52 protein-coding genes (2 of these 52 only partly in view) are annotated in these 57,023 nt (G+C 60.5%); 22 read left to right on the forward strand and 30 right to left on the reverse strand.

Going from position 1 to position 57,023, the window contains the following annotated elements; all coding sequences use genetic code 11:
- From ribBA to ACM6JM_RS26110, 9 genes are all read left to right on the forward strand, one after another.
- On the forward strand, positions 1-966 hold the 3' portion of the coding sequence (gene ribBA / locus ACM6JM_RS26070) for a bifunctional 3,4-dihydroxy-2-butanone-4-phosphate synthase/GTP cyclohydrolase II (RefSeq protein ID WP_039771922.1). It extends 126 nt beyond the left edge of the window; only the last 966 of its 1,092 coding nucleotides appear in the window; the start codon falls outside the window, past its left edge; its stop codon occupies positions 964-966.
- A gap of 91 nt (positions 967-1,057) precedes the next feature.
- Positions 1,058-1,534 (forward strand): 6,7-dimethyl-8-ribityllumazine synthase, encoded by a 477-nt coding sequence (ribE, locus tag ACM6JM_RS26075; RefSeq protein ID WP_003228649.1) that lies wholly within the window; start codon positions 1,058-1,060, stop codon positions 1,532-1,534.
- Entirely contained in the window at positions 1,531-2,031 is a 501-nt protein-coding gene (nusB, locus tag ACM6JM_RS26080; protein ID WP_024014489.1) for a transcription antitermination factor NusB, read from the forward strand. Before ribE ends, nusB begins: the two co-directional genes overlap by 4 nt.
- A gap of 27 nt (positions 2,032-2,058) precedes the next feature.
- A complete protein-coding gene (gene thiL / locus ACM6JM_RS26085; RefSeq protein ID WP_414882747.1) occupies positions 2,059-3,024 on the forward strand; it encodes a thiamine-phosphate kinase in 966 nt (321 codons plus the stop codon).
- A complete protein-coding gene (locus tag ACM6JM_RS26090) occupies positions 3,021-3,524 on the forward strand; it encodes a phosphatidylglycerophosphatase A (protein WP_007910933.1) in 504 nt (167 codons plus the stop codon). The genes thiL and ACM6JM_RS26090 overlap by 4 nt, the downstream gene beginning before the upstream one ends.
- A gap of 28 nt (positions 3,525-3,552) precedes the next feature.
- Complete coding sequence (locus tag ACM6JM_RS26095) at positions 3,553-4,278, forward strand: substrate-binding periplasmic protein (RefSeq protein ID WP_414882748.1); 726 nt, start codon at positions 3,553-3,555, stop codon at positions 4,276-4,278.
- Positions 4,279-4,410: 132 nt separating this feature from the next.
- Entirely contained in the window at positions 4,411-5,028 is a 618-nt protein-coding gene (ribA, locus tag ACM6JM_RS26100; RefSeq protein WP_007955551.1) for a GTP cyclohydrolase II, read from the forward strand.
- Entirely contained in the window at positions 5,025-5,444 is a 420-nt protein-coding gene (locus ACM6JM_RS26105) for a hypothetical protein (RefSeq protein ID WP_011336131.1), read from the forward strand. The genes ribA and ACM6JM_RS26105 overlap by 4 nt, the downstream gene beginning before the upstream one ends.
- A complete protein-coding gene (locus tag ACM6JM_RS26110; RefSeq protein ID WP_074691627.1) occupies positions 5,444-6,244 on the forward strand; it encodes a cobalamin-binding protein in 801 nt (266 codons plus the stop codon). Before ACM6JM_RS26105 ends, ACM6JM_RS26110 begins: the two co-directional genes overlap by 1 nt.
- Here the strand turns inward: ACM6JM_RS26110 and ACM6JM_RS26115 are convergent.
- The 7 genes from ACM6JM_RS26115 to ACM6JM_RS26145 form a co-directional block, all read right to left on the reverse strand.
- Positions 6,241-8,124: a TonB-dependent receptor domain-containing protein gene (locus tag ACM6JM_RS26115; RefSeq protein ID WP_414882749.1), complete on the reverse strand. Its 1,884-nt coding sequence runs from the start codon at positions 8,122-8,124 to the stop codon at positions 6,241-6,243. The two genes, ACM6JM_RS26110 and ACM6JM_RS26115, sit on opposite strands and share 4 nt — an antisense overlap.
- A gap of 139 nt (positions 8,125-8,263) precedes the next feature.
- Complete coding sequence (gene dxs, locus ACM6JM_RS26120; RefSeq protein WP_085668093.1) at positions 8,264-10,162, reverse strand: 1-deoxy-D-xylulose-5-phosphate synthase; 1,899 nt, start codon at positions 10,160-10,162, stop codon at positions 8,264-8,266.
- A gap of 91 nt (positions 10,163-10,253) precedes the next feature.
- The gene (ispA, locus tag ACM6JM_RS26125; RefSeq protein WP_064599720.1) at positions 10,254-11,141 is read right to left on the reverse strand and encodes a (2E,6E)-farnesyl diphosphate synthase; all 888 of its coding nucleotides are present in this window, start codon (positions 11,139-11,141) and stop codon (positions 10,254-10,256) included.
- A complete protein-coding gene (locus ACM6JM_RS26130) occupies positions 11,138-11,380 on the reverse strand; it encodes an exodeoxyribonuclease VII small subunit (protein ID WP_007894317.1) in 243 nt (80 codons plus the stop codon). The genes ispA and ACM6JM_RS26130 overlap by 4 nt, the downstream gene beginning before the upstream one ends.
- A gap of 102 nt (positions 11,381-11,482) precedes the next feature.
- Complete coding sequence (locus ACM6JM_RS26135; protein WP_084777013.1) at positions 11,483-12,073, reverse strand: retron system putative HNH endonuclease; 591 nt, start codon at positions 12,071-12,073, stop codon at positions 11,483-11,485.
- The gene (locus ACM6JM_RS26140) at positions 12,066-13,373 is read right to left on the reverse strand and encodes an AAA family ATPase (RefSeq protein ID WP_064382206.1); all 1,308 of its coding nucleotides are present in this window, start codon (positions 13,371-13,373) and stop codon (positions 12,066-12,068) included. The genes ACM6JM_RS26135 and ACM6JM_RS26140 overlap by 8 nt, the downstream gene beginning before the upstream one ends.
- 120 nt (positions 13,374-13,493) lie before the next feature.
- Positions 13,494-14,627 carry a Fic family protein gene (locus ACM6JM_RS26145; protein WP_414882750.1) on the reverse strand — a complete coding sequence of 378 codons (1,134 nt, stop codon included), beginning with the start codon at positions 14,625-14,627 and terminating at the stop codon, positions 13,494-13,496.
- A gap of 276 nt (positions 14,628-14,903) precedes the next feature.
- Between ACM6JM_RS26145 and ACM6JM_RS26150 the strand changes: the two genes are divergently transcribed.
- Genes ACM6JM_RS26150 through ACM6JM_RS26175 form a run of 6 tightly spaced genes read left to right on the forward strand, consistent with a single transcriptional unit; the run spans position 14,904 to position 25,077 of the window.
- The gene (locus ACM6JM_RS26150) at positions 14,904-15,695 is read left to right on the forward strand and encodes a YfaP family protein (RefSeq protein ID WP_085648667.1); all 792 of its coding nucleotides are present in this window, start codon (positions 14,904-14,906) and stop codon (positions 15,693-15,695) included.
- A gap of 35 nt (positions 15,696-15,730) precedes the next feature.
- Positions 15,731-17,443, forward strand: coding sequence for a DUF2138 domain-containing protein (locus tag ACM6JM_RS26155; RefSeq protein WP_414882751.1), 1,713 nt, complete (start codon positions 15,731-15,733; stop codon positions 17,441-17,443).
- Positions 17,413-18,078, forward strand: coding sequence for a DUF1175 domain-containing protein (locus ACM6JM_RS26160; RefSeq protein WP_039771902.1), 666 nt, complete (start codon positions 17,413-17,415; stop codon positions 18,076-18,078). The genes ACM6JM_RS26155 and ACM6JM_RS26160 overlap by 31 nt, the downstream gene beginning before the upstream one ends.
- A complete protein-coding gene (locus ACM6JM_RS26165) occupies positions 18,075-22,640 on the forward strand; it encodes an alpha-2-macroglobulin family protein (protein WP_414882752.1) in 4,566 nt (1,521 codons plus the stop codon). The genes ACM6JM_RS26160 and ACM6JM_RS26165 overlap by 4 nt, the downstream gene beginning before the upstream one ends.
- 1 nt (position 22,641) lies before the next feature.
- Positions 22,642-24,261: a DUF2300 domain-containing protein gene (locus tag ACM6JM_RS26170; protein WP_414882753.1), complete on the forward strand. Its 1,620-nt coding sequence runs from the start codon at positions 22,642-22,644 to the stop codon at positions 24,259-24,261.
- A 3-nt stretch (positions 24,262-24,264) separates the two neighbouring features.
- Positions 24,265-25,077: a YfaP family protein gene (locus ACM6JM_RS26175; RefSeq protein ID WP_039771899.1), complete on the forward strand. Its 813-nt coding sequence runs from the start codon at positions 24,265-24,267 to the stop codon at positions 25,075-25,077.
- Positions 25,078-25,100: 23 nt separating this feature from the next.
- On the opposite strand, the gene ACM6JM_RS26180 is transcribed toward ACM6JM_RS26175, so the two are convergent.
- The 16 genes from ACM6JM_RS26180 to ACM6JM_RS26255 form a co-directional block, all read right to left on the reverse strand.
- Complete coding sequence (locus tag ACM6JM_RS26180) at positions 25,101-25,535, reverse strand: hypothetical protein (protein ID WP_039772002.1); 435 nt, start codon at positions 25,533-25,535, stop codon at positions 25,101-25,103.
- 15 nt (positions 25,536-25,550) lie between these two features.
- On the reverse strand, positions 25,551-26,108 hold the full coding sequence (locus tag ACM6JM_RS26185; protein ID WP_039771897.1) for a hypothetical protein: 558 nt from the start codon (positions 26,106-26,108) through the stop codon (positions 25,551-25,553).
- A gap of 187 nt (positions 26,109-26,295) precedes the next feature.
- Positions 26,296-27,381, reverse strand: coding sequence for a macro domain-containing protein (locus ACM6JM_RS26190; RefSeq protein WP_039771896.1), 1,086 nt, complete (start codon positions 27,379-27,381; stop codon positions 26,296-26,298).
- A complete protein-coding gene (locus tag ACM6JM_RS26195; protein ID WP_074691609.1) occupies positions 27,378-28,022 on the reverse strand; it encodes a DUF4433 domain-containing protein in 645 nt (214 codons plus the stop codon). Before ACM6JM_RS26195 ends, ACM6JM_RS26190 begins: the two co-directional genes overlap by 4 nt.
- On the reverse strand, positions 28,019-28,600 hold the full coding sequence (locus tag ACM6JM_RS26200; protein ID WP_103385497.1) for a DarT ssDNA thymidine ADP-ribosyltransferase family protein: 582 nt from the start codon (positions 28,598-28,600) through the stop codon (positions 28,019-28,021). The genes ACM6JM_RS26195 and ACM6JM_RS26200 overlap by 4 nt, the downstream gene beginning before the upstream one ends.
- 185 nt (positions 28,601-28,785) lie before the next feature.
- Positions 28,786-29,706, reverse strand: coding sequence for a restriction endonuclease (locus ACM6JM_RS26205; RefSeq protein ID WP_414882754.1), 921 nt, complete (start codon positions 29,704-29,706; stop codon positions 28,786-28,788).
- A gap of 130 nt (positions 29,707-29,836) precedes the next feature.
- A complete protein-coding gene (locus tag ACM6JM_RS26210; RefSeq protein WP_080770657.1) occupies positions 29,837-30,268 on the reverse strand; it encodes a hypothetical protein in 432 nt (143 codons plus the stop codon).
- A 486-nt stretch (positions 30,269-30,754) separates the two neighbouring features.
- Positions 30,755-31,495, reverse strand: a complete 741-nt coding sequence (locus ACM6JM_RS26215; RefSeq protein WP_039771890.1) for a helix-turn-helix transcriptional regulator — start codon at positions 31,493-31,495, stop codon at positions 30,755-30,757.
- 221 nt (positions 31,496-31,716) lie between these two features.
- Entirely contained in the window at positions 31,717-32,244 is a 528-nt protein-coding gene (gene ppa / locus ACM6JM_RS26220) for an inorganic diphosphatase (RefSeq protein ID WP_007990564.1), read from the reverse strand.
- Positions 32,245-32,358: 114 nt separating this feature from the next.
- Positions 32,359-33,171 (reverse strand): zinc-dependent peptidase, encoded by an 813-nt coding sequence (locus tag ACM6JM_RS26225; RefSeq protein WP_414882755.1) that lies wholly within the window; start codon positions 33,169-33,171, stop codon positions 32,359-32,361.
- Positions 33,172-33,175: 4 nt separating this feature from the next.
- On the reverse strand, positions 33,176-33,826 hold the full coding sequence (locus ACM6JM_RS26230) for a DedA family protein (protein ID WP_039771888.1): 651 nt from the start codon (positions 33,824-33,826) through the stop codon (positions 33,176-33,178).
- A gap of 227 nt (positions 33,827-34,053) precedes the next feature.
- Positions 34,054-34,515, reverse strand: a complete 462-nt coding sequence (locus ACM6JM_RS26235; protein WP_039771887.1) for a GNAT family N-acetyltransferase — start codon at positions 34,513-34,515, stop codon at positions 34,054-34,056.
- A 116-nt stretch (positions 34,516-34,631) separates the two neighbouring features.
- Positions 34,632-35,465: an ethanolamine ammonia-lyase subunit EutC gene (eutC, locus tag ACM6JM_RS26240; RefSeq protein WP_414882756.1), complete on the reverse strand. Its 834-nt coding sequence runs from the start codon at positions 35,463-35,465 to the stop codon at positions 34,632-34,634.
- The gene (locus tag ACM6JM_RS26245) at positions 35,462-36,856 is read right to left on the reverse strand and encodes an ethanolamine ammonia-lyase subunit EutB (protein WP_039771886.1); all 1,395 of its coding nucleotides are present in this window, start codon (positions 36,854-36,856) and stop codon (positions 35,462-35,464) included. Before ACM6JM_RS26245 ends, eutC begins: the two co-directional genes overlap by 4 nt.
- Before the next feature lie 81 nt (positions 36,857-36,937).
- Positions 36,938-38,308: an ethanolamine permease gene (gene eat / locus ACM6JM_RS26250; RefSeq protein WP_039771884.1), complete on the reverse strand. Its 1,371-nt coding sequence runs from the start codon at positions 38,306-38,308 to the stop codon at positions 36,938-36,940.
- 234 nt (positions 38,309-38,542) lie between these two features.
- Complete coding sequence (locus ACM6JM_RS26255) at positions 38,543-40,063, reverse strand: aldehyde dehydrogenase family protein (RefSeq protein WP_039771883.1); 1,521 nt, start codon at positions 40,061-40,063, stop codon at positions 38,543-38,545.
- A 301-nt stretch (positions 40,064-40,364) separates the two neighbouring features.
- On the opposite strand from ACM6JM_RS26255, the gene ACM6JM_RS26260 reads away from it, so the two are divergent.
- The 4 genes from ACM6JM_RS26260 to ACM6JM_RS26275 all read left to right on the forward strand — a co-directional run bounded on the left by ACM6JM_RS26260 (position 40,365) and on the right by ACM6JM_RS26275 (position 44,746).
- The gene (locus ACM6JM_RS26260) at positions 40,365-42,281 is read left to right on the forward strand and encodes a sigma-54-dependent Fis family transcriptional regulator (protein WP_414882757.1); all 1,917 of its coding nucleotides are present in this window, start codon (positions 40,365-40,367) and stop codon (positions 42,279-42,281) included.
- Positions 42,282-42,475: 194 nt separating this feature from the next.
- Complete coding sequence (gene mpl / locus ACM6JM_RS26265; RefSeq protein WP_007958628.1) at positions 42,476-43,825, forward strand: UDP-N-acetylmuramate:L-alanyl-gamma-D-glutamyl-meso-diaminopimelate ligase; 1,350 nt, start codon at positions 42,476-42,478, stop codon at positions 43,823-43,825.
- A complete protein-coding gene (gene ubiX / locus ACM6JM_RS26270; protein ID WP_236190113.1) occupies positions 43,822-44,469 on the forward strand; it encodes a flavin prenyltransferase UbiX in 648 nt (215 codons plus the stop codon). The genes mpl and ubiX overlap by 4 nt, the downstream gene beginning before the upstream one ends.
- On the forward strand, positions 44,462-44,746 hold the full coding sequence (locus ACM6JM_RS26275) for a YceK/YidQ family lipoprotein (RefSeq protein ID WP_074691595.1): 285 nt from the start codon (positions 44,462-44,464) through the stop codon (positions 44,744-44,746). Before ubiX ends, ACM6JM_RS26275 begins: the two co-directional genes overlap by 8 nt.
- A 34-nt stretch (positions 44,747-44,780) precedes the next feature.
- Here the strand turns inward: ACM6JM_RS26275 and ACM6JM_RS26280 are convergent, their stop codons facing one another.
- From ACM6JM_RS26280 to ACM6JM_RS26290, 3 genes are all read right to left on the reverse strand, one after another.
- Positions 44,781-45,422, reverse strand: a complete 642-nt coding sequence (locus ACM6JM_RS26280) for an oxidoreductase (RefSeq protein WP_007958634.1) — start codon at positions 45,420-45,422, stop codon at positions 44,781-44,783.
- A gap of 27 nt (positions 45,423-45,449) precedes the next feature.
- Positions 45,450-47,177, reverse strand: a complete 1,728-nt coding sequence (locus ACM6JM_RS26285) for a C13 family peptidase (protein WP_163976567.1) — start codon at positions 47,175-47,177, stop codon at positions 45,450-45,452.
- Positions 47,178-47,287: 110 nt separating this feature from the next.
- Entirely contained in the window at positions 47,288-47,743 is a 456-nt protein-coding gene (locus ACM6JM_RS26290; RefSeq protein ID WP_007909575.1) for a MaoC family dehydratase, read from the reverse strand.
- A 193-nt stretch (positions 47,744-47,936) separates the two neighbouring features.
- On the opposite strand from ACM6JM_RS26290, the gene ACM6JM_RS26295 reads away from it, so the two are divergent.
- Genes ACM6JM_RS26295 through ACM6JM_RS26305 form a run of 3 tightly spaced genes read left to right on the forward strand, consistent with a single transcriptional unit; the run spans position 47,937 to position 49,616 of the window.
- Entirely contained in the window at positions 47,937-48,299 is a 363-nt protein-coding gene (locus ACM6JM_RS26295) for a CidA/LrgA family protein (RefSeq protein WP_039771873.1), read from the forward strand.
- A complete protein-coding gene (locus ACM6JM_RS26300; RefSeq protein ID WP_007958637.1) occupies positions 48,299-49,015 on the forward strand; it encodes an LrgB family protein in 717 nt (238 codons plus the stop codon). Before ACM6JM_RS26295 ends, ACM6JM_RS26300 begins: the two co-directional genes overlap by 1 nt.
- A gap of 10 nt (positions 49,016-49,025) precedes the next feature.
- The gene (locus ACM6JM_RS26305; RefSeq protein ID WP_039771871.1) at positions 49,026-49,616 is read left to right on the forward strand and encodes an LON peptidase substrate-binding domain-containing protein; all 591 of its coding nucleotides are present in this window, start codon (positions 49,026-49,028) and stop codon (positions 49,614-49,616) included.
- A 19-nt stretch (positions 49,617-49,635) separates the two neighbouring features.
- Here ACM6JM_RS26305 and ACM6JM_RS26310 read toward each other — a convergent pair whose 3' ends face one another.
- The 4 genes from ACM6JM_RS26310 to ACM6JM_RS26325 all read right to left on the reverse strand — a co-directional run.
- The gene (locus tag ACM6JM_RS26310) at positions 49,636-51,648 is read right to left on the reverse strand and encodes a hypothetical protein (RefSeq protein WP_200889814.1); all 2,013 of its coding nucleotides are present in this window, start codon (positions 51,646-51,648) and stop codon (positions 49,636-49,638) included.
- Between the two features lie 42 nt (positions 51,649-51,690).
- Positions 51,691-55,164, reverse strand: coding sequence for a calcium-binding protein (locus ACM6JM_RS26315; protein WP_414882758.1), 3,474 nt, complete (start codon positions 55,162-55,164; stop codon positions 51,691-51,693).
- A gap of 249 nt (positions 55,165-55,413) precedes the next feature.
- Positions 55,414-56,730, reverse strand: coding sequence for a bifunctional DedA family/phosphatase PAP2 family protein (locus ACM6JM_RS26320; protein ID WP_074691589.1), 1,317 nt, complete (start codon positions 56,728-56,730; stop codon positions 55,414-55,416).
- Between the two features lie 54 nt (positions 56,731-56,784).
- Positions 56,785-57,023, reverse strand: the 3' portion of a protein-coding gene (locus ACM6JM_RS26325) for a DNA-3-methyladenine glycosylase (RefSeq protein ID WP_074691587.1). Its footprint extends 457 nt past the window's final position; the window shows 239 of its 696 coding nt (coding positions 458-696); its start codon lies beyond the right edge, outside the window; it ends in the stop codon at positions 56,785-56,787.

Below are 57,023 nucleotides of genomic sequence, written 5' to 3' on the forward strand. Positions count from 1 at the left end.
GAGCACATCAACTTCATGGCCAAATACGCCCGTGGCCTGATCTGCATGCCGATGAGCCGCGAGCGCTGCGAAACCCTGAAGCTGCCGCTGATGGCTCCGCGCAACGGTTCCGGTTTCGGCACCAAGTTCACCGTCTCGATCGAAGCGGCCGAAGGCGTGACCACCGGCATTTCCGCCGCTGACCGTGCGCGCACCGTGCAAGCGGCCGCCGCGAAAGACGCCAAGGCCGAAGACATCGTCAGCCCGGGCCACATTTTTCCGCTGATGGCCCAGGCCGGTGGCACCCTGGCGCGCGCCGGCCACACCGAAGCCGCCTGCGACCTGGCGCGCATGGCCGGTTTCGAGCCGAGCGGCGTGATCTGCGAAGTGATGAACGATGACGGCACCATGTCCCGTCGCGCCGAGCTGGAAGCCTTCGCCGCTGAACACAACATCAAGATCGGTACCATCGCCGACCTGATTCACTACCGGATGATCCACGAACGTACCGTTCAGCGGATTGCCGAGCAGCCGCTGGACAGCGAACTGGGCCAATTCAACCTGGTGACCTATCGTGACTCCGTGGAAGGCGACGTGCACATGGCACTCACCTTGGGCACCGTTTGCGCCGAAGAACCGACCCTGGTTCGCGTGCACAACATGGACCCGCTGCGCGACCTGCTGATGGTCAAGCAACCGGGCCGCTGGAGCCTGCGCGCCGCCATGGCTGCGGTTGCCGAGGCCGGCAGCGGTGTGGTGCTGTTGCTCGGTCATCCACTGGATGGCGACGTGTTGCTGGCGCACATCCGCGAAACCGGCGATCAGGCCGCACCGAAAAAACCGACCACCTACAGCATCGTCGGTGCCGGTTCGCAGATCCTGCGTGACCTCGGTGTGCGCAAAATGCGCTTGATGTCGGCACCGATGAAGTTCAATGCGATATCCGGTTTCGATCTGGAAGTTGTAGAATACGTGCCCTCCGAATAATGACCGGTTGTTTCCGGCCCTGTATTCGCGGCAAATAAATCACTGAGGGACGCGAAACAGACGCGTCCCGGCTCTTTAAGAGATCTGACGAATGACCCTGAAGACCATCGAAGGTACCTTCATCGCCCCTAAAGGCCGCTACGCTTTGGTAGTGGGCCGCTTCAACAGCTTCGTGGTTGAAAGCCTGGTCAGCGGTGCAGTTGATGCCCTGGTTCGCCACGGCGTGAGCGAAAGCGACATCACCATCATCCGCGCACCTGGCGCCTTCGAAATCCCGCTGGTTGCGCAGAAAGTCGCCCAGAAAGGCGAGTTCGCAGCAATCATCGCCCTGGGCGCGGTCATTCGTGGCGGTACTCCGCACTTCGAATACGTGGCTGGCGAGTGCACCAAGGGCCTGGCCCAGGTGTCCATGGAGTTTGGCGTACCGGTCGCTTTCGGCGTCCTGACCGTTGATTCCATCGAGCAAGCCATCGAACGTTCCGGCACCAAGGCCGGCAACAAAGGTGCTGAAGCTGCCCTGTCCGCTCTGGAAATGGTCAGCCTGCTGGCGCAGTTGGAGGCCAAGTGATTAGCGACGAAAGCGATCGTTTCAACCCGCGCGATCCGAAACCTGCGGATGCCGGCAAGCCATCGAAAAGCGCCAAGCGCCGCGAAGCCCGTCAGCTCGCGACCCAGGCCCTGTATCAGTGGCACATGGCTCGGCAGTCGTTGAACGAGATCGAAGCGCAGTTCCGGGTCGATAACGATTTCACCGATGTCGACGGGGCTTACTTCCGCGAAATCCTCCACGGGGTTCCGCAGTTCAAGACTGAAATCGACACCGCGCTCACGCCTTGCCTGGACCTGGCGATCGAAGAGCTGGACCCGGTTGAACTGGCAGTTCTGCGCCTGTCCACCTGGGAACTGCTCAAGCGCGTCGACGTGCCGTACCGCGTTGTGATCAACGAAGGTATCGAGCTGGCCAAGGTGTTCGGTTCGACCGACGGCCACAAGTTCGTCAACGGCGTGCTCGACAAGCTGGCTCCGCGCCTGCGTGAAGCTGAAGTGAAGGCGTTCAAGCGCTGATCGGCGCTTGAATACTTTTTCTCAGCCATGGGCGAGTTTGAGCTGATCCGCAATTTCTTCGCCGCCGCGCCTTGTGCGCAGGGCGGCGAAGGCGTTGCACTGGGGATCGGTGACGACTGCGCCTTGCTGGCGGTCCCTTCCGGGGAACAGCTGGCGGTTTCCACCGATACGCTGGTGGCCGGTGTGCATTTCGCCGACCCCTGCGATCCGTTTCTGCTCGGTCAGCGCTCGCTGGCCGTGGCGGTCAGCGACCTCGCTGCCATGGGCGCCACGCCCGTCGCCTTTACCCTTGCCCTGACTCTGCCGACGGTGACTGCCGATTGGCTGCAAGCCTATGCCCGCGGTTTGAACCGCATGGCGCAGGGCTGCGGCGTGGCACTGGTGGGCGGCGACACGACCCGCGGGCCGTTGAGCCTGACCGTCACCGTGTTCGGCCGCGTCCCGGCCGGCATAGCGTTGACCCGCAGCGGCGCGCAGCCGGGCGATCTGCTGTGTGTCGGCGGTGAGCTGGGCAATGCCGCCGGGGCCTTGCCGCTGGTGCTGGGTCAGCGTGACGCCGAGTCTCACATCGCCCAGCCGCTGCTTGATCATTACTGGTCGCCGCAACCGCAACTCGCTCTCGGTCAGGCCCTGCGTGGCAAGGCCACTTCGGCGCTGGACATCTCCGATGGGCTGCTCGCCGATTGCGGTCACATCGCATTGGCCTCGAAGGTCCGCCTCGAAGTCGAGCGCGAGCGCGTTCCGTTGTCGGAGGCGCTGGTGGCGTTTCTCGGTCAGCGCGGCGCCGAACGTGCGGCGTTGAGCGGTGGCGATGACTACGTGCTGGCCTTCACCCTGCCGGCCGTCGAGTTGCCGGCGCTGCTCGCCGATGGCTGGCCGATCCATGTGATCGGTCGTGTGACGCAGGGCCAGGGCGTGGTGCTGCTGGATCGCGACGGGCACGACATCACCCCGCAAATCCGGGGTTATCAACATTTTCAGGAGTCACCGTGACAGATCACCCGAAACAGGTTCCGGCCGAATTCGTTCCGCCGTCGGTCTGGCGCAATCCCTGGCATTTCCTCGCGTTCGGTTTCGGCTCGGGCACCTTGCCCAAGGCGCCGGGCACTTGGGGCTCGTTAGTTGCGCTACCCTTTATTCCGTTGTGGCAAATGCTGCCGGACTGGGGTTACTGGCTGATGCTCGGGATCACCATGCTGTTCGGCTTCTGGCTGTGCGGCAAAGTGGCGGACGATCTGCGGGTGCACGACCACGAAGGCATCGTCTGGGACGAAATGGTCGGGATGTGGATCACCCTGTGGCTGGTGCCGGAAGGCTGGTACTGGTTGCTGGCCGGGTTCCTGGTGTTCCGCTTCTTCGACATTCTCAAGCCGTGGCCGATCCGCTGGATCGACCGGCATGTTCACGGCGGCGTCGGCATCATGCTCGACGATGTGCTGGCCGGCGTGTTCGCCTGGTTGGCGATGCAGGGGCTGGTGTGGATTTTCGCCTGATTTCCAGGCGTGGATGAGGGGCACAGGGATGACTCGACGCTGGTTGGCGATAGTGGTTTTGACCTTGCTTGGCGCCGTGGCCCAGGCACAGGACGCACCGCCGTCGGTCATTCACCTGGCCAGTGAAGATTGGGAAGACTACACCGCCGCCGACGGCCATGGCCTGGCCTGGGATGTGTTGCGCAAAGTGTTCGAGCCGGCCGGCGTGACCCTGGATATTCGCTCCGTGCCCTACACTCGTTCGGTGGGGCTGGTACAACTGAAGGAAGTCGATGCACTGGTCGGTTCCTATCGCGGCGAAGCCGAGCAGGTGCTGTACCCGAAATGGAATTTCGATTCCGACCACATCTACGCGCTCGGCCTGGCCAGCAATCCGCCGCCAACCCAGGCAACGCTGGGCAAGTACCGACTGGCCTGGGTGCGCGGCTATCGCTACGAAACCTATCTGCCGAACGTCAAACGCTTCAACCAGATCGAGCGCCGCACCGGGATCCTGTCGATGCTCAAGCAGGGGCGGGCGGATTACTACATCGATGCGCTGACGGAAATCGAAGCGGTGCTGCGAAACGCCGCCGATCCTTCGCAGTACCGTTATTCGCATCTGGCGGAATTGCCGCTGTACCTCGGCTTCGCCGACACCCCGCAAGGCCGGGCGCTGATGTCGATCTACGACCAGCGCATGGAGCAACTGGTGAAAAGCGGCGAGTTGAAGCCGATCTTCGAGCGCTGGAAGCAGCCGTATCCGTTCGAGTAAAGGCGATAGCGACGAGCCTGTCATCAAACTTTTTGATAGTTATCCCCGATAATTCAGCCTAAGCGCCTCTGGGAACCTGCTGTTACAATGCCGCCCAGCGAATCTCGGACTTTTCAGATCAGGAGCACACCGGTGCCTGTCGTTTTTGTCGCCGCTTCCAAGCTGCCAACGCCTTTTGCGCAATTCACCATGCACGGTTTTCTCGACGAAGCCACCGGCCGCGAGCACGTCGTGCTGAGCCTGGGCGAGATTGCCGACGGTGCCCCGGTACTCGGCCGTCTGCACTCCGAATGCCTGACCGGCGATGCCTTGTTCAGCCAGCGTTGCGACTGCGGCTCGCAACTCGAAGGCGCCCTCAAAGCCATCGCTCGCGAAGGTCGTGGCGTGTTGCTGTATTTGCGTCAGGAAGGGCGCGGCATCGGTCTTTTGAACAAGATCCGTGCCTACGAATTGCAGGACGGCGGCGCCGACACCGTTGAAGCCAACGAGCGTCTGGGCTTTGCCGCCGACCAGCGTGACTACGCCATGTGCCTGCCGATGCTTGAGCATCTGGGCGTCAAATCCCTGCGCCTGATGACCAACAACCCGCGCAAGGTCAAAGCCTTGACCGACATGGGCATCGTCGTCGCCGAGCGCGTGCCGCTGCACACCGGCCACAACCCGCACAACAAACTCTATCTGGCGACCAAGGCCAGCAAGCTCGACCACATGATGGGCAACGAGCATCAGGGCGAGGTAGACCGGGCGTGACCCGCGGGCAAGTGCGGCGCCGTCTGTCGATCGCCTGGTGGAAATACCTGGCGCTGGCGCTGTTGCCGCTGTTCGTGATCAACGGAGTGTTCGGCCAGGGCGAGGCGATTCTGCCGGTCTTGGCGATGCCTTTGTTTATCGCTGGCGTGGCGTCGATGTTTGTCAGCCTGAAGTTTTTCGGGCGCTACAAACATGCGCTGATCGCCACGCAAAAAGCCCTCGATACCCCTGAAGAACCCGCTGCCTGGATCGCCCTGGCGGCCTGCCTTCGCAGCGCGTTCGTGGTCGCGGCGCTGCCGGCATGGATCGGCGCGCTGGCGGTGTTCGTCGGCCTTGAAGCGGTGCCGCTGATGTTGCTGGCGCTGTCCACGGCGGTGCTGTTCTACCTCTACCGTATCCCGCGTCAACTCGCTTGATGCGGCGTCTCTGGCTGGCGGTTCTGCTGTTGGCCGTCAGCGGTGAAACGCTGGCCGCCCTGCGGGTGGTCAGCCTCGCGCCATCCCTGTCTGAAATCGTGGTTGAACTGGATTCGGCCGATCTGCTGGTCGGCGTGCTGGATGCCGGTGAGCGTCCTTCCGCGATCAAGGACGTGCCTTCGGTGGGCCGTTACGGCCAGCTCGACATGGAACGGCTGCTCAGCCTCAAACCTGACTTGTTGCTGCTATGGCCCGGCAGTGTTGGCCCGGCCCAGCGCGATCAGCTCAAGCGTCTGAACATTCCGACGTTCGTTGCCGAGCCTCACAGTCTCGAACAGCTGACTGCGCAGATTGAGGGCATCGCGATACAGCTCGGTCGTCCTGAGCGTGGGATCGCGCGGGCCAGCGAGTTGCGGCAAAAACTCGATAAGCTGCGCCAGCGCTACCGCCGCGAAGTACCGCTGCGGGTGTTCTACCAGGTCTGGGACAAGCCGCTGTACACCGTCGGTGGCGGGCAGATCATCAGCGATGCGCTTGAAGTGTGTGGCGCACGCAATGTGTTCGCCGACCTGAGCCTGCCAGCGCCACAGGTGAGCATCGAAGCGGTTTTACAGCGTGATCCCGAAGTGATTCTGGCTGGCGATCAGCCGCAACTGGATGCGTGGAACGCCTGGCCACAGGTGACAGCGGTCAAGCACGGGCAGTTGCTGCTGGTCACCGACAAAGGCCTTGAGCGTCCGAGCGGGCAGATGATCGAGGCGACCGCCAAGCTCTGCCAGCTGATCGCGCCAGATCGTTAGAACTGCGGCGTCCAGGTCACGCCGAACATGAACGCCCGACCTTCCTCGCGATAGCCAAACTGACTGCCGTCATGGCTGTACAGCGCCCGGCTGTAACTCTTGTCCAGCAGGTTGTCGACCTTGAAATCCAGTTTGATCTCGCGGTTCAGCGCCCAGCTGCTGCGCAATCCGAGTAGTGCATAACCGCCCAATGGTTGCTGATTGTTCAGGTCGTCATAACTGCTACTAACGGCCTGCCAACTGGCGCCGAGGCCAAGGCGATCGAACTGTCGGTCCAGATCCCAGCTCAGGGTGCGACGGGCACGACGTGCCAGGGTGTGGCCGGTGTCGCGGTCGCGGGGATCGATGATCGCCACGCCGAGGTTGCTCTGCCAGCCGAACAGCTCCTGTTTCAGCGCTGCTTCGAAGCCGTTGATCCGCGCCGAGGCGACGTTTTCCGGGCGTGAGTTGCTGCCGAAGATGATCGCGTCTTCCAGATCGGTCCGATACAACGAGGCTTCGAGGCGAGTGCTGTCGCTCAACTGGCTGCGCCATTGCAGCTCGTAGCTTTTCGAGGTTTCCGGTTTCAGGTCGGGGTTGCTGAAGTCCGGGTAATACAGATCGTTGAAGGTCGGCGCGCGGAAGCCTTCGCTGTAGCTGAGCAGCAGATCGTTGTCCGGGTTGACCGGCAAGGTCAGCGTGCCGCTCCAGCTGTTCTGCCCACCGAATTGCTGGTTGTCGTCACGGCGCAGGCCCAGTTCGGTGGAGAAACTGTCGGCCTGGAAGCGATGCTGGATGAACGCGGCGCGGTTCCAGCGGCTGTCTTCGTCGAACGCGGTGCTGCTGTTGATGCGGTCTTCGTACCAGTCGCCGCCAAGGATCAGGCTGTTGCGCGCATCGAGGGTCAGATCGTTCTGCCAGGTCACCGAATCACGGTAGGTGTTGAACACAGAGCGTTCGTCGCTGAGCTTGTCGAAGGACTTCTCGCGGTTTTCGCTGTGGCCGAGTTCCAGGCGCGACTTCCAGCGCTCGTTGATCCGCGCGTCGATGTAGCTGCTGAAACTGCTGACGGTGAAATCGCTGTACGGTTGCTGCTGCACAGAGTCGAAGGTCACCGGGTCGAAGCGCCCGAACGGGTTGTCGAACTCGCTTTTGCCACGGTTATCCAGCAGGTTGGCGCCGACTTCGATGTCATCGGTCAGCGCATGGCTGAGGCTCAGGCTGATGGATTTGTTGCGGTAGGCGTCATGATCGCTGTCGCTGGGATACGACTCGTGGGTGCGGTCGAGGCCGGCGGTTTCATCGAGGCTGGCGCCGAGGTTGAAACGGGTTTTCTCGTCACCTCCGGAGAGGCCGGCACTGCGTTCCCAGGTCTGGTTGCTGCCGAATCCCACATGCATCCGGGGCTGCAAGCCTTGTTCGCCGCCGCGCCGGGTGAAGATCTGGATCACCCCGCCAATCGCATCGCTACCGTAAATCACCGAGCGCGAACCGCGCAGCACTTCCACGCGCTCGATCTGCTCGATGTTCAGGTGTTGCAGGTTGCTGTCACCGGAGGTGGAGTTGCCGATGCGCTGGCCGTCGACCAGCACCAGGCTCTGCGCCGATTGCGTGCCGCGAATGTAAATTCCCGGCAGGCTGCCGCGTCCGCCGGTTTGCGCCACTTGCACGCCCGGCACCCGCTGCAGCAGGTCGGTGACGCTACGAGGTTGCAGGCGTTCGATTTCTTCACGGGTGAACACGGTGTTGGCGGCGCTGCTGTCGTTGCGCGCTTCGACCTGGCGGTTGGCGCTGATCAGCACGTCCGGCAGCTTCAGGGCCTGATCGCGTTCGAAGGTGTCGGCGAGGGTGTTGGCGGATGGCAGCAGCAGGAGGGGCAGGGCGAGACGCGAGAGGTTCATCGGAGTCCGTTGGTACTTGAGGTGTTCACAAATCAAATGTGGGAGCGAGCCTGCTCGCGATTGCGGTGTGTCAATCGGCATTTAAGTGACTGACAGTGCGCTATCGCGAGCAGGCTCGCTCCCACATGGGCATTGCGTTTTACTTGTTAAGCAGTTCCAGGCGCTCACGCACCGCCGCTTCGATCCCGGCCTCATCCAGCCCGCACTCGGCCAGCATCTGCGCCGGCTTGGCGTGCTCGACGTAAACGTCCGGCAAGCCCAGGTGCAGCACCGACTTGAGGATGTTCTCGCGGGCGAGGAATTCGCTGACCGCGCCACCAGCGCCGCCCATGATCGCGTTTTCTTCGATGGTTACCAGCAGATCGTGGCTGTTGGCAATCTCGCGCACCAGCGCTTCGTCCATCGGCTTGACGAAACGCATGTCGACCACGGTCGCGTCCAGCGTCTCGGCGACTTTCAGGGCTTCGGCCATTTGCACGCCGAACACCAGCAGGGCGACCTTGCTGCCCTGACGACGCACCACACCCTTACCGATCTCGATCGGTTCGAGGTCTTTTTCGATGGTCGCGTTCGGGCCGTTGCCGCGTGGATAGCGCACCGCCGCCGGGCCGTTGTACAGGTGGCCGGTGGTGAGCATTTTGCGCAGTTCGTTTTCATCGCTCGGGGTCATGATGACCATGCCCGGGATGCAGCGCAGGAACGACAGGTCGAAGCTGCCGGCGTGGGTCGGGCCGTCTTCGCCCACCAGACCGGCGCGGTCGATGGCGAACAGCACGTCGAGGTTCTGCACCGCGACGTCATGCACCAACTGGTCGTAACCGCGTTGCAGGAACGTCGAGTAGATCGCCACCACCGGTTTCGCGCCTTCGCAGGCCATGCCGGCAGCGAGGGTCACGGCGTGTTGCTCGGCAATCGCCACGTCGAAGTAGCGCAGCGGGAAGCGTTCGCTGAACGCCACCAGATCCGAGCCTTCCTTCATCGCCGGGGTGATGCCCACCAGTCGCGGGTCGGCAGCGGCCATGTCGCACAGCCATTCACCGAACACGCCGGAATACTTCGGCCCGCCGGCCTTTTTCGGCGCAGCGGCCGGGGCGTCCAGCGGTTCGAGCTTGGTGATGGCGTGGTAACCGATCGGGTCGACTTCCGCCGGGGCGAAGCCTTTGCCCTTTTTGGTGACGATGTGCAGGAACTGCGGGCCTTTCAGATCGCGCATGTTGCGCAGGGTGGCGATCAGGGTCGGCAGGTCGTGGCCATCGATCGGGCCGATGTAGTTCCAGCCCAGTTCTTCGAACAGGGTGCCAGGGACCAGCATGCCCTTGGCATATTCTTCGGTACGACGGGCGATTTCCCAGGCGCCGGGCAGGCGCGACAGCACTTTCTTGCTGCCTTCACGCATGCTCGCGTAAGTGCGGCTGGAAAGGATCTTCGCCAGATAGTTCGACAGCCCGCCGACGTTGCGCGAGATCGACATGTCGTTGTCGTTGAGGATCACGAGCATGTTGGCGTCGACTTCCGGCGCATGGTTCAGCGCCTCGAACGCCATGCCGGCGGTCAGTGCACCGTCGCCGATCACCGCAATCGCCTTGCGATCACTGTTCTGCAGGCGGGCGGCGATGGCCATGCCCAGCGCTGCGCTGATCGAGGTGCTGGAGTGGCCGACGCCGAATGTGTCGTACTCGCTCTCGGAGCGGCGCGGGAAGGCGGCGATGCCGTCCTTCTGGCGCAAAGACTCCATGCGCTCGCGACGACCGGTGAGGATCTTGTGCGGATAAGCCTGATGACCGACGTCCCACACCAGCCGGTCGTCCGGGGTGTCGAAGACGTAATGCAACGCGATGGTCAGCTCGATGACGCCCAGGCCGGCACCGAAATGCCCACCGGTCTGGCCGACCGTGTAGAGCAATTCCAGGCGCAACTCATCAGCCAGGGTTTCCAGCTCGGCTTCGCCTAACCGGCGCAGGCCGTCCGGCGTGTTAGCGCGGTCGAGCAGGGGCGTGGTCGGGCGCTTGCGGGGAATCTCATGAAACGTCGTGGGCATCAGGCGAATCGTTATAGGTATAAAAGATGCGGCAGTTTACCTGATGCATCGCCCCCTGCCCACGCGTTGGTCTTTTTTGGCAGATAAGCCTTCAGTTACGCCGATCGACGATATACCGGGCCAGATCGCGCAACGGCTCGGCAGCCGCGTCAAACGGTCGCAGCGCGTGCAGGGCCTGATCGCGCAGTTCCAGTGCGTAAGCCTTGGCCGCGTCGAGGCCGAGCAGGGCCGGGTAAGTTGGCTTGTCGCGGGCGATGTCGGCACCCTGGCGCTTGCCGAGGGTTTCGGTATCGCTTTCGACGTCGAGGATGTCGTCCTGGACCTGGAATGCCAGACCGATGGCCTGTGCATAAGTCTGCAGGGACTTGAGTTCATCCTTCTCGGCACGGCCGCTGGCCAGGGCGCCGAGCTTGACGCTGACTTCGATCAGCGCGCCGGTCTTGTGCCGGTGCATCTGTTCCAGCGCTTTCTGGTCGAGCTTGAGGCCGACCGAACCGAGGTCGATGGCCTGACCGCCGACCATGCCGGCCGGGCCTGCCGCGTGCGCCAGCGCTGTGACCTGTTGCAGGCGGATGTCCGCGCTCAGGTCGCTCAGACGCGGGTCGAGCAGGGCGCTGAACGCCAGGCTCTGCAAGCCGTCGCCGGCCAGAATCGCGCAAGCTTCGTCGAATTTCTTGTGGGTGGTTGGCTGGCCGCGACGCAGATCGTCGTCGTCCATCGCTGGCAAATCGTCGTGTACCAGCGAATACGCGTGGATCAGCTCAACCGCACACGCCGCGCCGTTGGCCTGTTCAGCCTTGCCGCCAAGGGCTTCACACGCCGCGTAAGCCAGAAGCGGACGCACGCGTTTGCCACCGTTCATCACGCTGTAGCGCATGGCTTCATAGAGACGCGCCAGTTCTGGCAGCGGGGCGTTGAACAGGGTTTCCAGTGCCGCGTTGACCCGCGCCTGGCTGGTGGCCGAATACGCTGCAATCATTCTGGCTGATCCGCGTCGAAGGGTTCCTCGGCGAGTTCGCCATCGCGCTCCAGCAACACCTGGACCTTCTGCTCGGCCTGGGCCAGCGCCGCCTGGCAGTCACGGGTCAGGCCGATGCCCTGCTCAAAAGCGGTCAACGAGTCTTCCAGCGACAATTCACCGTTCTCCAGACGCTCCACCAGCGTTTGCAGGTCGGCGAGGGACTGTTCGAAATCCAGTGCAGCTTTTTTGCGGGCCATGGCGGCTAATTCCGGTTGACGTTAAACCGGCGCGACACTAGCAGATAGGGGGGGTATGGGCAAATGAGCGGGGCGGGTCAAAGCCTTGAAATGGCGAAGGCGCTAGCTGATTAACCTGAGCAAAATATGACGGAAAGGCGCTTGTTTCAGAAAGTCTCTCGCCAATTGCGGGTGTTCTTTGAGCAAGCTGACGAACGCTTTTATCCACTTTTCCCGTTCTCGAATGAGTGCTGCACTATGGAGCCCAAGCATATCTCGCGTTTGACGAACCAAATGCCTATTTCTCCTGTTGAGATCGGGCATGGGTTCCAGTGAACCATCTGACGATAAAGAGAACTGCTCATTGCAACCGGGAGCGGGCTCAATCGGGAGAAGCCGATCTCCTTTTCGCTGGCCACATCCGTCTGACCGGATACACCCGTGTGCATAGTTGGTGTAAGAGAAGGTCAAGTGAGGGTGGCCATCACTACCGCGCTTGGGCTTGATGTGGTCAATTTGACCTGTGTCGGGTTGCAGCGGCATTTCACAGTAAACGCAAAGTCCACCTTGATCATTATGGAGGCTCGCCTTCACGATTTTCTTCACCGGGCGGAAAGCCTCTCCATCAAAATCATCTGGTCCCGCGCCGGGATAAGTTTCGTTGAAATCCAGCAGTGCTTTTGGGGGAGCGGGGTTGTGAGTCAACTCAATCATTACGCGTCTTCCTGACCTGCGCCGCGAGGAACGTCCAGAGCGTCATGTCAGCCTCGGAGATTTCGTAACCAGCGTTATCCAGTTCCTGTTTCAACTGGGTAGCTTTTGGGCTGTTACCGGCACCATCCCGGAACAATTGTTCGTACGCGTGGGCAGTTTCAACGATCGCCATCGGAGGGCGGGTGTTGACATTCATGACGCCCGCCAACGCATCTCCGGATTCCTGTGCCAAGGGACTCATAGCCGGTTGTTCTGAAACCCAGCCTTGCTCGTCCTTGTGAATGACACGGATCTGCTCACGATTCGCCGTCGTCAAGACCTGAGGACTATGTGTGCTAACGATGAACTGAATTTTCGGGAACGCTTTGCGCAGTGCTGCCAGGACCTGTTGTTGCCAGGCAGGATGTAGATGCAAATCGACCTCGTCGATCAGAACAATACCTTCTGTGAGCAATGGGGCTTGATCCTCAAACTGACCATTCAGGCGCGCGCAGCGAAATGCCATGTCGGCAGTCAATGAAATCATCGCTCGAACGCCATCACTCAGCAGGCTGATTGGCAGAAGCCCATGATCAGGATGAGACATTGCGAGATCTTCATAGCCAAGGCTGTAGTGAAAGTTACTCCAGCCTTCATTCTCCAGAACCAGATTTACTGCATTTTGAATGCCGGTGATTCTTGGCTTCAGATCCGATTGCTCGTAACCCGGCAACTCTTGTTGTTGAAGCAAAGCCATTGTCGCCTTCCGCATCCATTGCTGCATTTGCACAAAATTTGATGCAGAAGACAGGCAGTCTTCATACCCCATGGTTCTGCTGGCACTAACCACCGCTTTTCGTGAGCTGTTGTTGTGTGTGATCCAAAGGCGTCCAGCTGGGTAATAGCTGATTAGCGGCAAAGCAGTTGCAGCCTTGGTTCGTGCTAACTCTTGAAGGTTTTTGCCCCAGTTGGCCAGTGAGGTGGCTTCTTTTGTAGTCGTACGGCTTTTGGGGCCATGCAGTGCTCGTTGCCATTGGATGGCGGGATCATCGAGGACAGCATCAATGATGACTGGAAATCTCTGTTCGTTTTCGAAGCTGTTGCCGAGACGAACGTAACGAGCATCGGTTCGCTCAATGTGCTTGGATTTGCCCATATCGAATGCGCCGACAAATGGCCCGAGCGCGGTGGCAATGGCTTCAAGTATTGTGGTTTTACCCTGCCCGTTACGTGCGGCAATGACCGTCAGCTCAGGATGGAAGTCGATTTCAATGTCTTCAAATCGACGGAAATCCTTTAGTTTCAGTTTGCGCAGCTTCACAGGAGTACCTCTATTTTTTCCGTCCTTGCCGACGGATTTTCTGGCCGTAGTTGACCATGAGATGACATTGAGCTCCAGTCGAAATCTTGAATTGAAACTGGATAATGCTTGGCAGCGCGCTCAGTCTGGAGAGTTGATTTGGTAGCGACTGCTCCGCCCTCCTGCGGCTGTCCGTTTCAAACATTTTTTCTTGACCAATTCAGCCAAATGCCTGGTTGCTGTGGCCTTGGACAGTTTTGTTTCCGACTGATACTGCGCTGCACTGATACCGTGCTCGAAACCGCGCTCACCACCGTCGAGCAAACGATTGAGCACTTTGATCTGCTCCGCCGACAGCCCGGATTCCCGGTGCGCCTGCCAGAAGCGTGATTTTCCCAACACACTTTCAATCCGCGCGATGGCCTGTTGCAGACTGCGCAGCAGGGTTTGCAGGAACCATGCGAGCCAGTCGGTGATGTCCAGCGTGGCTTTCTGGCTGGATTCGAGAATCCGGTAATAGCCCGCACGATCATCGAGAATGCTGGCGGACATCGCATAAAAACGAATGGCCTGCGCTTCGCCTTGAGCCAATGCCAGATCGGTGAGGGTGCGAGTCAGGCGCCCGTTGCCGTCATCGAACGGGTGCAAGGTGACGAACCAGAAATGCGCGATGCCTGCTCGCAGCAAAGGATCGAGGCCTGCCTGATGCTGACTGGCGTCGAACCATTTGAGAAAACTGTCGAGTTGTCGCTCGAGGCCTTGTCGCGGTGGCGCCTCGAAATGCACGGTCGGGCGGTCGATTCGCCCTGAAACCACCTGCATCGACTCATCGCCGCGTAAAGCGCCGACATTGATCGCGCGCGCGAAGAATCCGTTTTCCTGTTCTGGAAACAGCCACGAATGCCATTCCAGCAGACGCTCCAGCGTCAGCGGTTCGGCGAAGCGCCGGGTCGCATCAAGCATGAGCTGCGCCAGCCCCTCGCTGCGTTGACTGACTTTGTCGCCATCGGGTAATTCCAGCCCCAGGCGCAGTGCCAGCGAAGATCGCACGGATCCGACATTCAACTGCTCACCCTCGATGGCCGAGGAGGTCACGATGTTTTGCAGCAAAGCGTCCAGCTCTGTCTGCGCGCTCAGTGAATGGCTCACCGATCCCGCCATGCCCATCAATTGACCTTGTGCCTGAACACACTCGCGCAACAACGGTGCCAAGCATTCCGCCTGCCAGTTGAAGTCGGGCCAATCAGGCTGCTGCCAGATCCAGTGAGTCGCCATTAATTGCTGATCCTGAGTGCGTGAGCCGATTGGAAACGCTATTCGGCTCATTTCGTGAGCCGAATATGACGCCTAATCGGCTCATCGTCCACTGGTCGCCGTGATTCCTACCGCAAATCCAGATGTATCCGATTGTTAAAAAACTGCCGAATCGCTAACCTTCGCGCCTTCTACGACCCGACAGTCACGGGTCTTTAAGACGAAACGCAGTTTTCACCGCTGTGAAGTACCGAGGATCGGGTGCAAGGTTTCGTCAGGCATGGCAGGAGGCATCACATGCGTTCACTTCTTTTGCTGCTGATCGGGTTGGCCTGCGCGCCCGCGCTGCTGGCGGCGCCGAGCGCGGAGCTGTCGGAGCCGGTGGGCGGCTGGCGCTATCACGGGCTGCTCGATCGCACGGAAAACCCGCAGGTCGCCTATCCCACGCCGCCCATCGATCGCGGCATCCAGCGCAATCGCACAATGATCCAGGGTCAGCTCAAGGCGATCGGGCATCTGCGTCCGCCCCACAGCCTGGCGGTGAATGGCAATCCACTGAATCTGTACACCGACGACGATGGGCGTTTCGCCCGGCCGTATGCGTTCGGCGCCGGCTCCAACAGCGTCGAAGTGATCAGCGCCGACGGCCAGCCGCTCAAGCGCGTTCAATTCTACGAAGCCAATAACCTGCGCACGCCGGCGCGGATCCGCGTGGTGCTCGGTTGGGACGACCCTAAAGCCGAACTCGACCTGCACGTCATTACGCCTGACGGCCAGCACGCCTTCTGGGCGCGCCCGGCGATGAGCAATGGCGGCGGGCTCGATCCGGACGGTGTCGACGGCCCCGGCCCGGAAATGTTCACCATGACCGCGCCGCTGCACGGCACCTATCTGGTTTACGTCAACTATTGGGGCAACTTCGGTAACGGCGGCTATAACTTCGAGGAGACCAGCAACCAGAACGAGGTCATCACCTCGCAGATCACGCTGGTGCTCAACGAAAACACCGTCGACGAAAAACGCGAAACGTTCATCGTGCCCCTGCGGGCCATCGGTGATCTGCTGCTGGTCAAGACTTTCAACTATTAAGCATCCCGCCACGGATGAACTCGGGTTCTGGAAAGATGAGCGATAACACTGCTGCACCGGCCGCCGTAACACCTGCCGGCAAACCTTCCCGGCGCTGGCCGTTACTGGCGGTTGGGCTGTGCCTTGTCGCCGGCGTGGCGGGCGGGCTCGGCTGGCTGATGCACAAACCCAAGGCGCCACCGGCGGAGCTGGCCAGCGACAGGCTTGGCCTGAGCCGCCCGGACGCGCTGCTGGAAACCCGCTCCCTGAGCCAGTTGCCCAAGGACCTGCTGACGGTGCCGTTCCTCAAGGCCACGCTCACCGAGGATTTCGTTTTCTATTACGAAACCCACGCTGACCGTCTCGGGCTGATCGGCAGTCTGCGGCGGATCATCTACGAGCATGACCTGAAGTTGCAGGACAGCCTGATCGAGCAGCTCTTCGATCAACCGGCAGACGTGGCGTTGTGGCGCGGCGCCGATGGTCGGCTGAAGGATTTCCTGCTGGTGATGGATCGCGGCGGCCTGGCCAAGGTGCTGGAGCCGCTGGCGAAAGTCGCCCTGGATGATTCGCAACTGAGCGTGCTCAGCACCCTGAAAGCCGGCGGCGACGAAGTGCCGCTGTATCAGCTGACCTACAACGCCGGCAAATCCCTGTTGTTCGCCTCCCGTGGCGACAAACTGGTGGTGCTGTCGAACCCGACCAAATTCTACGACCTGGAAAGTGGTGCTTCCGAGGAGTCCGGCCACGTCTCGCCGCAAGCGCTGGCGGCTTTGCTCAACGGCGAAAAACTGTTCCCCGAAGCGTTCGGGCTCACGGCCAAAACACCTGAAACCAAACAACGTCTGTCGGTCAATTCCAGCGTCCTGGCCATGGGTTACCAGCGCTTCATCCCGAATTTCGCCGGCCTGCGTTTCGACATGGACGACAAGGGCTGGCACAGCTTTCTGGCCATGGATGAGCTGGAAAACCAGCCGGACTTCGATTTCAAACCGGTCTGGCAAGCCATGCCGCTGGGCGCCAGCGCCTGCGTGACCTTGCCGGTGGCGGCCGAGCCGCAGAAACCGTTGCTGGTGAAACTCGGCGCCGAAGAAGCGGTGGCGCACAAACTCACCGAACACGTGGCCGGCGCCGCGGGCCTGTGCTGGTACGCCGATTCGCGCCTGTACACGCCCTTGCTGGTGGCCAGCCTGAACGACGAAGACAATGGCCAACTCGACGCGGATATCGGCACGCTGTTCGATTCGATGGTCGGCGCCTACGAAGGCAAGGTCGACGAACACGCGTTCCCGGTGGTCGAGAAGCAGGAAGGCCAGAGCCACCTCTGGCAGCGTCAGGTCAGTTCCAACTTCGGCCCTTACGCGGCCAAGGATGCCGAGAATCCGGACGCGATCACCGGCCGTGCGTTCATGAAAGTCAGCCTGGCGCGTCACGGTTCGACGCTGCTGTTTTCCCTCGACGACAAACTGGTCGACAAGGCCCTTGGCACCCTCGACAAGCGCTTCCCGCCGATGGCCGACGTACTGCCGAAAGACGTGCTGATGCCGATCTACTTCGGCCCGGACTCGATGGCGCAACTGATCCAGCAGGAAACCCTCGACAGCCTGCCGCAGGACATGGAGCCGGTGTTCTACAACGCCGCGCAAACCTACCTGATCCCGAAACTGCGCACTCTCGGCGGCATGGGCAAATACGCTCTGACCCTGCCTGAAGGCAGCGAGCCTGACGGTCACTGGCAATGGCTGCCGCTGGAGTGGAAAGCGCTGTGACTGCATTGATTCGCAGCCTTGGCCTGCTGGCGTTGTTGCTCAGTGCCGGTGCCCGAGCCGTTGAGGCTCCGGCCCTCGATCCGCAGCAGTCGCAGGTGTTTCGTGCCTGGTTCGTGCGCATCGCCCAGGAACAATTGAGCAAAGGCCCGAGCCCGCGCTGGTATCAGCAGGATTGCGCTGGCCTGGTGCGGTTTGCCGCCAACGAAGCGCTGAAAGTCCACGACGACAAATGGCTGCGCAGCAATGGCGTGTCCAACCGCTACCTGCCGCCGGAGCTGGACCTGAGCGCCGATCAGCGCAAGCTCGCCCAGCAATGGCAGCAGGGCGGCGGCAAGGTCGGGCCGTACGTCAACGCGATCAAACTGATTCAGTTCAACAGCCATCTGATCGGCCGCGACGTGTCCCAGGCACGGCCCGGCGATCTGATGTTTTTCGATCAGGGCGACGACCAGCACCTGATGATCTGGATGGGCCGCTACATCGCCTATCACACCGGCACGACCACCCCAACCGACAACGGCATGCGTTCGGCAAGCCTGCAGCAACTCATGACATGGAAGGACACCCGATGGATACCCGACGCAGCCAACCCCAACTTCATCGGCGTCTATCGACTGAATTTTCTCTCCCAATGACCGGTGCCCGCATGCTGCGTTTACTGCCTTTTCTGTTGCTGTTGACCCTGCCGTTTTCGGCCGTGAATGCCGAAGACACCGTGGAGCCAAGCGGCTACACGCCGGTGTCCGGTGAAAGCTTTTTCCTGCTGGCCGACAGCAGTTTCGCCGCCGACGAACAGGCGGTGGTGCGCCTCGAAGCGCCGGGCCGTGACTATCGTCGCTTCCGTATGGAGCCGTACGGCGGCGCCGATATCCGGGTGTACAAGATCGACAAGCCGCTGGACTTCCTCAAGCGCCAGAAGAACCTGCACCGCGTGGTCAGTGACGGCCAGTTCAAGGGCGAAGGCCTGTCGAACACCCTCGCGTACCTGTGGGACAACTGGTACCGCAAATCCCGTCGGGTGATGCAGCGTGCGTTCTCCTACGAGTCGCGTCAGCAAGTCACCGAGGAAGTGCCGGAGCTGAAGATGGGCAATGCCATCGCCGCGCCGACGCCGTACGACGCGCAACCGCAGTTCGCCCTGATTCCGGGTCTGCCGGTGGTCAGCCAGTTCCGTTATCCGCTGTGGCAAGCGAAGCCGATCCAGCCGCCGACCGGCGTCAATCTGGCCGGGTCTTCCAGCGAGTTTGTCAGCGTTGCGCCGGGTAACGTCTACATCCCGCTGGGCAATCTGAAACCGGGCCTGTATCTGGTCGAAGCGCTGATTGGCAAGTACCGCGCGACCACCATGGTTTTCGTTTCCAACACCGTTGCGGTGAGCAAGATTGCCGGTGATGAATTGCTGGTGTGGGCCGCGCGCAAACACGAAGGCAGCTCGGTGCCGAAGGTCAACGTGCTGTGGACCGACGGCCTCGGCGTGATGAGCAGCGGCGCCACCGATACCGATGGTCTGCTGCGCCTGAAACACGTCAGCCCCGAGCGTTCGTTCGTGATCGGCGAGGACGAAGAGGGCGGCGTATTCGTCTCGGAAAACTTCTATTACGACAGCGAAATCTACGACACCAAACTCTACGCCTTCACCGACCGGCCGCTGTATCGCCCGGGTGATTGGGTGTCGCTGAAAATCGTCGGCCGTGAATTCAAGAACGCGCGGGATTCGGTATTGCCGGGCGCGGCGGACGTCAATGTCAGCGTGCTCGATGCGACCGGCACCGAGCTGCAGCGCCTCGACCTGAAACTCGATTCGAAGGCCGGCACCCAGGGCCGTTTCCAGTTGCCGGACAACGCGGTGGCCGGTGGTTATGAGCTGCGTTTCAACTACAAGGATCAGGCCTACAGCAGTGCGTTCCGGGTGGCGGAGTACATCAAGCCGCACTTCGAAATCTCGCTGAACCTGGCCAAGCAGGATTACCGCACCGGCGAACCGGTGAAGGGCAGCCTGGTGCTGCTGTACCCGGACGGCAAACCGGTGGCCAACGCCAAACTAACCCTGAGCCTGCGCGCCCAGCAACTGTCGATGGTCGACAACGAACTGCAATACCTCGGGCAGTTCCCGGTGGAGCTGACCAGCACCGAACTGACCACCGACAGCAAGGGCAACGCGACCCTCGACCTGCCGGCCGCCGACAAGCCAAGCCGCTACATGCTCACCGTGTTTGCCAGCGATGGCGCGGCGTATCGGGTCAAGACCACCAAGGAAATCCTCATCGATCGCGGCGCCGCCAGTTTCCGTCTGACTGCGCCGCAGCGCTTCAGCTCGGTGGGTGACAAGGTCGCGTTCAGCTATGCCAACGAGGTCGGCAGCCAACAGGCCCAGGCCGTTGTGCCGAGCAGCTACAGCTGGGTGCGCCTCGAAGACCAGACCACCGGCGAAGGCAAACTGGCGGCGAAGGACAAAGGCTTCAGCGTCGCTTTCGATCGCCCGGGCACCTACAACCTGTCGCTGAAAGATCAGCACGGCCGGGTGCTGGGTGCGACCGGTCATTCGGTCACCGGCGACGGCGTCAAGGCTGTGCCGGGCACCGTGGAAATCGTCCTCGACAAACCCGAGTACAAGGCCGGCGATGAAGCGCTGGCGCTGATCACCTTCCCGGAGCCGGTCAGCGATGCACTGCTGTCGCTGGAACGTGACAAGGTCGAAGCCACCGCGCTGCTGGCCAAGGGCGGCGACTGGCTGAAACTGGAAAAGCTCAGCGATACCCAATACCGCGCACGCATTCCGGTGAAGGACAATTTCGCGCCGAACCTGACGTTCTCCGTGCTGTACACCAAGGGCGGTCAGTACAGCTTCCAGAACGCCGGGATCAAGGTTGTTGCGCCGCAGATCGACGTGGCAATCAAAACCGACAAAGAGACCTATCAGCCGGGCGATACCGTGACCGTCGACCTGACCACGCAGTTCGCCGGCAAGGCTGTGCCGGCGCACCTGACGGTCAGCGTGGTCGACGAAATGGTCTATGCGCTGCAACCGGAAGTCGCGCCGACCATCGACCAGTTCTTCTATCACCCGCGCCGCAACAACGTGCGCACCAGCGCCAGCCTGTCGTTCATCAGCTACGACGTGGCGCTGCCGGGCAGCCCCGGCGCACCGGGCAAAGCCAACCGCAGCGAGCGTGGGGTGAAAGTGCTGGAGCGGCCGCGTCGCGAAGACGTCGATACCGCTGCGTGGCAGCCGGAATTGCTGACCGACGCTGACGGCAAAACCCGTTTCACCTTCAAGATGCCGGACTCGCTGACCCGCTGGCGCATCACCGCGCGAGCGATTGCCGATGACGGGCAGGTCGGGCAGAAGAAGCAGTTTGTCCGCTCGGAAAAACCGCTGTACCTGAAGTGGAGCGGGCCGAGCAAATTCCGCAAGGGCGATCAGCCGCAACTCGGCGTGTTCGCCTTCAGCCAGGCCGAGAAACCGGTCAAGGCTGAGCTGGTGACGCATTACGCCGGTACCGAACAGCGCCTGCCGGTGACCCTCAACAACGGCATCAACTACCTGCCGCTGCCGGCCTTCGCATTGGCCTCCGGCGAATGGACCGCCGAACTGGTGCAGGACGGCAAGACCGCCGACGCCCTCGCGGTGCGCCTGACCGCCACCGGCGAAGGCTGGCAAGTAACGCAGACCCAGAGCCTCGATGTGGCCAGCGGCGACACGCCGTTGAGCCTGCCGGCAGACGCCACCGATATTCGCCTGCGTCTGGATGACAGTCCGCAAGCGCTGTTCCGTTCGGCCCTCGACGATCTGCTCAGCTATCCGTACGGCGGCGTCGAACAGACCGCCAGCCGCTTGCTGCCGTTGAGCATCGCCTATCCGTCGCTGGCGTCGAGCCCGCAGATCCGCGACCGCTTGCGCCTGATCATGCAGAACAGCCGTCTGCGCCTGGTGCAAATGGCCGGGCCGTCAGCGAGCTTCACCTGGTGGGGTTTCGATGGCGAGCCGGATGCGTTCCTCACCGCTTACGCCTATTACGCCGACTGGAACGCCAGTCAGGTGCTGGATCTGACCTTGCCGCCGGAGCACTGGCAGCGGGTGCTGGAGGTCTACGCCAAGCAGGCGCCGAACACGCCATTGCTGCAACGGGCGCTGATCCTGTCGTTCGCCAAGCAGATGCATCTGCCGGTCAACACGCTGCTCAGCGGCTTGATGGAGGATCTGGCCAAGGCCGGAGAAGGCAATGCCGAAACCCTGATGGACGACGGCGAAGACAGTCTGGTGATGGGCGATCCGGATTCGGCGCTGGGTCTGGCGGCGGCGCGGGTCTTGGCCGCATCGTTGGCCACCCAGTCGAAAGTCGCTTTGCCGGACGCGTTCAATCGTCAGCTGGGCGCTGCGCAACAGCGCTTGTCCGTCAGTTCGCAGCCGTTTGCCGAAGCGCTGAACCTGTCGCTGCAACCGTTCGATCAGGCTCGCGCGACAGCGTTGTTGCAACGCCTGTTGCCGCAGCAATCGACCCTCGAACGTGCGCTGGCGCTGACCTGGCTGCAACGCAGCATCGCCCAGGCATCACCGACCATCGCGCTGGCACCGGGCGAAGGCTGGAAGAAAAACTATGGCGCGACCGGCGAGATGTACTGGACGTGGCAGGGTGCTACGCCGGTGCCGAGCGTGTTGTCGGTATCGGGCACTCAGGAGCGTCCGTTGCGCGCCGCGCTGAGCTTCCAGACCCAGCAACCGGCGGTCGATCCGATGGCCGTCACTATCACTCGTCGCCTGTCGCGTCTGGTGCCGGGTGACGAAGCCTTCACCTTCAAACTGGAGCCGGTCGGCACTAAACCGCTGTCCAGCGACAGCCTGTATCTGGACGAGGTGATCCTCACCAGCAAAGCACCAAAACCGCTGCGCTACGGCATGCTCGAAGTACCGCTGCCGCCGGGCGCGGATGTCGAGCGCACCACGTGGGGCATCAAGTTGCAGGGCAAGGACGGCACCGAGCCGACCGCGCTGGAGAAGGCGCGTTTCGAGCCGGGTCAACTGGCCTATGCGGTGCCAGTGGATGCGCTGAGCGGCGAATTGCGTCTGCGCCATTTGGTGCGGTTCTCGCAGAAGGGCCAGTTCAACCTGCCGCCGGTGCGTTTCACTCAGGTCTACGCGCCGCAGCATCAAGCCCGCGAAGCGAAAGCGGCCCTCGGTCAGGTCACGGTCAACTGACATGACCCGGCTGCTGGTCTGGCTGCTGATGTGTGTGATTCCTGCGCTGGCGACGGCGCAGGATGAGCCGTTGCGCGTGGCCTACAAGGGCGAACTGCTGTCGCTGAACACTACGCAACTGACTGCTCGCGAGCCGTTGCCTTCGTCGCTGGATACGCCGCTGGGTAGTTTGTGGAAGGTGTTTGTCTACGCGTGGCTGGTGGATACCGGCGCGCGGGAACCGGCTTATGAATGTCGTGGGCAGTCGAAGGAAGAGGTTTATTGCTGCAGCGCGGGCGGGAAGATCGAGCGTGATCAGGCGCTGGTGAAATCCTGTGGGCTGTATTTCGAGCCGGCGCGGTTGGGCATAACTGCTGGCGATTGGAAAGTCTATTGGCAGGCGCGACGGGCGCCGTCGTGGTTGCTGGATTTGCCATCGGTGCAGCCGGCTACTCGGGTTTCCGTGGCTGACTTGCTGAAGGTTCTGGCTTTGCTGCCGGCTCAGGAGCAGATGCGTCGGGTGCTGCTCGACGTGGTGCTGAACGCGGCGGACGGCAATGTCGTCGGCGAACTCGGCGGGCGCTTGCGGGTGAAAACCTGGAGCTGGCTCGGCGATCAGGACCCGCAATCACGTCAGGGTGGATTCGCCGGCTGGACGGCGGATGGCTCGCCGATCTGGGCCGGTGGCCGGGGCACCAGTCAGATGGTTCTGCGGCATTACGGTGCTGCGTTGGCGACAGTGTTGCCTGCTTCCTGGCCGGCGGAAGCGGGGCGTTGTGTTGAGGTGGGATTGTTCTCGCGATATCCGGTTTCGCGGGTTCTGTCCGGTGATCGGGGGATGAGTTCCGGCCCGTTGCAGGGCGATTACCGCGTGGAGTTCGCCAATGGCAATGCGCTGGATATCCACAGCGACGGCGAACTGTTTCTGCTCAACGACAAACTGGTCGCCCGGCTGGATCGCGAGGAGTACGTCGCCCGTGTGCTGGAGCGTGAAGCCAAATCTGAACCGGCCGAAGCCGCGAAAGCGTTAGCCGTGGCGATCCGCACGTATCTGCTGCAAAACGCCACGCGCAATGGCGAATGTTTGAGCATCGACGACAGCAGCACTCGCCAGCGTGTTGCACCGCGTCCTGCTTCCGCCGAATCCCGCAACATCGCCGCATGGACGGCGGATCTGGTGTTGGCCGGCAGCACCGTCACCTATCACTCCGATCAACCCGGCCCCGACAAACTCGCCTGGCAGCAAGCCGTCGAACAAGCCAATGCCGGCCAGCGCTACGACGCGATTCTGCTGCACGCCTACCCGCGCGCCAGCCTCAGCCGCTGGGACAACCCGGTGGCGTCCTGCGAAGCACTGCCCGCCGCGCAGGACTGGCTGCAAAAACAGCGGCGCGGCTGGCGTCCCAGGCTGGAAAGCGAAACCGGCTACAACGAAGTCAGCACCTTCGCCGTTTGCAAACTCGCCTTCGGCCGCCCCTTCGTCGACCGCGAACGCCAGCGCATCTACGTGCGCGGCGTGCTGTCCTTGCAGGATCGCCTGGACCTGACTCACGAATACCTGCACCTGGCCTTTGAAGCTCACCCCAACGGCCAGGATGAAACCTATATCGAAGGGCTCGCCCGTCACCTTTTGCTGGAATAGACCATGACACTCCGTTATCCACAGGTCTTGCTGTTGCTCTGCGCGCTTAATGCATTGCCAATGGCGATGGCTGCCGACAGCGTCAAACTCGACACCCCGGTCGGCGGCTGGCGCAGTGGCGCGCCCGAAGGCGAGGGCGAGAGCTTCCGCCAGACCGTCAACTACCCGGCCTCCTCGGTGAACACACCGATCGGCCAGGCCAACACCGCCCGTATCAGCGGCGAAATCAAAGCCACACCAAAAAACAAAGAGCCCGGCCGCCTGATCGTCAACGGCGTCAGCATGCCGCTGAAAATCGACGACAGCGGCCGCTTCGACCGCCCGTTCTCCTTTCCCAACGGCAGCAACAGCGTCGAAGTCCGCAGCCCGGACGGCCAGCAACGGCACCGCACGCAATTTCTCAACACCAGCGGCGGCGCTACTCCGGCGAAACTGCGGGTGTTGTTGGCGTGGGACAGTGACGGCACGGACCTCGATTTGCACCTGATCACACCCGACGGCGCGCACATCTGGTACGGCGACCGCGTCGCCCCCAATGGCGCTGCTTTGGACGTCGACGTGACCACCGGCTACGGCCCGGAAATCTTCGCCATGCCGGCGCCGATCAAGGGGCAGTATCTGGTGTATGTGAATTATTTTGGTGGTGGGTATCGCGGGGATGATGAGGGTGGGGAAGAGGCGGTGCAGCCGCTGACGACCGCGCAGGTGACGGTGATTACCGAGGAAGGAACGCCTAGCGAGAAGATGGAGACGTTCCTGGTGCCGATGCGGGCGGTGGGGGAATTGACGTTGGTGAAGTCGTTTAGTTATCCCTGAGCAGAAGCCTGCTCAGGGATGCATTAGAAGCCGGGCGGAATATAGCCGGGCACGAACGGGACGTTGATGCACTTCCCGTGAATGATCTTCCCGTCTTCAATCCTGAACAGCACGATCTTCTTGGCTTTGTTGACGGTGGCCTCCAGTTTGCAATCCGAACTGTGACCGACTGTCTCGTAGTACTCGGTGTAAACCATGCCGTTGCCGGTATGGTTCATTGAAGTCCCGGCCGCTTCTGTAGTGGTCCAGCTGGAGGATTTGAACCAGGTGAGAACCGCCAGATTCTCACCGTTGGCACCGGTCTGTTTTTTCATCGAGTCGGGTTTGCCGAACAGGTCGAGTGCTTCCTGGACATCGCGCCCTTCCCATCGAGACTGAGCAATCAGGTGGCAGCCATGCAGCAGCAATAGTGTGGGTGTCAGCAGGACCGCCAGTAACGTTTTAGTCCATTGATTCATCATGCGTTCCGCCGCTTACTTGTTACCGAGGATCGAATCCAGGTTGTCCATCATCTGCCCCTTCTCCTGAATCGGTGCCAGCTTGAAGAACATCTGTTGCATGCCCTGAATCATCTGCAAGGGCTCCATCTTGCCCAGCGCGATCATGTCCTTTTTAGCGGGGGAGCAAACAAACTCGGCGGCGCGTTGTACCCAGAACTCCTTCGGCTGCTGCCATTGGTCGTTAACTTTCAGGTGCCGCATCATGTAGGCAATGCGATCTATGGATTGCCCATTAAGAAAGCGGACCTTGTTCGTGGAGCACTGCACTTCGAGGTTGTAGGCATCGATCATCGGTTTGCCGGGTTCTTCATACACCAGCGTCACGGCCACCAATTTCGCACCCTTGGTATGGTTCGACGGCACGACTGAAGTGCTGTCGGCTACATACATGATGTTCTTGTTGGGAATGCCGTTGCCGTAAATGATCCACCAGTCACCGACGGGGTTCGGTTCTTCTGCCTGCGCGCAAGTAGTGGCGGTCAGAAGTGCGGTTACTAGAACAAGGGATTGATTGAGTTTGAAAAACGACATGGTGTTGCTCCATTCCTTGGTGCTTTTGCAATGCACAAAAACAGAATGGAAATTTAGTGGCGAGGTTGGGTGAGCGGCAATTAGGGCGGATGTGCTAATGGCTTATTGCGATGGTTCAATAATCGCCTGAGCCGTCTACTCATTGCACGTGCCAAGCGGACAGGCAAACTCGCATTTATTGTCTGCGTCAGGCCGCTATTTTCGGGCTGAAACTGCTGGAGATCAGGCGATTAATCGCAATTTCAAGAGCTTGATCATCGAATAGTTTATTTTTTCGCACCGCAGCTCCACCCCCGCCGTCCCAGTTTCTCAGTGCTTCACGTACCGCAGAAACGGTCGGAACAACCCCTTCCTTAATCAGCAACCAATCGACGGTCGCGAGTAATTCCATTCCGAAGGGGGATTCAAAGCCATCGATTAATTCAGCTGTGCGCTCTAAAGCTTGGGAATATTCCCTGGCTTCAGTCTTTAGGTAGGTCTGCAAAAAAGCCTTGCGATCTTGATCAAACCAAATCACATCGGTGATTTCCGCATCACTGATACGCTTGTCGCAATGTAGATAGCTACCATCCAGATTGTTGAGCAGATGCTCCAGTCGATTGGCGTATGGCCCGAATTTATGAGCGATAAATTTCAGGTTTAGCGGGTTCTCTGTACTTGGAAGTTTTTCAATTGCCCGCTCAAGAAACCAAGCCAGTTTTTGAATCTCGAGCAGACTGCATTCCATGCCCAACACCCAATAGCGTCGAACCAGTTCAGCGATAAGGGCACGGGCCGGCGTGAGCGTCTCTACACCGTTGCGCTTGGCGACATTCAGATATTGATTGGTCGGCTCGAACACCAGCACGTCGACATCCAGATCCCCCAAAACCTCAACGATCTGTTCGCGGACTTCAGGCCAACTCAATCCACCGTTACCAGCACCCAGTGGCGGGATAGCGACGGATTTCACGTCATTCTCAATTAGAAAACGACGCAGGTCGTGCAGACCTTCTGTTATCCAGGCCATTTGCGAAGGTGAACGCCAGTGACGTTTGGTCGGGAAATTGACGATCCAGCGAGGTCCTTCAAGTTCGTTGGTGGCGGTCACGTGCATCTTGCCGGTTTCAACTTCCTTGGCCTTGCACGCCGCTGCGTACAGACGATAGTTCTGTGCAAAGCGTTCTTTGAACATCAGCGCGATGCCTTTTCCCATCACGCCCACGGTGTTCACCGTGTTGACGAGGGCTTCGGTCTTGGCTTCCAGCAGGTTGCCTTGGGTAAATCTGATCATTGGAAATACCATTTGGGACGCGCATGGACAGACAACGTCAGGCCTCGAGCGGCGACGTCTTGTTCTATGCGTTCTTTCATTGCATCGGTGTGGCACATGATGCCCAGTAGTCCCGTAATCGGTAAGTGATGGTGGATCAGCGCTTCCGCTTGATAACGCTCTATTTTACGAGGGTCATCAGGATCGCGCTTGAAGTCGCGCCGTTGAAGGATAGTCCAATCGATCTGGTCGAGATTCGCCAGATCGCTGTAATAGTCTGTCCAACTCGGATAGGCATGTGCGTTTGTAAAGACAAACGGTAGGCCGAGCTCTTCAACGCGATGGAGGCTTGAGACCAGAATGACGATCTCGTCATTGCTGCGTTGCTGCACGCTCCACCCGGAGTGGATGTTCTGCATCATCACCGAGAAGGGCGTGAAATAGAAGGGCACGTAGTCGGCCAGGACGCCTTCGGGTGCGATAGGCACCTGACGGGAACGGCGCTTGTCGATCAAGTCGACGTTGCCGATGTTCACGTAATGAGGTGCCTGTACTTCCGAGTTTGCGCAATGCAGGCCGTTGTCCAGAATCCAGGGCAGGTTATCGCGATGGACGATACGCCAAATCAGAGCTTTCTCTGGATTCAGGCTGGTGTAGTTCATTGATAAAACATTCTCTGATTCACGCTGGTCTGCACATTAACATCCGCTGCCTGCAATTTAGCTACGCAAAGTGCATCGACTTCTTCGCTGGGGGTAAAGATTTTGAAGAAGGCCTCAGGTTTAACAACCCCCGGTGCGAGACACTCGGCCATGCAGATGCTTTTGCAATGAGGGTCCAGGTAATCGCGACTGCTCATGACATCCCACTCGATGGCTTCGAAACCCTGTTCGTAATCAAGTAGCTGTATTGAGTCGCCTGCTAACGGGTGGCGTGGAATGATTTTCCAGCCGTATTGCCTGGCCGTTGATCTGTAGACCGAGATCAGTACAAATTGGGCCTCTGGCCTGTTGCGCTGGACGCTTCCGTCAAATGGATTCTTCGCAAACCAGTGGAAGGGCACGTAATTGTCGAGCTGCAGAGCCTGCCGCTTTTTCAGGATTTCAGCATCTGCGACGTCTTTGAAACCCGAGAGGCCAGCGCGAGGTTTCAAACCATCCTTGAAAATTCCATCCAGGTTTTCAACTGAAGTGAGATGGTAGAGAAGCTTCTGATCCTTGATGCTTTTAACGTCCGCCATAGTGGTCTCCTTGACCTGCACATCAACCTAAACTGGATTCAGTTCCGGCCTCGCCCCGTGCTGATGTAACCCTCGATCCGTAGGGGTTGGTAGAACAATCGCTGTGATTCTAGTGTGCCATCACTTTTGGCCACAAGCCCACTAAGGAAATTGGTTAGCAGGGTCAAGCAGCAACACGCCCGAACTCACTCTTCATCAAAATAATCGCGATCCAGCGTCGGCAACCGCAACAAACGCGATGTCACGCCCACCTCATGATCCATCATCAGATGCACCAGTCGCGTCCCGTCTACCAGCACAATACCGTCCACCGATTTGGCGAAGTCGACGGCGTGCGCCGTAAAACCAGAGGTGGTAATGAACACACCGCGCTTGGCCTTTTGTCCTGCGAGCGCGCCATAGAACGCCTGTAACTCAGGTCGGCCAACCGTGTTCTGCCAACGCTTGGCCTGTACGTAAACCTTCTCCAACCCCAATTTATCGAGCGAGATAATGCCGTCGATGCCGGCATCACCGGAACCTCCGACACGTTGCAAGTCGTTGCGACTGGCGCCGTAACCCAAGCGATGAAGAACATCCAGCACGATTACTTCAAAACGGTTAGGGCTTACTTGCAGCAAGTTGTCCAAAAGGTCGGCCGCCGTGGCATCGCGTAATTCCTTAAGCGCTCGCTCCAGTCGGTCGTCGGGGCTCTCGGTGGCGGAGGCTAGATCGGGCTCCACATTTGGTTGGTCATCCAGTGGCTCGGCGTCAGGCGCGACTTTCAGCTTCACATTCATGTAGCCGATTACTATGTGCTCCACATCCGTGGTCGACAGTGGAAATGCATGCTCCTTGGCGTACTGCACGCCTGCGTCGGTCAACTTCCAATAACCGCGTTTGGCACTGCTGGAAAGACCTGCGCGCTTGAGTCGATCGTGTGCCCAGCCTGATCGGTTCTTGTAGGTAGCCTGACCACTGGCGATCAGTTCTTCGCGCTGAGCTTCACTCAGTTGCAGCATTTTTGCTGCTGATTCATGAGCGTCCCGAGCGATTGCACCCTCGGGTTTTGTGGCGAGAAAGCGAAGGATCGGCTCAATGAACTGATCGTAGGTTGGAACGGACATGGGCGCATCCCTGTGCTGAAAGTGTTTTCGTGCCGATCGGATGGCGATTGTAAATCAACGGTGGATATGGAGGGCTTCGCGACTAAAGCGTCTGCAGGTGAAAGCGTAAGTCGCTATGTCAGTTTCACCATCAATCCGCAAAAACACCGCAAAGCGCATTGCCTTGGTAACCATGAACGATCGGTCCCAACATCATGAATGGGCCGCAAGCGTAGAAAGGGGATGGGACTTTTTGCTGCGAGTCGAGCAGAACGGCTTCGTTTCCGAACTCGTCGTTGCCGAAGGACTGCTCGAAATACGATGTGCACACCGGTAGTTTCAATGGCACCGGAATGATCAGTGCCCAAACGGTGATCCCGCACCATTCCCGTGTAGGCGTCGACGTGACCGTTCTGCTGATTTGCGGTGTGATTGATCGATAGCTTTGCGCTTTGTAAGCGTCTGTCTTGACGGTTGTTTTTTCCGGGAGCGATACGATTGCTCCAACACATCCTGAAAGACAAAGGCACGAGGCAGCTGTCAGGCCAACTGATTTCATGTTTGAAGTGATGGTTTTGGGCATCAATGTTGAACGTCCTTGTGGGGTGACTTGAGCAATCTAAGTTGCCGTCGCTTCCAGCAGGCGGGGCTCTGTTATGCGATGAGTTGTGCAAGCACCATTACACAGCGCTCTGCCCGTAAACCGACCCCCGGCCGGTTTTTCAGCAGGCATTAAAAAGCCGGCTTGTGGCCGGCTTCTCGGGGACTGGCTTGGTTTATTTTTGGTAAACCGCGCCAGCCTTCAAAACGTACATCCGGATCTTGCGTCCGGCTGCGGGACTTGGTCAGACAGTGGTCTGCCGCGTCAGGCGTCATCTGGGCCGCTTGGCGGGTCGATGCGCGAATGTGGGGCGCAGGATACTGAGTTTTGTTGGGGATTCCCAGTCTCAAGTGCGGAATAGAGCGATTTCTGCGGCAAAAAGCAGAGATTTGTACCGGGTATCCGGGCCTCTTCGCGGGCAAGCCCGCTCCCTCGAAGTTTTGTGCAGGGGCCGGGAGTGACGGAGGCTCAGAGAAACGGCACCACCGGCCGCCGCTTGCCCAGCGTCGACCACCAGAACACCCATCCCAATACATGAATCCGCTGCTCCTCGATCTGCGCCGCGCGAAAGATCTCGTCCGGGTATTCGGCGCTGTTGTGGCTGCGCAGGCGCAGGGCGTTGCCGGGCATGCGGTGCAGGTATTTGATGCGCAGCATGCCGTCATGTTCGATGGCGTAGATTTCGCCGTCCACCACCTGGGTGAGGCCGCGGTCGATGGCGAGGGTGGAGCCGTCTTCGATTTTTTCGGCCATGCTGTTGCCGATCATTTGGGTACAGATGGCATCGGTGGGGCGGATTTCCAGGGCTTCGAGGTGGCTGCGGGGCAGGCGAATGGTTTGGTCCGGGTCCTTGATGACGTGGGTCTTGTCGGAGCCAGGAGCAGTCGGGGCTTCCTTGTAGAGAGGCAGTTCGATGTCGTTGGTTTCGAGCACCGTGTAGACGCCGCGAATGGCATGGGCATCGAGGATGTCGCCCGAGTCCGTATGCAGGTGCGGGGCCTCTTTCGGGCCTTCGCCGGTCTTCAGCCATTGGCTGTTGACGGACAGCAGGCGTGCGACCTCTTCCAGGCGGTACGCGGGTACGCCCCGGGTGTACCAGTTATGAACGTTTTGGGCTTCCGTGCCCCAGAACTTTGCGAATCCCGTGGTGGTGATGTTCGCAGCTTCCAGGAGTGCCTTGAATCTTGGACCGCTAGTGTTCTTTCTCATAAACACGAGTCTACGGCCGGCCTAGAGCGGTTTGAATAAACCTTGCGTTCAAAATCAGGGCAAATTTTGCGACGGGATGTAAGACGTCCTTGTGGGAAATTACACACACTAAAACTTTTCTGTAGGCCGACATAAACAAGCTGTTTAAGCGCCTTTCGGGCAGGCACAAAAAACCCCGGATCAACCGGGGTCTTCTTCAAGCGTGTCGCAGGTCGTGAGGCTTAGCCTTTGTAGGCAGCAACCGACTTGGTGATCGCTTCGCGGGCGGCGTCTGCGCCCGCCCAGCCTTCGATTTTCACCCACTTGCCTTTTTCGAGATCCTTGTAGTTCGCGAAGAAGTGCTCGATCTGCTGGATCAGCAGGGCTGGCAGGTCGGTGTATTCCTTCACATCCACGTACAGCTGGGACAGCTTGTCGTGTGGGACTGCGATGACTTTGGCATCGCCGCCGCCGTCGTCGGTCATGTTCAGGATGCCGACCGGACGCGCGCGGATCACCGAACCTGGAGCAACCGGGTAAGGGGTCACGACCAGCACGTCCAGGGGATCACCGTCGTCAGCCAGGGTGTTCGGGATGTAACCGTAGTTGGCCGGGTAGAACATCGGGGTGGCCATGAAACGGTCAACGAACAGGCAATCGCTGTCTTTGTCGATTTCGTATTTGATCGGCGCGTGGTTGGCCGGGATCTCGATCGCGACGTAGATGTCGTTCGGCAGGTCTTTGCCAGCCGGAATCTTGCTGTAGCTCATTGGGCGTTGCCCCCGTTAGTTGACCAAAAACACTTGGCCGGATTGACCAAAAAGTGGCGGCGATTATAGGCATATTCTGCCGTGGACGCCATGTACCGGAAGTCGTGCAGACCTTTACTCGTGAGCCTGATAGACCGGGTCGCTGGCCTGAAGTTGCTTCAGGCGGGTCAACGGATCCTGGCGGTAGAAAAGCTGCAGCTGCGCATACACCTGTGGATAAGCCTCGTGCAGCAGATCCGGAGCGCTGAAGAAGTACTCGCTGGTGACGGCGAAGAATTCGGCCGGGTTCTCGGCGGCATACGGGTCGATGGCGGTTTCGGCGTCGGGATGGCGGTCGAGCTGGCGGTTGAGATCGTCGTACGCCGCCTGCATCACTTCGGCCCAGTCGCTGACCCGCATGTCGGCGTGCAGCGGCGGCAGGCCGTTGGCGTCACCGTTGAGCATGTCCAGCTTGTGCGCCAGTTCATGGATCACCAGGTTGTAGCCTTCCCAGCCACCACTGGCCATCACGCCGGGCCAGGCGAGGATGATCGGCCCTTGTTGCCACGCTTCGCCGCTGTGTTCGCCGTCCCACTCATGCTCGACGCCGCTGGCATCGCGATGGCGCTGGGGGCTGAGGAAATCGTCGGGGTAGAGGACGATTTCGTGGAAACCCTGATACCAGTTCAGATCGCCAAGATGCAAAAGCGGCAACTGCGCCTGAGCAGCGAGCAGCAGGCGTTGTTCCTGGTGCAGCTCGACACCGGGCAGGGCGGTCAGGTGCTTGTCTTCGAGGAACAGCACGCTGGCTTCACGCAGCCACTGCTCTTCAGCGGGCGTGATGCCATCGAGAAAACTCAGGTGATGGCGCACCCGCTGCCACAGTTCGTCGGCAATCGGGTGCCTGGCCAGAATGCGCCGGCGGCGCCAGGCGCTCAGCGACCACATCGGCTTAGTGCGATTGGGCTTTGGTGCCGCCGAAACGGCTGCGAACCACGCCGATGATCATCGGAATCAGCGACAGCAGGATGATGCCGACCACCAGCAGCGACAGGTTCTTCTTGATGAACGGCACGTTGCCGAAGAAATAACCCAGCGTCACCAGACCGCCAACCCACAGAACGGTGCCGAACACGCTGAAGCCGAAGAACCGCGGGTAAGGCATCTTCGCGACACCGGCGACGAACGGTGCGAAGGTGCGGATGATTGGCAGGAAGCGCGCCAGGGTCACGGTTTTGCCGCCGTGCTTGTCGTAGAAATCGTGGGTCTGTTGCAGATAGTCGCGGCGGAAGATTTTTGAGTTCGGGTTGCTGAACAGCTTTTCACCCGCCGTTCGTCCGATCACGTAGTTGGTACTGTCGCCGAGAATCGCCGCGAGCATCAGCAAGCCCGCCAGCAATACCGGGTCCATGCCGCCGCCCGCAGCGACCGCGCCGGCGATGAACAGCAGCGAATCACCCGGCAGGAATGGCATCACCACCAGGCCGGTCTCGCAGAAGATCACCAGAAACAGGATGGCGTAGATCCATGGCCCGTAATTATTCACCAGCAGGTCGAGGTAAACGTCGAGATGCAGGACAAGATCGAGCGGGTTGAAATCCATGGAGGCACCTGTGGTGACGGCCTGACTCGGCAGACCTGTGCGGATGACTTCGTGTAAGCCTACAAGCGGGTGTAGTTTTTCTTACAAGCCGGAAAGATCGGGATTATACGGGCAGAGGGGTGAAAAGCGCGTTGGTTTTGTAGCGGGGGATGTCGGTGTGAAGAAATGTCGGGTTGGCATTCATTTTGAGGAGGGAGTCTGCTCCCTCCCCGCAGGGCACCTCGCGATCAGAGTTCTTCGCTGATCGGCAGCACGTAGTTCTTGAACTCGGTGTCTTCCTTGAACCCGATGGATTCGTAGGTTTTCTGCGCCACTTCGTTGTCGGCGCTGGTGGAGACGCGCATGCGCACGGCCTGGGTTTCCTTGGCCATTTTCTTCGCGGTGCGGATCAGGTTGTCGGCTACCAACTGGCGGCGGGCGTCTTCGGCGACATAGATGTCGTTGAGAATCCACACGCGCTTGAGCGACAGCGAGGAAAAGCTCGGGTAGAGCTGGCAGAAGCCCATGAGCTTTCTGTCGTCGTCATCGGCCAGGGCCAGATAGATCACCGATTCCTTGCGTCGCAGGCGCTTTTCGAGAAAGGCCCGGGACGAGTCCGGATAGGGCAGGGAGCCGTAAAACTCGCGGTACTTAACGAACAACGGGGTCAGCAAATCCAGGTGTTCGAGGGTCGCTTGGATAATCCGCATGGTAGGTCTCGTCCTTCAAGTGGCTGTCTTCACGTGCTCTGACGGCGATGGGAAACCCGGGCGGCCGTGCATCGATCCTGCCTGAAACCGGCGCAGAAAGGCAATGCGGAAACGGTTCAGGCTGGGGGCGGATCGAGTAGGAAATTACTCTTCATGTCTGCACCGGCTTCCGATTCCAGCGTCTGAACCTGCGCCTCGTCCTTCAGATTGACGCCCGACAGCTGGCGCCGACAGGCTTCGCGCATCAGATACAGCAAGCGATGCGCCGCCATGCCGTAGCTGAGCCCTTCCAGCCGCACATTGGAAATGCAGTTGCGGTAAGCATCCGTGAGGCCGACCTTTGGATTGTAGGTGAAATATAAACCCAGGCTGTCCGGCGAACTGAGGCCCGGACGCTCTCCGATCAGCATCACGACCATTTTCGCGCCCAGCAACTGGCCGATTTCATCGCCAATCGCCACTCGGCCCTGTTCCACCAGCACTACTGGCGCTGTCGACCATTCGTCGGCGCTCATCTGCTCTTCCAGACGGGTGAGAAACGGCAGGGTATGCCGATGCACCGCCAGCGCCGACAGACCGTCCGCCACCACAATCACCAGATCCACACCGCCCGGATGCGCCTTGGCGTATTCGCGCAGGGTTTGCGCCGATTCATCGCTGAGCTTGCGCCCCAGATCCGGACGTTGCAGGTAGCTGTTGCGATCCACCGCCGCGCTGTGCAGCACAAGACTTTCACGTTGGCGTTCAGTCAGCTGGGCGCTGAGCCCGGCGTGATCGAACGGCAAATGCACCGCGTCCCGTGCCTGTGCGTGGGCGTACTGGAAATCCAGCTGTGCGCGGGTCGGCAGGCTGGTGCCGGTGCGGCCGAGGGCAATGCGCGCCGGGGTCAGGCGACGCAGCTCCAGCCACGGGTTTTGCGGATCGACGGGCGGTTTTTCCATCTGACTCATCCCAGTTGCGCCAAGGCCTGGCGAAAGGCCGGCGGCAGGTTGTTGCCGAAGCGGACCTTGCCGTCCGCCTGGGTGAAGATGCCCATGTTCGCCAGCCACTGCTCGAACTCCGGCGCCGGTTTCAGGCCCAGGGTCTGGCGCGCGTAGAGCGCGTCGTGAAACGAGGTGGTCTGGTAGTTGAGCATGATGTCGTCGGAACCGGGGATGCCCATGATGAAGTTGATCCCGGCCACGCCGAGCAGGGTCAGCAGGGTGTCCATGTCATCCTGGTCGGCTTCGGCGTGGTTGGTGTAGCAGATGTCGCAGCCCATCGGCACGCCGAGCAACTTGCCGCAGAAGTGGTCTTCGAGGCCGGCGCGGATGATCTGTTTGCCGTTGTAGAGGTATTCCGGGCCGATGAATCCTACGACGGTGTTCACCAGAAACGGCTTGAAATGGCGCGCCACGGCGTAGGCCCGGGTCTCGCAGGTCTGTTGATCGACGCCGTGGTGGGCGTTGGCTGACAGCGCACTGCCCTGGCCGGTTTCGAAATACATCAGGTTCTGCCCGAGCGTGCCGCGATTGAGGCTCAGGCCCGCTTCATAACCTTCCTGCAAAATGTTCAGGTTGATGCCGAAACTGGCGTTGGCCGCTTCGGTGCCGGCAATCGACTGGAACACCAGATCCAGCGGCACGCCACGGTTGATCGCTTCTATAGAGGTGGTGACGTGGGTCAGCACGCAGGCCTGGGTCGGAATGTCGTAGCGCTGGATGATCGCGTCGAGCATTTCCAGCATCGCGCAGATCGAGGCGATGCTGTCGGTGGCCGGGTTGATGCCGATCATCGCGTCGCCGTTGCCGTACAACAGACCGTCGAGAATGCTCGCGGCGATGCCGGACGGCTCGTCGGTCGGATGATTGGGTTGCAGCCTTGTGGATAACCGTCCCCGCAGGCCCAAAGTGCCGCGAAATTTGGTGACGACGCGGATCTTCTGCGCCACCAGCACCAGATCCTGCACGCGCATGATCTTCGACACGGCAGCGACCATTTCCGGTGTCAGGCCGGGGGCGAGGGCGCGCAGGCTGGATTCGTCGGCCGCTTCGCTCAACAGCCAGTCGCGAAAGCCGCCAACCGTGAGATGGCTGACGACTGCGAAGGCCTGTTTGTCATGGCTGTCGATGATCAGTCGGGTGACTTCATCGGCTTCGTAGGGAATCAGTGCTTCCTGCAAAAAATGCGTGAGCGGGATGTCGGCCAGCGCCATTTGCGCGGCCACCCGCTCGCCGTCGTTGAGCGCGGCGACGCCGGCCAGGAAATCCCCGGAACGCGCGGGGCTGGCCTTGGCCATCACGTCCTTGAGGCTGTCGAAGCGATAGGTCTGGGCGCCGACGGTATGGGCAAATGCGGCCATTGGGCGCGTTCCTCCTGAATGAATGCTTTTAGTGCAGGCACCGAGCCCAAGGCCCGGTGCCGGTGCAACTCAGATAGTTTTTTAGATACCTTCGAGCATAGCGTCTGCCGGTGCTTCGGAGCGTTGCTTGGCGGTCAGCTGGAAGTACAGGTAGCCAGCGGCCATGAAACCGAGGAACACACAACCGATCAGCGTGTTGAACCAGGCCATCGCCACTAGGCACACCAGCGCCAGAAACAGCGCGATGGCCGGCACCACCGGATAGCCCGGCGCGCGGAAGGTGCGCTCCAGGTTCGGCTCGGTTTTGCGCAGTTTGAACAGGCTTAGCATGCTGATGATGTACATCACGATGGCGCCGAACACCGACATGGTGATCATCGCCGCCGTCAGGGTCATGCCTTGCAGATTGACCAGACCGTCGCTGTAGATTGCCGCGATGCCGACCACGCCGCCCGCCAGGATCGCCCGGTGCGGGGTCTGGAAACGCGAGAGTTTGGCCAGACCTTTGGGCAGGTAACCGGCGCGTGCCAGGGCAAAGAACTGTCGTGAGTAGCCGAGGATGATCCCGTGGAAACTCGCCACCAGCCCGAACAGGCCGATCCACACCAGCATGTGCATCCAGGTCGAATTGTTGCCGACTACCGCTTTCATTGCCTGCGGCAGCGGATCGTTGATGTTCGACAGTTGACGCCAGTCGCCGACGCCGCCAGCCATCACCATCACGCCAATGGCCAGGAACACCAGGGTCAGGATGCCGCTGACGTAGGCCCGTGGAATCGTGCGTTTCGGGTCCTTGGCTTCCTCGGCCGCCATGGCCGCGCCTTCGATGGCGAGGAAAAACCAGATCGCGAAGGGAATCGCGGCGAAAATGCCAGGAATCGCGCCCATCGTGAACTCATTGGCGCCTGACCAGCCGTTCAGCACAAAGTTGCTGAAGCTGAAGCCCGGTGCGACCACGCCCATGAACACCAGCAATTCGGCGACGGCGAGCACGGTCACCACCAGCTCGAAGGTCGCGGCGATGCTGACGCCAAGGATGTTCAGGGTCATGAACACGAAATACGCGCCGACCGCCGCGAGTTTGGGATCGAGCCCCGGATATTGCACATTCAGATAGGCGCCGATGGCCATGGCAATGGCCGGCGGGGCGAAGACGAATTCGATCAGGGTGGCGATCCCGGCGATCAATCCGCCCTTCTCGCCGAACGCCCGACGGCTGTAGGCAAACGGCCCGCCCGCGTGGGGAATCGCGGTGGTCAGCTCAGTGAAACTGAAGATGAAGCAGGTGTACATGGTTGCGACCATCAGGGCCGTGACCAGGAAACCCAGGGTTCCCGCCGTGCCCCAGCCATAACTCCAGCCGAAGTATTCGCCGGAAATCACCAGGCCGACGGCAATGCCCCAGAGGTGCAGGGTGCCGAGTGTGGGTTTGAGCTGTGTGGTGGAAGTCATAAGTCCTCTCTGTCTTTTTTATTGTTCGATCTGTTGGACTTTCGGGTGCAGCGGTTGAGTGGGTGGATGCTGTTCACGCAGCGGCAGTGTTCCTGCAAATCCTGAATGACGGGTACGCAAGGCCCGTGCCAGAGCGGCCAGGCTTTGTGTTGTGTCATTAAGGACGCTATCGCTGGCTTGCCAGCGATGGCTATTTGAGGGGCAACACAGGACTACCTGTATTGCCCCGAGGTTTTAGAAGAAGCCCAGCGGATTGATGTCGTAGCTCACCAGCAGGTTTTTGGTCTGCTGGTAGTGGTCGAGCATCATCTTGTGGGTTTCACGGCCGACACCGGATTTCTTGTACCCGCCGAACGCGGCGTGCGCCGGGTACAGGTGGTAGCAGTTGGTCCACACGCGACCCGCCTTGATGGCGCGACCCATGCGATAGGCGCGGTTGATGTCGCGGGTCCAGAGGCCGGCGCCGAGGCCGAACTCGGTGTCGTTGGCAATCGCCAGGGCTTCGGCTTCGTCCTTGAAGGTGGTGATGCTCACCACCGGGCCGAAGATTTCTTCCTGGAACACACGCATCTTGTTGGTACCCTTGAGCAGGGTCGGCTGGATGTAATACCCGGTCGCCAGGCTGCCCTCGAGTTTTTCCACCTTGCCGCCGGTCAGCAGTTCGGCACCTTCGCCCTTGGCGATTTCAAGGTACGACAGGATCTTGTCGAATTGCTGCTCGGACGCCTGGGCGCCAACCATGGTGTCGGTGTCGAGCGGGTCGCCACGTTTGATCTGGCTGACTTTCTTCATCACCGCTTCCATGAACTGCGGATAGATCGACTCCTGAACCAGTGCGCGGGACGGGCAGGTGCAGACTTCGCCCTGGTTGAAGAACGCCAGCACGAGGCCTTCGGCGGCTTTTTCAATGAAGCTTGGCTCGGCCTGCATGATGTCTTCGAAGAAGATGTTCGGCGACTTGCCGCCCAGTTCCACGGTGGATGGAATGATGTTTTCGGCAGCGCATTTCATGATGTGCGAGCCGACCGGGGTCGAGCCGGTGAAGGCGATCTTGGCGATGCGCTTGCTGGTGGCCAGGGCTTCGCCGGCTTCTTTGCCGAACCCTTGCACCACGTTGAGCACGCCCGGCGGCAGCAGATCGCCGATCAGTTCCAGCAGCACGCTGATGCCCAGCGGGGTCTGCTCGGCAGGCTTGAGCACCACGCAGTTGCCGGCGGCCAGGGCCGGGGCGAGTTTCCACGCGGCCATCAGGATCGGGAAGTTCCACGGGATGATCTGGCCGACCACGCCCAGCGGTTCATGGATGTGATAGGCCACAGTGTTGCCATCGATCTCGGCGGCGCTGCCTTCCTGGGCGCGCAGGCACCCGGCGAAGTAGCGGAAATGGTCGGCAGCCAGCGGGATGTCGGCGTTGAGGGTTTCGCGGATGGCTTTGCCGTTGTCCCAGGTTTCGGTGATCGCCAGGGTTTCGAGGTTCTGTTCGATGCGGTCGGCGATTTTCAGCAGGATCAGCGAGCGGGCCTGGGCGGAAGTGGAACCCCAGGCATCGGCAGCGGCGTGGGCGGCGTCCAGGGCCTTGTCGATGTCTTCGGCGGTGGAACGCGGGAATTCGGCAATTGGCTGGCCATTCACTGGCGAGGTATTGGTGAAGTACTGACCTTTGACAGGCGCGACGAACTCGCCGCCGATGTAGTTACCGTACTTGCTCTTGAACGAGACTTTGGCGCCTTCAGTACCGGGGTGAGCGTAACGCATGATGATGTTCTCCTTGGCTTTGTACTTATTAGAGAAACGCGCATGAGCGCTTGCTATAAGCGTAGAGCAAAGGTCGGGCCACTGCCGTGCAGGTCAGGCAAATCAAGGCCTTGCGTAATTTGTGTCAGACAAGTGGCAAGCGCCTGTGACGGTATCGGTACAGCTCGGGTGACAGTTTGTACCGCTTGTGGCACAACCCGTGACCGGGCGGTCTTGCCAGCATTGCAAAGACCGGTTGGCTGGAGGATGCTGGGCACCACTTCACGCATGGGCCGATGAGCCTCGGGGAGAATAATAAGAAATGCACGACAACCATTTGAGTCGCCATGCCCGACAGGTTCTCACCGTCACCCAGGGCAAGCCGCACCTGCATGGCCCCGGTGCCGACCCGTCGATTGCCCGTTCGTGGCTGCGTTGTCTTGAGGACTATCACCTCGACCCGGCCCTGAGCATGGCGCCGACCGTGCTCGAACACGGTCGAATCCTCGAAAGCCGCGAACGGCTGCAACAGGTGTTGCAGATTGCAGGCAATGAAATGAGCAGCCTGCATCAACAACTCTCCGGCGCCGGCCACGCGGTACTGCTGACCGACGCGCGCGGGGTGATCCTCAACTGCGTCACCGCCCCCACCGAACGCAAGATCTTCGAACGCGCCGGCCTGTGGCTGGGTTCCGACTGGAGCGAGGCCTGTGAGGGCACCAACGGCATCGGCACCTGCCTTGTCGAGCGTCAGGCCCTGACGATTCATCAGGATGAACACTTTCGCGGCCGTCACACCGGCCTGACCTGCTCGGCGAGCCCGGTGTTCGACCCGCACGGCGAACTGCTGGCGGTGCTCGACGTTTCCTCGGCGCGGCATGACGTCTCGCGGCAGAGCCAGTTCCACACCATGGCGCTGGTCAATCTGTCGGCGAAGATGATCGAGAGCTGCTATTTCCTGCGCTGTTTCGATAACCAATGGCTGTTGCGATTCCATCTTCAGGCGGAGTACGTCGGGCTGTTCAGCGAAGGGTTGCTGGCGTTTGACGGGGAAGGGCGAATCAGTGCGGCCAATCAGAGTGCCTTGAATCTGCTTGGGCACATTCGCGGTGGTTTGCTCGGCAAACCGGTGGAGGCGTTTTTCGATTGTTCCCTGGATGAGTTGCTCGGGCGTGCCAGTGCCAATGCCAGCGCGAGCTGGCCGCTGCGTACTCGCGACGGGCGGCATCTGTTTGCGGTGCTGCGTGGCGAAACTCGCCGGCCGCTGCCGGTAGCGCCGGTTCCCGCGCCGGTCGAAGCGCCGCGTCTTGCAGGCATTTGTCTCGGTGATGCGGCGTTGCTGGCGGATTTTCGCAAGTCGCTGCGGGTGTTCGAGCGCGACGTGCCGCTGCTGATCAACGGCGAAACGGGCTCCGGCAAGGAAGCATTCGCCAAGGCTGTGCATAACGCCAGTCAACGCGCCGGCAAAGCCTTCGTGGCCCTCAACTGCGCGGCGATTCCCGAAAGCCTGATCGAGAGCGAGCTGTTCGGCTATCGCGGTGGCAGTTTCACCGGCGCGCGCAAGGACGGCATGCGCGGCAAGTTGCAGCAGGCCGATGGCGGCACGCTGTTCCTCGATGAAATCGGCGACATGCCGCTGGCCTTGCAGACCCGTCTGCTGCGAGTGCTCGAAGACCGGCAAGTGGTGCCGATCGGCGGCGAGCCGGAAGCGGTCAACGTGCGGATCATCAGCGCCACTCACCGCAATCTGCTGGAGCGGGTCGGCGATGGCAGTTTCCGTGAAGACCTGTATTACCGGCTCAACGGACTGGAAGTCGCGTTGCCGCCGTTGCGCGAGCGCAGTGACAAATCGCAGCTGCTGGATTTTCTGCTGGCTGAAGAGGCGGGCGGGGAAAAGATCCTGATCGAAGAACCGGCGCGCCAGGCGTTGCTGGGTTTCAACTGGCCGGGCAATGTGCGGCAGATGCGCAATGTGCTGCGCACGCTGGCGGCGTTGTGCGATGAAGGGCGGATCGGATTGGAGGATTTGCCGGCGATGTTTCGGCAGGTGCAGCCGCTGTTGGTCAAAGTCGATGAATCGTCGTCCGAACATCCATTGGAAGATGCCGAGCGGCTGGCGTTGCTCAATGCGCTGGAACACACGCGCTGGCATATGACCCACACGGCGCAGCAGCTCGGCGTGAGCCGCAATACGCTTTATAGAAAGCTGCGCAAGCACGGGATCGCCCGAACCGCCTGAATACTCCTGCCGATCGTTCCCACGCTCTGCGTGGGAACGCCTCCCCGGACGCTCCGCGTCCGCTTTTGGACGCAGAGCGTCCTGCGCTGCATTCCCACGTGGAGCGTGGGAACGATCAGGGTCGGGTGATCAGCTAAAGAGTGCGGTTTTCACCTCCCTGCGCTAACCTGCGGCCATGTTTTACGAGGTCGACTATGCACATTCATATTCTGGGTATCTGCGGGACTTTCATGGGCTCGATGGCGGTTCTGGCCAAAGAGCTGGGCCATCATGTGACCGGCTCCGATGCCAACGTCTATCCGCCGATGAGCACCCAGCTCGAAGCTCAGGGTATTCAGCTGACCCAGGGTTACGACCCGGCGCAGCTTGATCCGGCGCCGGATCTGGTGGTGATCGGCAACGCCATGTCCCGCGGCAACCCGGCGGTGGAATATGTGCTGAACAAAGGCCTGCCGTACGTTTCCGGCCCGCAGTGGCTGGCCGACCATGTACTGCAAGGTCGCTGGGTGCTGGCGGTCGCCGGTACGCACGGCAAGACCACCACCAGCAGCATGCTCGCCTGGGTGCTGGAGCACGCCGGCATGAGCCCGGGTTTCCTGATCGGCGGCGTGCCGCAGAATTTCTCGGTGTCGGCGCGTCTGGGCGGCACGCCGTTCTTCGTGATCGAAGCCGACGAGTACGACAGCGCGTTCTTCGACAAGCGTTCGAAGTTCGTCCACTACCGTCCGCGTACCGCGATCCTCAACAACCTTGAGTTCGATCACGCCGACATCTTCCCTGATCTGCCGGCCATCGAACGTCAATTCCATCACTTGGTGCGGACCATCCCGAGTGAAGGCCTGGTGATTCACCCGACCACCGAACCGGCCTTGCAGCGTGTGATCGAGATGGGCTGCTGGACACCGGTGCAAACCACCGGTGCCGGCGGTCAATGGCAGGTCAAGTTGCTGAAAGACGACGGCTCGGCGTTCGAAGTGATGTTCGAAGGCGTATCCCAAGGCGTGGTCGAGTGGGAATTGACCGGTCAGCACAACGTTGCCAACGCCTTGGCGACGTTGGCAGCCGCGCGTCACGTCGGTGTTGTTCCGTCGATGGGCATTGCCGGGTTGAGCGCGTTCAAGAGCGTCAAGCGCCGTATGGAGAAAGTCGCGGAAGTGCGCGGCATCACTATCTACGATGACTTCGCCCACCACCCGACCGCAATTGCCACCACCCTTGATGGCCTGCGTAAACGCATCGGCGATGCGCCGCTGATCGCGATCATCGAACCGCGCTCCAACTCGATGAAGCTCGGCGCGCACCGTGACGGTCTGCCGGACAGCGTGGTCGATGCCGATCAGGTGATCTGGTACGCACCGGCCAATCTCGGCTGGGATCTGGCAGGCACTGCCGCGTTGTGCACCGTGCCATCGATCGTCAGCGATTCGCTGGAAGGCATCATCGAACGCGTGAAAAGCCAGGCCCAGCCCGGCACCCACGTGGTGATCATGAGCAACGGCGGCTTCGGCGGCCTGCACGGCAAACTCGCCGAGGCGCTGAAATGAACAGTCGTTTCGAGAGCAACGGCCCCGAACGCATCACGCTGGCGATGACCGGCGCGTCCGGCGCCCAGTACGGCTTGCGCCTGCTGGATTGCCTGGTGCGCGAGGATCGTGAGGTGCATTTCCTGATTTCCAAGGCCGCGCAACTGGTAATGGCCACCGAGACGGACGTGTCGCTGCCGGCCAAGCCGCAAATGATGCAGGCGTTCCTCACCGAATACACCGGCGCGGCCGCCGGGCAGATCCGTGTGTACGGCAAGGAAGACTGGATGTCGCCGGTGGCCTCGGGCTCCGGCGCTCCGGCCGCGATGGTGGTGGTGCCGTGTTCGACGGGGACTTTGTCGGCCATCGCCACCGGCGCCTGCAACAACCTGATCGAACGGGCGGCGGACGTGACGTTGAAGGAACGTCGCCAGTTGATTCTGGTGCCGCGCGAAGCGCCGTATTCGAGCATTCACCTGGAACACATGCTCAAGTTGTCGAACATGGGCGTAACCATCCTGCCAGCCTCGCCGGGCTTCTATCACCAGCCGCAGACCATCGATGACCTGATCGATTTCGTGGTGGCGCGGATTCTCAACCTGCTGGGCATCCCCCAGGACATGCTGCCGCGCTGGGGCGAACACCATCTGAGCAGCGATGAATAAGCTGCTGGCGATCCTGCTGGTGTTGCAACTTACTGGCTGCGCCACGGCGCGCACGCTGGATGCCGCCAAGCCCGGCGCGCCGGTGGTGTATTCCGGCACCCGGCTGGATCTGTATGCGATGAATGGCGGATGTTGCGCGATGGATCGATTCGGCGCCGAGGCGCCGAGTTACCCCGGTGTGGATCTGCCGGCCAGCGCACTGCTCGACACGCTGCTGTTGCCGTTGTCGTTGCTGACGGTGATCGGCGTGGGGTTCCAGGCGACTGGCGGACTCTAAAAAGATCGCAGCCAATGGCTGCGATCTTTTGTTTTTACTTGCCGAGTTTTCTCAACTCATCCGATTCGACGATCCGCACACCATCCTGCTCCTCCAGCGCCAGCCGCCACATGGCCCGGGCCAGTTGGCAGGCTTCGATGCCGCGGTATTTGCCAGGAATCAATTTGGAGAATGGCGCGGCAAGCTGCTCGCCCAGGCGGGGCTCGCTGCGTTCGCCGAGCAACAGCGATGGCCGGCAAATGGTCAGCTGCGGCCAGTCCTGCGCACGCAATGCGTACTCCATCTCGCCTTTGACACGGTTGTAGAACACCGAGGACCGGCGGTCGGCCCCCAGGGCACTGATCACGATCAGGTGCCGTGCGCCCATTTCCCGCGCGCGCTTGGCGAAAGCTACGACCATGTCCAGATCCACGGCGCGGAACGCTTCTTCGGAGCCGGCCTGCTTGATGGTGGTGCCGAGGCAGCAATAGGCGATGTCGACGCGACCCGCCAACTGCGGCAGGAAGGTCTGTGGGTCGCCGACCGGGTTTTCCAGATGCGGATGTTCGGCCAGCGGCCGGCGTGAGGGGGCAAGGACACGGCTGATAGTTGGCTCGTTGAGCAGGCGGTCGAGCAGATGTTCACCGGTCAGACCGGTGGCTCCGGCAAGCAAGACATGCTGAGGCGTCAAGTACATAGTGTCTCTCCCTTGATACTGTTCAGCTTAGTTGCTGTTTGTCGCTCCGTCGTTCAATGCAGCACTTTGCAATGCTTTTCTCGCTTGCTGTTTACGCAGCAGTTGCCAGTGCGCCAGTACGGTTTTCGGCGCCCAGATCTGCGGTTCAGAGGCTTCGAAGCTGTCCGCCAGTTCCCGTTCGGCGACGGTGGCCTTGGCCAGTTTGAAGGCTTGTTCCAGGTCGTCGGTCTGGTTCAGCGCCTGGGCAAACAGGGCGTCGCCGAAGTAGGTGAAGTTGGCCTCCTCGGAGCAACCGAACGAAACGCGATCGGCGCGCGAGGCGGTCATGATCAGCGTGCGTTCATCCTTCAACGCCGGAATGAAGCCGCCGGAATAGCACGAAGAGATGACAATGATCTTGTCGCGGTTCTTCAGCGGCGCCAGCACGGCGGCGAGTTCGTCGGCGGGCAGGTCGGCCAGTTCCATGCGCGGCTGGTCGAGTACCAGTTCGTGCTCGGCGGTGCCGTGGCTGGTCAGGTAAATGAAGACCAGATCTTCCGGGCCGCTGCGTTCGGCCAGGGTCAGGGCTGCGCGGCGCAGGTTTTCGCGGGTGGCCATCGGCCGGTCGCCGAGGTGGTCGCGATGGTTGACCAGACGAATCTGGCCAAACGCGCCGAAACGGCTGGTGAGCATGTTGGCCACGTAGTCGGATTCGCGCAGGAACACGCTCTGCTTGCCATCGCCGCCGAGGGTCAGGGTGTACAGCTCAACGGCCGGGGTCGAGGCCGGCACATTCGCCAGTGCCTCGTCGAGCAGGCGACCCTGGGCCAGCAGGCCGAGTTCGAGGGTGTCCGGCAGCAATTTGCCGTCGGCATCGCGCACTCGCTGGCCGTTGATCCAGGTGCCGCTGAGCACGCTGCCATCGGTGAGCACCAGGGTGCCGCGTCCTGAATAGCTGTCGCTGTCGAACCCGCCGACGTAGAAGCTGCCATCGGACAGGTTCAGGCGACCCTGACCGCTGAAGCGCCAATCATTGAAGTAACCGATGTAGTGGCTTCCGTCGGCGCCAATCAGTTCGCCCTTGCCGGTCAGCGCGCCTTCCTTGAACTGCCCGAGCCAGACATCGCCATCGGCGTTTTCGTAGCGACCCTTGCCGTGCAGTTGATTGTTCTTGAAGCCGCCGACGTAGATGTCGCCGTCGGCACTGTTGAACGTGCCGTTGCCTTCGAGCTGGCCGTTGACGAAGTGGCCGGTGAACTGATTGCCGCTGGCATCGCCGCGCTGGCCTTCGCCGTTGGGTTTGCCGTGGGCGAACTGGCCCTGATAGGAGCTGCCGTCATCCAGCTCCAAGCGGCCGAGCCCGGAATACTGGTCGGCCTTGAATTCGCCGCGATAGGTCATCGCGTTTTCCTTGAGGGTGCCTTCGCCGTCGCGTCGGCCCAGCTTGAAACCGCCGGTGTAGCTGCCGGCCATGGTGGTCAGCGTGCCCTGGCCGTCGAACAGCCCTTGCTGGAAGTTGCCGCGATAGACCTCGCCATTGCTGCCGTGCCATTCGCCCTGGCCATGCCATTGCCCCTTGTCGAACGCCCCGGCGTACCAGCTGCCGTTGGGGTAGTCGACCCGGCCCTGGCCTTGCAGCAAGCCATCGACCAGTTCACCACGATAGCGGCCGCCGTCGGGCAGGCGCGCATCCGGCGGCAACAGCGATTCGCCGTCGCCACACGCGGCCAGCAACAGGGTCAAGGCAAGGGGAGCAAGAGGGGCGAATGAGCGCATAGCGGGATCCGGGCAATTAGGCGACCGAGTATGCCGCAGCTATGTGACCTTATACAGCCGGCAGGGAGGAGCGGATGCGAAACAGCGTGAGCCGCTTCGCATCCAGGCGCTTAAACGAAGCAGAGCGACAGCGGTTCGGCGATGTAGGCCGGTTTGTCCGAGCCTTCGATCTCCAGGGTGGCGGTGGCCTTGAGCAGCCACTGGCCAGGTTTTTTCTCGGTCACTTCACCGAGGTCGACCTTGAGCCGGACCTTGGAATTGACCTTGACCGGCTGGATGAAACGCACGCTGTCCAGGCCGTAGTTGACCACCATCTTCACGCCTTGCGGCAGGATCAGGATGTCTTCCATCAGTTTGGGGATCAGCGACAACGACAGGAAACCGTGTGCGATGGTGCTGCCAAATGGCGTTTGCGCGGCTTTGACCGGATCGACGTGGATGAACTGATAATCCCCGGTGGCTTCGGCGAACAGGTTGATGCGCTCCTGATCGATGGTGAGCCATTCGGAACGTCCGAGTTCCTTGCCGACATAATCTTTGAGCTCTGCAACTGGAACATAGGGCATTGAGACTCTCCTTGGGTTCATCGGTTTTATAGTTTTTCAGGTGGGGGATTTGACCGCCCTGCGAACCACTGTAGATCATCATGGCGATTTGCTCAGGTCAACCGACCATGCTTTTGGCGAATGCCGGTTCATAGCGCAGGCGTGCTTATAATGCGGGCGACCTGCGGGGTGAAAAGTAAGACGGAGATGTCGGATGTTGCTACGTGGCCTGACCATGCTGGTGCTGTTTCAATTGCTCGGCACGGCCCTCAATCATTTGCTGTTGCCGGTGCTGCCGGGGCCGATCATCGGCCTTTTGCTGTTGCTGGCATTCCTGATCGTGCGCGGTGAAGTCGGCGAGCCGCTGAATCTCGCCGCCGGCAGCCTGTTGCGTTATTTGCCGTTGTTGCTGGTGCCGCCGGCGGTGGGTGTGATGGTCTACGCCACGGCGATTGCCGCCGATTTCTGGGCCATCGTCGGGGCGTTGGTGGTGTCGCTGATTCTGTCGATGGCCTTCGCCGGCGTGCTGATGCAACGGCTGGTCAAGCGTCACGCGCCGCATTCGGAGGAGTCCTGATGCTGTTCGACTGGCAAGGTGCCTGGGCGTCGGTGATTCACCATCCCCTGTTCGGCATCGGCATCACCCTCGGTGCCTATCAACTGGTGCTGGCGGCATTCGAGAAAACCCGCTGGATCTTTCTGCAACCGGTACTCGTCTCGATGTTGCTGGTGATCGGCGTGCTGGTCGGCTGCGGCCTGACCTACGCCGAGTACCGCAAGAGCACGGAAATCCTCAGCATTCTGCTGGGGCCGGCAACCGTGGCGCTGGCCGTGCCGCTGTATTTGAATCTGCGGCGCATCCGCCAATTGTTCTGGCCGATTTTTACTACGCTGGTGATAGGCGGCGTGGTCGCCACGGGCATGGGCGTGGCGCTGGGCTGGTGGTTCGGCGCCGATCACATGATTCTGATGACCATGGCGCCCAAGTCGGTGACCTCGCCGATTGCCATGCTGGTGGCCGAGCAGATCGGCGGTGTCGCGGCACTGGCGGCGGTGTTCGTGTTGATCACCGGGGTGATCGGTGCGATCTTCGGCCCGGCGCTGCTGACCCGCCTTGGCGTGCACAGCCCCGAGGCGCGCGGCATGGCGCTGGGCATGACGGCGCATGCGGTCGGCACTTCGGTGGCGTTGCAGGAGAGCGATGAGTGCGGCGCCTTCGCGGCGCTGGCGATGAGTCTGATGGGCGTGGCCACGGCGGTGTTCCTGCCGTTGGCGGTGTCGATGGTGGTGTAAGGAAATGTCTATGAGTCTGCCGCTTTTTCCGCTGAACACGGTGCTGTTTCCCGGCTGCAATCTGGATTTGCAGATCTTCGAGGCGCGCTACCTGGACATGATCGGCCGTTGCATGAAACAGGGCGGCGGATTCGGTGTGGTGTGCATCCTTGAAGGCACTGAGGTCGGCGTGGCGCCGGAAGGTTTCGCCATGGTCGGCTGCGAAGCGCGGATCACCGATTTCCAGCAGCAGGACAACGGACTGCTGGGCATCCGGGTGCAGGGCGGGCGGCGCTTCATCGTGCAACGCACCGACGTGCAACGCGATCAGTTGATCGTGGCCGAGGTCGAGTGGCTGGACGAAGAACCCGAACAACCGTTGCAGGATGAAGACGCCGATCTGGTGGCGCTGCTCAAGGCCCTGGCCGAGCACCCGATGGTCGAAGCGCTGAACATGGGCACTGAAGCGGTTGGCCAGCAATCGCTGGCCAACCAGTTGGCCTACCTGTTGCCCTTTGCCGAAGAGGACAAGATCGACCTGCTGCAACTCGACGATCCGCAGCAGCGACTGGATGCGATCCAGGCGTTGCTCGATGAGTTGCAGGGGGAACTGTTTGCGTAAGGCCGGCTGAGCGGTTCCGTTACTCGGGCCAGACGATGTCGCCGGCGAACCACTCCTTGCCCGGGTCCAGTGTCAGTATCGGCTTGCCGGCCTTGGCGACCTTGTCGATCAGCGCGTCATATTCATGCTGGTTGTAGGCGCCGCGATGGGTACGCTCTTCAATACTCGAAGAGGTGAACCAGGGGTCTATTCCTGCCTCAGCCACATCGTCGACTTTCGCCGCCCGTGTATGGGTTGAGTCGAGCAGCCAGAGTCGGCTGGACTCGATGCCCTTTTTCGAGGCGGAGATAAGCGCTTCAAACTCATCCTGAGGAAACCACGCGCCATTCTTCTCAGCGGATAGATTGAGTAGCTGGTTTTCTTCCCTGAGCACGACTTCCATTTTTCGCGTGTCGATGATGTAGGCGAAGATGAAACTCTGGTTATGTCGAGTCGTTTCGTAGTTGCGCTCGGAATCGAGTTCCACGTCAGAGGCATCAGACCACTCGTTATCGGATTCGCCGGAATCAGGGTCAGGCTTACCGGTTTTTTTGCCGGGGTATTTGTTCTTCTGGTTGTTGTAGAGCAGGTATTCCGGATCCGGCGGATTTCTGCCATTGCCGCCATACTCGTGGAGCAACTTCAGACTGACCGTCGCGCTGATCGGCTTTTGGGTGGTCGCTCCCTGCGGATGTTTCCAGCGCGGCAGCATTCTGCCGTCGTTATAAAACTCGAACGGCGTTCGCTCATCCGCCCGGAACAAACCGGGAATATCAAGGCGATACAGGCAACCGCTGTTGTTGCGCAGGTAACCCAGACTGGCTAGAAACCCGTCGAGAAACGGCCGGCTCAGGCTTTGGTCGAAGTCCAGCAGATCGCCGCGCCAGAGCTTGCCGTTTCTTGTCGGGATGATCAGCGGCTCGATTTCCCGACGCAGTTGATCGAAGCGCCCCGGGTCGTTTTCGTCGAGCGAGCGCAATCGGTGCTGCTCCGCCCACTGCGGCATTTGCTGCGGGTTGTCGAGCAGATCCTTGCGCAGCTGCACATGCTGCACGGGCGAAAGATTGTAGCTGCGCAGATGTTCAGTCACTTCATCAAGCGTCTTCTGAGGATGCAACCAGCGCAAACCATCCATGATCAGATCCTGTCTGGCATTGCCGGTCACCATCGGTTTGACCCAGTGCGGCCGACTGCCACCGGTCTGGCCTTCTTCCCGCAAACGCGTGATGTCCTGGCCGTGAATGCCGTATGCCTCCCATATCTGATGGTCCTTCCAGGCTGTCAGGTGGGTGGGCGAACCATTGAAACCGGCCGGCGGTTCGTCAACCTGAACCCAATAGTTGTCAGGACCCTTGAATCCGTAAAAATAATCGGCGTTCGGTAAGCTGGAAAAAAATTCCTGCCGTCGGTAATAACCTTGGGTATCAACCTGTACCCAGTGAGGCATGGGGGCCAGGTGCATACGTGACAAAGGCCGGAAATGTTGCGGTTGTGAAGTGGTCGTACGCTTGATTTGTGTGTCGCCCTGATCAGAGGCAGGACGTTTGGCCAATGGTGCTTTCGGCGGTTGATCGGCAAGGTGCCATGTTGTTTCGCCCGGATCTCTGCGGATCAGCGGGCCGGGTGCCAGTTTCCTGTACAGATCGGTTACCCGATAGGCGGCGTGGACTGCGTCGAACTCCACATGCACGGTGCCGAGGTCCTGGATATCGACGAAACGGCGTCCGACGACAAAGCGAAAACCATCGGCGTCCGCTGGCTGCATGTTGCGCAACAGCGCCTGGTTCAACAGGTAACCGGTCAACCCGCCGCTTGTTACGGGCCGGGCATCCGGCAGGTCGGATATCTCGACCCTGGGCGGGGTGCCGCTGGCGGCCGAGTGACTGCCGGAACCCTGCTCGGGTGTAACGACAGGTGGGGTGGGAATATCCGGGTGTGGTCGATGCCGTACCGGTATTTCCACCTCCGGACGCGGTCGATTGACGAACGTGTCCGTTGGCGTTTGCGAACTCACTCTCGAAGAGTTTGATGGCGGGGGTGTTTTGGGGCGCATCGTGTCATTCCTTGACGATTGATGTGGTTAGCGGGCCGCGACTCAGTTCGCGGCCGTTATGGCGGCAACCCTGTTTTCGATGATCAGGTGTTCTGGATCGACCAGACGCGTGGGGGCGCCGTTGGCTGTCCACTTGCCTGTTGCCGCGTTGTAGAAAATCTCTGCATGAGGTGCGTCGGACAGATGAATGTTTTCGATGAGAACGTTATCGCTTTCCAGCATCTGTCGGCGTTTATGGTCGTTCACCAGGACGACGATTGCCTGGGTCGATCCGCAGGACGAGGCGTTGACGCTATGCAGACCAATCACCTCGAACAGTGCATTGACCCGGTACCGATCTCCCGATGTAACGATCACGTCGATGGTTTCCAGGGGCAGCGAAACGTCGTTGGTGTCGGGCAGATGAACATGAAGGCTGCCGATCTTCAGCAGGTCATCCTTGATGGAAAGATGGCTGTCGTTGATTTTTTCCTTCATCTGGTGCGCATGAATGTGCCAGGTCGATGAGCCCCGCAGGTTCGCGTCCGCTTCGGCGGTGGACAGGCGAATGGACAGGTTGCTGGACGGGTACAGCGCATAGGTCGAGGATCGTCCTTCCAGCCAGTAGCTCGTGTTGTGATCGATGGCTTTGAAATCGATGCGTTGCGGGGTATTCCTCAGGGTTCGCTTTTCGACAGAGGGTTTGACGAACAGGTAGGTACCGGCACGCTCTCGCAGTGAGGCACGGCTTGCCACCGATCGATAGCCCGGGTTCCTGGCGTCGTCCAGGCAGACATTGGCCGGATAGTCGAGGGCATAGGAAACACCGTCACGCATGACCAGGGTGAAGGCGTGATTCATCTTCCAGCCCGCGGTCAGGATCCCCGCGCCGCTGTCACTTTTTTTTCCCGTATCTTCGATGACGGCCCCGTGCACCGAGAGCAGCCCTGCACCCGCACCGAAAGCAATCCTGAAGTGGACATCGTCGTAGTCGAGCACGGTAAATGCGTTTGTCTGTCGGACTGTAACGGTATAGACGGCCTCGACATCGGCAATGTCCTTGCTGTCGAAGTCGATATAAAGCGTACTGCGCCCGCCATTGCTCTGCGGTGCTGCCTTCAGGACGGTGTGGTAGTTGCGTCTGGAGACGAAGTAGAACGAGTGCGCTTTGGTCGGCGGTATGTTGACCGGGCTGTTGAGCTGCACCGGGGAGGGCTTGGCCAGGCCGGCAGTGAGGACGTTGACACGCAGGGGGCGGTCGCTCTGGTCCGCAATCTCGGCGGGCCATTGAGGTTGCAGGTGGTAACCGTCCTGCGTGATGAATATCCATTTGTCGTTGTTCAATACGCGCTTGCCATCGACGGTCCGGTAAACCGCTTCGAGCACGAGGGCGCGCAGCGGAGATCGGGGATGGTCGTCGCGCAATGATTCGACGACCAGGGCATGAGTCCGAATGGTCCAGCTTTGAACGGCCTCGAGGGTGACACCCAGATAGACCCTGCTCGGCTCCAGACCATCCTCAGTGACGAGGATCTGGCGACTCAGAGGGTCGAGTTGGTAGATATCGTTACCGCTACCGCCGTCAACGCTGACGAAGTGGCCTCGAACTGAAATGTGGTCATCCCCTGCACCGGCATTGACCTGATCCTGCCCGTTGGCGGTAATGACGTCGGCCTGATCCGATCCGTTGACCCGGTTGCGGGCACCGGCCAGGGTTTCGACTTTCTCGATGGAACTGAACGTGGAATGCAATACCGGTTCGATTGCGGGGTTTGCTGAACGCAACCCGAGCCTTCCGGTTTTCATGTCGATGTCGTAACCGAGGTAAAGCGGTGGATTCGGGATGTGATCCAGATGCCTGTGAGTGCCTTGAAGCCAAAGCAGGTCGGTACCGTCTCCCCCTTGCAGATGATTCGCGCGGACCTCTGCGCGAGAGAGTGCATCGCCGGCGGACTGAAAGAGAAACGAATCGTCCTTGTCGCCGCCGGTGAGGGATTTGTCGCCGGCGCCGTAACTGAAAAAGTTCGGTTTGTCGCGCACGCCTTGCACCGTGTCATTGCCTCCACCCAGATTCCAGAACACCCCTTTGGCAGTGTCAGTCTTCAGGCTGGTCACGATGGCATCCGAGTCAGGCAGACCGGCTCGTGCATCGTAATGGTCATCGGTTTCGACGATGACTGGCAGGTTTTCAGTGACATAGGGTAATTCGCCCTTGGCCTCATCCCATTGGTATCGATGAAGGCGCGTAGGTTGCAGTCTGACGTCGAACTGGCCGTTGACTATCGCGTCGACACTGTCCTTGAGTTCATTGTCCAGCCAGCGCAGGCTTTGGGTTTTCAAGGCCTTGGCATAGTCGCTGGTGGTTTTCGAGATCAGATATCGCTCCATCAGCGCCTTGTCCTGGTCCTGCCCGGTGAAGGCGAACCAGCCGGCACGCCAGCGTTCGTTCACGGACAGTTCGATGTAATCGTCGATGTCGTCGACAGCCCGGACGGCGCCGTAGATTCTGGCACCGACAATCATGATGGCCGCCGCTGCGATACCCACCGGGCCGGCTGCCTGGAAACCTGCCAGTGCCGCGCAACCCAACGCGAGGGAGAGCGCGGCGCTGAATACACTCAATCCCCCGGTCACGTAGAGATCCTGCGCCTCTTTTCCCTGGGCCTTGGCGGCATCGTTGAAGGATTTGATCGCGGTGTAGATGTCAAAGGGCAGTGTCAGCGCACTGGCGATCAGGCCTGCCCCCCGGCACAGCCATTTGCCCATGCCGGTCTTGCCGAAGTGTTCGATGGCCATCGATCCCTGCCGGATCATGTGCTCGCCTGTCCTGCTCAAGGCGTACTCGAATCCCAGCGAGGTTATCTCCGCAATGCCGCCGCCGACATTGATCAGCACTTCCCCCATTTGGCCTTTCTTGAGAGCGTCGATGGCGCCGGTATACGCGCTGTACAGTCCGTAGGCCTGCAACCCCACCCCCATGCTGGTCATGCTGCGACTCTTGGCCTTGTCTACCCAGCTGGGCAAATGATCCGGCAGCGGGTCTCTGCGAATGTCCAGACGTTGTGTAGCTTTCAGCAGACTGTTGATCTTGTTCATCGCTGGCGCGGAATCGCCGGCGGCCATCTCGCGCATCAGCGCTGGGGCATCGGGTGAACGTTGCGTGACAATCTCATACAGCAGTGGCGCAACTTTCTGGCCTTCTTGCGTATTGACTGATTTGATGCGCTGCTCAACTTCGGCCGGATCGAACTCCAGTGCGTCGATGAATGTTTGATCGGGCTCGGGGAAATAGGAGTTGGCGGCTGTGATGACCTGCCCGTTAAGCCGTCCGCCCAAGGCTCTCAGTTCCTCGCGGGTAACGGTCATCTCACCGATACGCAGGGGGCCGAACAGGCTGTCTGTTTCATGCAGGCTGGGTGTGCGATCGATCGGAGAGGGAGTGTCGGTCTCATTGTTAGTTGATGAATTACTTAGGTCGGAAATAACAATTGCGGCTGTAGGATAAGTTTCCGAAGTTTTTTCGAACGGGATAGACAAGATCAATACTCTTCCATGAGGTAATGAGTATTCAATCTGTCATGCAATAAATTTTTGGCCAGGCTTAATGTTTTGCCAATTATATTTATGGTTGTCGGTTTATCGCGATGACGAATGTTGTCTTTTTTACTTGGAGCAAGCTTGGCGGTGACGTATTTGTCGAAACAGCAGCGTTTCAGTTCAGAAACAGGACTGATCGCCGCTTGCGGATTCGCCCCGAAGGAGAATCCGTCAAGCGTCGGATGCGGCTCAATAGGCGTATCGAAGCAGGGTGTGTGGCAGGTGTCGCAATACGAAGAAGCCAAATAGAGCGACCAGAGCTGGCAAAACCAGCCACCAGACTTTCTGCGGCATTGCACCAAGAGGTGCATGACGTTGACTGAGCCACAGGCCCGCTGCGCAGACACAGGCGGCGAGCATGGCGCCGGCCAGGACATCCGTTGGCCAGTGCGCGCCCAGATATACCCGTGACAGGGCAATTGCCAGTGCAGGAATGCAGCCGACCAGCAGCCAGGTCAGTCGCAGCCGTGGCGGTTGCCCGCGTCCGGCGAGTACGGCCAGGGTCAGGAACAGCGCGAACGATCCGGATGCATGGCCGCTGGGCATGCTGTAACTGGTGAGTGGGTCAGTCAGCACTTCCGGGCGTACCCGGGCGAAAAACAGTTTGGTCCCGGTGTTGGCCAATGCCGTGACGAGCAGGGTGCCGCCGACGAAGATCGCGTGGCGCCACTGACGACACAGCAACAGCAGCGCTGTCAGCAGGGCGCTGAACAACAGCATGTTGCGGAACTCACCGATCAGGGTGAAAACCACTGCCACTTCATCCAGCGCCGGCCTGCGGTGCTCCTGCACCAGGGTCATGACGCCCTGATCGAGGGCGGTCAGGTACGGAAAACCGATGAACAGACCGATCAGGATCAACAGGCTCATGCTGCTGATCCAGATCGTCGCCCGACGATGACGGCGCAGGCTGCTGTTGGCGCTCAGACCGACCATCACCGCAATACTGCCGGCGACGATCCCGGCCTGCAGCCAGAAGCCTTCCGGCAAGGGCAGGCGAATCGCCGCCCCGGTGGCCCAGCCCGGCAGCAGATAGGCGAGGCTCCAGCCGGCGGCTGCCAGCAGACTCACGGCGGCGAAGCGCGGGAAGGGCATGTCGCACATCCCGGCGACCATCGGCAGCATCGGCCGCAACGGGCCGATGAAGCGTCCGACCAGCAGGCTGGCGATGCCGTAGCGTTGGAAGTAGGTTTCCGCGCCGGCCATCCACTCCGGGTGATGGCGCAACCCCGGCAAGCGCCGGATGTTCTGGTGGAAGTGGCGGCCGAGGAAATACGAAATCACATCACCGAGAATCCCGCCAAGGAAACCCAGCAACAGGGTTTCACTCAACGACAGCGCTCCGCTGCCGGCCAGCACCGCCACGGCAAACAGCAGCACCGTGCCGGGCACAATCAAGCCGGCTATCGCCAGGCATTCCACGCAGGCCACGACAAACACAGCGGCGGCCAGCCACTGCGGATTGGCGGCCAGCCACCCGGTCACGCTATCGAGCCATGGGCCCATACAAACCACTCCATTTCATTGATGTCCCTGATCGGCGAGCCGAAGGGTGTGCATTCACAGCAGAAAATAATCGCGACCTTCGACCTGGCCCCGGCGCAGCGGGTTCCGCGTGCACCACTGGGCGTAAGCCGCATCGACGAAGCGATACATCAGGTGTTCGTCGCGGCCATGGGGAATGCCCAGGCGGGTGGTCTGAATTATGTGGGTCGGCGCAGGGCCGGTGTCTTCCACCAGCAGAATTTCGTGGTCGAAGCGCTTGGCATCCCACACCGGCACTTTCAGTCCCAGCGCCT

It is taken from the genome of Pseudomonas sp. IT-P2 (genome assembly GCF_949767575.1).
GTDB classification, from domain to species: domain Bacteria; phylum Pseudomonadota; class Gammaproteobacteria; order Pseudomonadales; family Pseudomonadaceae; genus Aquipseudomonas; species Aquipseudomonas pharyngis.

Coding starts and splice junctions, on each gene's coding strand:
- eutC (WP_414882756.1), bottom strand. CDS start 35,465: ATGAGTCAGATGGAAAAACCGCCCGTCGATCCGCAAAACCCGTGGCTG.
- ribE (WP_003228649.1), top strand. CDS start 1,058: ATGACCCTGAAGACCATCGAAGGTACCTTCATCGCCCCTAAAGGCCGC.
- eat (WP_039771884.1), bottom strand. CDS start 38,308: ATGACTTCCACCACACAGCTCAAACCCACACTCGGCACCCTGCACCTC.
- ACM6JM_RS26245 (WP_039771886.1), bottom strand. CDS start 36,856: ATGGCCGCATTTGCCCATACCGTCGGCGCCCAGACCTATCGCTTCGAC.
- ACM6JM_RS26255 (WP_039771883.1), bottom strand. CDS start 40,063: ATGCGTTACGCTCACCCCGGTACTGAAGGCGCCAAAGTCTCGTTCAAG.
- ACM6JM_RS26165 (WP_414882752.1), top strand. CDS start 18,075: ATGACCGGTGCCCGCATGCTGCGTTTACTGCCTTTTCTGTTGCTGTTG.
- ACM6JM_RS26260 (WP_414882757.1), top strand. CDS start 40,365: ATGCACGACAACCATTTGAGTCGCCATGCCCGACAGGTTCTCACCGTC.
- ACM6JM_RS26190 (WP_039771896.1), bottom strand. CDS start 27,381: ATGATCAGATTTACCCAAGGCAACCTGCTGGAAGCCAAGACCGAAGCC.
- ACM6JM_RS26135 (WP_084777013.1), bottom strand. CDS start 12,073: ATGATTGAGTTGACTCACAACCCCGCTCCCCCAAAAGCACTGCTGGAT.
- ACM6JM_RS26145 (WP_414882750.1), bottom strand. CDS start 14,627: ATGGCGACTCACTGGATCTGGCAGCAGCCTGATTGGCCCGACTTCAAC.
- ACM6JM_RS26200 (WP_103385497.1), bottom strand. CDS start 28,600: ATGGCGGACGTTAAAAGCATCAAGGATCAGAAGCTTCTCTACCATCTC.
- ACM6JM_RS26185 (WP_039771897.1), bottom strand. CDS start 26,108: ATGTCGTTTTTCAAACTCAATCAATCCCTTGTTCTAGTAACCGCACTT.
- ACM6JM_RS26225 (WP_414882755.1), bottom strand. CDS start 33,171: ATGTGGTCGCTGAGCGCCTGGCGCCGCCGGCGCATTCTGGCCAGGCAC.
- ACM6JM_RS26170 (WP_414882753.1), top strand. CDS start 22,642: ATGACCCGGCTGCTGGTCTGGCTGCTGATGTGTGTGATTCCTGCGCTG.
- ACM6JM_RS26160 (WP_039771902.1), top strand. CDS start 17,413: ATGGCTGCCGCTGGAGTGGAAAGCGCTGTGACTGCATTGATTCGCAGC.
- ACM6JM_RS26115 (WP_414882749.1), bottom strand. CDS start 8,124: ATGAACCTCTCGCGTCTCGCCCTGCCCCTCCTGCTGCTGCCATCCGCC.
- dxs (WP_085668093.1), bottom strand. CDS start 10,162: ATGCCCACGACGTTTCATGAGATTCCCCGCAAGCGCCCGACCACGCCC.
- ACM6JM_RS26320 (WP_074691589.1), bottom strand. CDS start 56,730: ATGGGCCCATGGCTCGATAGCGTGACCGGGTGGCTGGCCGCCAATCCG.
- ACM6JM_RS26280 (WP_007958634.1), bottom strand. CDS start 45,422: ATGTACTTGACGCCTCAGCATGTCTTGCTTGCCGGAGCCACCGGTCTG.
- ispA (WP_064599720.1), bottom strand. CDS start 11,141: ATGATTGCAGCGTATTCGGCCACCAGCCAGGCGCGGGTCAACGCGGCA.
- ppa (WP_007990564.1), bottom strand. CDS start 32,244: ATGAGCTACAGCAAGATTCCGGCTGGCAAAGACCTGCCGAACGACATC.
- ACM6JM_RS26290 (WP_007909575.1), bottom strand. CDS start 47,743: ATGCCCTATGTTCCAGTTGCAGAGCTCAAAGATTATGTCGGCAAGGAA.
- ACM6JM_RS26150 (WP_085648667.1), top strand. CDS start 14,904: ATGCGTTCACTTCTTTTGCTGCTGATCGGGTTGGCCTGCGCGCCCGCG.
- ACM6JM_RS26230 (WP_039771888.1), bottom strand. CDS start 33,826: ATGGATTTCAACCCGCTCGATCTTGTCCTGCATCTCGACGTTTACCTC.
- thiL (WP_414882747.1), top strand. CDS start 2,059: ATGGGCGAGTTTGAGCTGATCCGCAATTTCTTCGCCGCCGCGCCTTGT.
- ACM6JM_RS26155 (WP_414882751.1), top strand. CDS start 15,731: ATGAGCGATAACACTGCTGCACCGGCCGCCGTAACACCTGCCGGCAAA.
- ACM6JM_RS26215 (WP_039771890.1), bottom strand. CDS start 31,495: ATGAGAAAGAACACTAGCGGTCCAAGATTCAAGGCACTCCTGGAAGCT.
- ACM6JM_RS26180 (WP_039772002.1), bottom strand. CDS start 25,535: ATGAATCAATGGACTAAAACGTTACTGGCGGTCCTGCTGACACCCACA.
- ACM6JM_RS26095 (WP_414882748.1), top strand. CDS start 3,553: ATGACTCGACGCTGGTTGGCGATAGTGGTTTTGACCTTGCTTGGCGCC.
- mpl (WP_007958628.1), top strand. CDS start 42,476: ATGCACATTCATATTCTGGGTATCTGCGGGACTTTCATGGGCTCGATG.
- ACM6JM_RS26195 (WP_074691609.1), bottom strand. CDS start 28,022: ATGAACTACACCAGCCTGAATCCAGAGAAAGCTCTGATTTGGCGTATC.
- ACM6JM_RS26210 (WP_080770657.1), bottom strand. CDS start 30,268: ATGCCCAAAACCATCACTTCAAACATGAAATCAGTTGGCCTGACAGCT.
- ubiX (WP_236190113.1), top strand. CDS start 43,822: ATGAACAGTCGTTTCGAGAGCAACGGCCCCGAACGCATCACGCTGGCG.
- ACM6JM_RS26285 (WP_163976567.1), bottom strand. CDS start 47,177: ATGCGCTCATTCGCCCCTCTTGCTCCCCTTGCCTTGACCCTGTTGCTG.
- ACM6JM_RS26235 (WP_039771887.1), bottom strand. CDS start 34,515: ATGCGGATTATCCAAGCGACCCTCGAACACCTGGATTTGCTGACCCCG.
- ACM6JM_RS26305 (WP_039771871.1), top strand. CDS start 49,026: ATGAGTCTGCCGCTTTTTCCGCTGAACACGGTGCTGTTTCCCGGCTGC.
- ACM6JM_RS26295 (WP_039771873.1), top strand. CDS start 47,937: ATGTTGCTACGTGGCCTGACCATGCTGGTGCTGTTTCAATTGCTCGGC.
- ACM6JM_RS26130 (WP_007894317.1), bottom strand. CDS start 11,380: ATGGCCCGCAAAAAAGCTGCACTGGATTTCGAACAGTCCCTCGCCGAC.
- ACM6JM_RS26275 (WP_074691595.1), top strand. CDS start 44,462: ATGAATAAGCTGCTGGCGATCCTGCTGGTGTTGCAACTTACTGGCTGC.
- ACM6JM_RS26205 (WP_414882754.1), bottom strand. CDS start 29,706: ATGTCCGTTCCAACCTACGATCAGTTCATTGAGCCGATCCTTCGCTTT.
- ACM6JM_RS26110 (WP_074691627.1), top strand. CDS start 5,444: ATGCGGCGTCTCTGGCTGGCGGTTCTGCTGTTGGCCGTCAGCGGTGAA.
- ACM6JM_RS26310 (WP_200889814.1), bottom strand. CDS start 51,648: ATGCGCCCCAAAACACCCCCGCCATCAAACTCTTCGAGAGTGAGTTCG.
- ACM6JM_RS26300 (WP_007958637.1), top strand. CDS start 48,299: ATGCTGTTCGACTGGCAAGGTGCCTGGGCGTCGGTGATTCACCATCCC.
- ACM6JM_RS26175 (WP_039771899.1), top strand. CDS start 24,265: ATGACACTCCGTTATCCACAGGTCTTGCTGTTGCTCTGCGCGCTTAAT.